Source organism: Spirulina sp. LEGE 11439, assembly GCF_059821285.1.
The window spans coordinates 1,273-58,943 of record NZ_JCAMRX010000024.1 but is presented as its reverse complement, the minus strand read 5'-3'; the positions used below and the strand labels follow the sequence as shown (position 1 = coordinate 58,943).

Below are 57,671 nucleotides of genomic sequence, written 5' to 3'. Positions count from 1 at the left end.
TAAAGTGACCCAAGTGCGAATCATAGCCGGACGGCGCACGAAATAAAAAAGTGGCTTGAGAAAAAGCGGCGCAGTAAAAAATCCCTCGATCGCAAATACCAAAGCCCGAAAAGGCTTGGGAATGCTCTTTTCCCGTAAGGTTACATCCGGCAAATTTAACATCGCCAACCCCCGCACCATTTCTGGGTGTTTCGCCGCCGCCATAAAACTCACTAAAGACCCAAGGGAATTTCCCACCAAGACCACGGGTTCGCCAATAAAAGTGCGCCAAAACTCGTAAACCTGCGCCACCCAAAGTTCTGTTCCGTAAGACGCGATCGCTTTCCTCGAACCGCCAAACCCCAATAAATCTAAAGCATATACCGTCCGCTCTTTCCCCAACACGGGAATATTTTTGCGCCAATGCTCGATTGAAGCTCCAAACCCGTGAATTAAGAGCAGGGGAGTTTTGTCAGTGGAGGCTCTCAGAAAACTATAGCGCACCTGCCAACCCCGCCAAACCCAATCCCGTTGTAAGCCAATGCGATCGATCCACTGTGTTGTTGAAATCACAAGCAAAATTCATAAAAATTTACCTTTTCATTGTAAGCAGCAAATAAACGCGATCGCAAAACCCGACTGACCATCCCCCAGACCAGACAACTCCTTGACCAAATAGAAAGTTAAGTTAACAAACTAGCGCAAAACTCGAGGGGGATCGCTAAAATGGTTAGCGAACCGCTCGTTAAATCTCGAACAACCCTTTATCAACAACTATAAATCAGTACGCATACGCCTGTGAAAGACAAAAAACACCGCCGAGATCTACCTCAAATCAACGAAAGAATTCGCTATCCCAATATTCGGCTGATCGATACCGACGGCGGCCAACTCGGGATTGTCACCTCAGAAGAAGGCCGGCGACTGGCTGAAGAAAAAGAACTCGACCTCGTTCTAGTTAGTGACAAATCCGATCCCCCCGTCTGTCGGATTATGGACTACGGTAAATACAAGTTCGAGCAAGAGAAAAGAGCCAAAGAAGCCAAGAAAAAACAACACACGGCTGATGTTAAAGAAGTGAAGATGCGCTACAAAATCGAAGAACACGATTATCAAGTGCGCGTCAATAACGCTCAACGCTTCCTCAAATCGGGAGATAAAGTCAAAGCGACTGTCACCTTTAAAGGTCGAGAAATCCAACACGCCAACTTAGCCAAACAACTCCTCGATCGCATGGCCGAAGATCTCAAGGACTTTGGAGAACTACAACAGGCCCCCAAACAAGAAGGGCGTAATATGATAATGTTCCTTTCTCCAAAGAAATAGGATAGGAAATGAGGGATTGAGGACTGGCGATCGCCTCTTAACCCCAACACCCTCACCCTAAACCCTAACCCTCGACCATGAAACAGCTAAAGAGTAGTAAAGAGCGGGACGACTGGACAAAAAAACTGCTGAACGTGGTCAATCTTCGCCCAGAAGAAGGCGAGAGAACCTTGTTCATGTTGATTGCCTACACGATTACCTCCATCGGGTTATTGTGGCTGGAACAAAGCACGATCGCTTTATTCCTCGAACGTTTTGGGGCAGAAGGCTTACCCATCATCTACATTGCCAGCGCCCTCATGGGGTCGGGGTTAGGAATCCTCTATTCTTGGCTGCAAAATAATTTCCCCCTCAAACGGGTCTTTCTCGTAGTTGCCCTCTTGATGGCGGCTCCTCTGATTATCTTTCGCGTGGGTTTAGAACTGGGAACAATTAACAGTTTTATCGTCCTCGCGACGATTTTTGTTCTCCGGTTGTGGCTGGATGCAGAAGAAATTCTCAACGATCTAAACTCCCAAGTTGCCGCCAACCAACTCTTTAATATTCGCGAAATTAAACGCACCTATCCGATTATTTCCAGTGGATTATTAATTGGAGATGTCGTTTCCGGCTTTTCTTTGCCGGTCTTGGTCTTCCTCATCGGTTTAAAAAATGTTATTATCCTCGCTTCCATTGGGCTATTGGGTGGCGGACTGACTCTCCTTTACCTTGCCAATCGCTACAAACAAGCCTTTCCCGATACCCCCGTGCGAGAATTGGATGAGTTGGAATCTGCCTATACCTCCAAACGGATGAGCAGCACTCTCCGCCGTTATATTATTCCTCTCTTTGCATTCTTTATTTTGGGAGAACTGCTCTTTCTCCTCGTAGAATTTCAATATCTTGGGGAACTCGAACGAGTTTATCCGACAACGGAAGAAATGGCCGGATTTTTAGGACTATTTTCCGGGATTTTAGGAATCTGCGAACTGGCAACCCAATGGTTTGTTTCCAGTCGAGCAGTGGAACGATTGGGGGTCTTTGTGGCGGCAATGTTTTTGCCCGTTTCTCTCTCGGTTTTGGGCTTCTGTACCATTCTTTTTGATATTACTAATGTCGGCGGTTTAAATCTGAATAGCGCTCAAATTCTCTTTTTTGGCATCATTGTCATTCGCTTTTTTGATGAATTATTGCGCTACACCCTCATTGCGGGAATTGAACCCTTTCTCTTTCAACCTCTCCCCGCCGAAATTCGCAGTTCGATTCAAACTCAAGTTCAAGGAATCGCCGAACCCCTGACCACAGGACTCACAGGCATCGGAATTATTACAATCGTCTGGTTTCTCGGGCAAATATTGGGGGGATGGGAAGAAGAAACTGCACGACAAGCGCAAGGCGGGGTGTTTGTCATGGCGATCGTGGCCTTTTCCATCGTTTGGGCTTTAAGTGCCTTACTGTTGCGGCAAAGTTACATTACTTTACTGGTTCAGTCGGCAGAACAGGGACGTTTGGGATTTGGTAGCGTTGACTTAAAAGCCTTTAAACGCGCCATTATTGAATCTTTGGATGGGAAAACGACGGAGGATGATAAGCGATCGTGCATCCAATTGTTAGAACGCATCGATTTGCCCAATGCTGGGGAAATTCTTGCACCGCGCCTTGCTAATCTCTCTCCCGATTTACAGCGCCAGTCGATGGAAGCGATGATCGAATATCCCAATCAGGTTTATTTAAAAGACGTTCAGCGCTTGATTCAAACCCGTCCGGATTTGGAGGTGCTGGCGCTATCTTTGCGTTATGTTTGGCTTTCGCAACCTCAATTAGATACCCATACCTTGAAGCCTTACTTAAATCAAAGAGTGGATCCGATGGTACGAGGGACGGCGACGGGATTGATTTTGAATCGAGGCTCTGAGGACGATCGCACCACTGCGATCGCAACATTGGAAAAAATGCTCACTTCCGAACGAGAACGAGAGCGAATTATTGGGGTACAAGCCTTGCAAGCCACCGATCGCGATGACAATTTAACGCAATCTTATCTGCCTCAATTATTACAAGACGACTCGGCAAAGGTGCGCTGTACTTTATTAACAGCGATCGCTAAGAAACGCTTGGAAAATTTTTATCCCTCCTTGTTAAAAGGATTGTATTATCGTTCCACTCGCGAGGCCGCGAAAAAATCTCTGATTGCCTTGGGTGATGAAGCCCTACCCATGCTGACGATTTTGGCAGAAGATGTCCGCAAACCGGATTATATTCGCCTTCAGGCTTGGAGTGCCATGTCGGAAATTGGCAGTGAAGTGGCACTCAAAACTCTAGTCCAGCAATTATTAACCAGTTGGGGAACCAGTCGGCGTAATTTATTGCGGGTGGTTTTGAAAATTCCCGGCGATCGCGGTATTGAGATGGTATTGGATCAATTGGGGCGATCGGGAGTTGAAGAGTTGATGCAGCAAGAGTTATTGCTATTGGGACAAATGTTCGCCGCAGAGATGGATTTACACGATGAGGCCGTATCGGGACTCGAGGCGGATTTATTGCGGAGTGCGATCGTGGGATTGCAGTCCGATATTACCGATCGCTGTTTCTTAATTATGAAACTGCTTTATCCGTTTAGTTCCATTCAAGCAGCGATTTTGAATTTAGATTCCGATTCAGAAGTGAGCGTGGCTTTAGGGTTGGAAATTCTCGATAATACCGTCGATTTACCGCAAAAACAAATCCTCCTGCGAGTCTTGGAAAAACAGCGTCCGACGGCGGATCGCCTTGCCGATATGGAAGAGATGGTACCTTACGAACCGATGAACCCGAGCGATCGCACTCGTCGCCTTCTGGATCTGCGTCATTTTCTCTCGGATTGGACATTGGCCTGTTGTTTCCATTTGGCGAGAAAACAGCGTTGGGGGGTAACGCGAGAGGCCGCTTTGGTGGGATTGCGCCATCCGAGTAGTTTTGTGAGAGAGGCAGTTTTGACCTATCTGAAAGTTGCCAGTCCGAGGACTTGTTATGAATTACTGCCAGTTTTAAAAGACGATCCCGATCCTTTAGTTGCAGCACAAGTAGATAGTTTGAAAAATGAATTTACTCAACGCAAAACCAAGCAAAAACCTTTGCAAGTTAGAACTCAAACTTAGATTGGCCAACTCTGTTAATTTTATCGCTCAGTACTGAAGACAATGAGAAAAAACTGCGGTCAATACACTTGAGTTAAATCGGAAAAAAGACGAAATGAAAATAGTTTTAGCGCTAAATTTAGAGCAAAGTTTGAGAATTTACCCGAACGAGCAGTTTTTTCCCGATCTCTGCTATGGTAAATATTGGTTTTTTCGTTCTTGGTTTGCTCTAACGTGAACAATCCAATCTATAAATGGGAATATATTGTCATTCAGGAAACTATCTTTCCTCTCAATCCTTTGAGAATTACGGTGGAGTCTGAAGACAAAGCATTGGCAGACATTCTGCAAGGTAAATCGATTCTCGAAACCCTCAACTATCTCGGAGAACAAGGTTGGGAGTTGGTTACGGTTACGACGGGACTGGAGAAAAATTCGCAAATTTTTTATTTCAAACGACCGATCGCCTATCTTTCTAAATAGATGCTTTGATAATTTATGCCCAGTCTTTATATTGCGATTACCAATCACGGCTTCGGCCATGCCACTCGTGCCGCTTCCGTTGCTGGAATGGTCAAAAAACTCAATCCAGACATTTTACTCATCCTTGTGACAACTGCACCGCGATGGTTGCTCGAGGCTTATATTGAAGGGGATTTTATTCACCGTCCTCGTGCTTTAGATGTCGGGGTCATTCAAGCCGATAGCCTGACGATGGACAAGCAGGCAACCTTGACTAAATTAGAGGAAATTCGCGCCGCCCAACAGCGTATTATTGCTGGAGAAGTTAATTTTATTCAAACTAATCGCATTGGCTTAATTTTAGGGGATATTCCTCCTCTCGCCGCTCCGATCGCCAAAGCTGCGAGGATTCCCTGCTGGATGATGAGCAATTTTGGTTGGGATTTTATTTATCGGGACTGGGGAGAAGAATTTGCGGAAATTGCAGCTTGGATCGGGGATTGTTTTGCTCAGTGCGATCGCCTTTTTCGCCTCCCTCTACATGAACCAATGTCAGCATTTCCTCATATTACCGATGTGGGCTTAACAGGAGGTGTTCCGCGTTTTTCGGAAGCAGAAATCAGAGAGAAATTTGCCCTCATCCAACCCCGAGAAAGGATCGTTCTCCTAACATTTGGCGGCTTGGGACTGGAAAAAATTCCTTATGAGAAAGTGAAAGAGTTTCCAGACTGGCAGTTTATTACCTTCGATCGCACCGCGCCAGATTTTGCTAATTTAATTAAAGTTCGCGATCGCCTCTATCGTCCGGTAGATTTTATGCCTTTTTGCGATCGCATCGTCTCCAAACCGGGTTTTAGCACCTTTTCCGAGGCATTACGCTTAAATGTACCCATTTCCTCGTTAACGCGAGAAGGATTTGCAGAAGCCTCATTATTAGAAGCTGGACTGAAAAATTACGGACAGCATCAAATTATTTCCCCCGATCGCTTTTTTCCAGGAGACTGGGAATTTCTCCAGCGATCGCCAGAGCCTCCTCAGCAAGCAACTCCTTTGGCAACTGACGGCACAGAAACGATTGCACGGGCGATCGTTGATTATTTCAATCTATGATGCCAAAAAATCCGGTTATTAAACAAGGGTCAGTTGGCGTGCCAATTGCAGAAATTCAATAGTTTCTTGAATAACAGGAGCTTGGCGTAAAATCTTGATATCTTCATCTTTTAAGGCACCAACTAAATCGATACGACCCTGAAATTCTCGGGATTGGGAAAGTAATTGTTCTAGGACTTTTTTGGGTTGAAGTTTTGCTGATTCTATTATATTATTGGGAATTTCACAATCAAACAAACGGGCAAGAATAGCAGGATCGTGAAATAAAATACATTCCATTTCCGGTTCTGCGAGAATCACTTTAATGGGAATATCTATCGCTAAAATTTCCACAATTTCTTGAATATCTCGACGGCGATATTCAATTAGTTCTGGTATAGTAGAGTCCGCATCAGCAACAATAACAGTAGGAATTTGCCGACGAACAACAACAGAACGAGCAAAAGACTTTAAACCAGATGTTTTACCTGCAGCAAATAATCCCACCTCATTGAGCAAATCTTGAGGAATCAAATTGCGAAGTAAATGTTCATCAAAAGCACACTCAGTAACAATATAAGCATTCATGGATTATCCCCTCTTCTAAAGTCAAAATCTGGTATCCCCTCTTCCACACAAGCACGATATTTACTTGTTAAGAATTCGCACATTTTTTCTTGCTCTAGTGCATATTTTATTTCTTCTCCATTCCAGAGAAGAATCGTGGGTCGAGCAGAAAAAGTGACCAATGTACGAGCGGGATTAGTAAAATCAGTTCGACTAAAAACTAAACCTATCGTACTTGTGGGACGACGTGAAAGCTGGCTGCGAAGTTTGGCAATCGGCTCAATATCGATATCTTTGGCCCAATCTTTACTTTCAACTATACAAGAAAGTCCACTACAGTAAACAGCCCCATCAATTTGTTCGATGTTTTCATCAAAAAGTCGCACGCGATAAGGATATCTAACAGTTGCTCCATCAAGCTGAAAAGCTCGTAAAACCAAATGCTCAAAGGCTTTTCCGGGTTCCCAGCTTGGTGTTGTATTGCCTTGCTCGATATTTTCCTAGAGCGATCGCAATTCCTCCCATCCTAAAGCCTCTATCCTTCGTTGATATTCTGTTGCTGTTGCCATTAATACTTTTTAACTCAGCTATATTAACGTCCTAAAGCGTGTAGAGAATTAATCGCTTCCGCACACTTTTCTGTGACTGCTTGTAGTTCATCTCGTTTGCTCGAATTTGGTGGCGCGATCGCTTGACCAATTCGCACTGTGATGGGAACAAGATGAGGCAGTGAAGAGCCTTTTTGTAATATCTTTTCCGTTCCCCATAAACTTACGGGAAGAATAGGAACTTTTGCCTTGGCTGCAATCATTGCTGCTCCTAATTTCGGCTCATCGATCTGTCCATCTGACGTGCGCGTTCCTTGTAAAAAGATACCCACTGCCCAACCTTCATTTAAACAAGAAAGAGCGGCTTTAATGGCACTGCGATCGGCAGAAGAACGTTTGACGGGATATGCCCCATATAATTCTATCGCTTGTTTTAAAACCGGAACTTTAAATAACTCTTCTTTGGCCATAAATGCCACGGGACGACTGACACAATTTGCGACTAATGGCGGGTCAAAATTGCTGGCATGATTGCTGGCAATGACTAAAGACCCATCTTGGGGAACATTTTCTACACCATAGATCCGTCCGCGAAAATAACCGTGAAGCATCGGACTCACGATCGACCATTTAAACAGGTGATAAAAAAATAAGTTTTTCTTCGGCTCGCGCATTTCAGTTATCAGTTATCAGTGAACGGTTATCAGTGAACAGGCTATTTATTCTTCCTCTTTATTGATTCCTAATGCCGATCGCAGAAAGGAAACGAGGGAATTTTGTGCGTCGGTTAGTTTTTCTAAAAAGGGTTGTTGGTTTTGGATGAATGCTCTAGCGCAATTGCGTCCGGGCATTCCAGAAATTCCCCCTCCGGGATGGGTTCCCGCACCGGTTAAAAATAATCCTTCAATGGGGGTTTTATAATCAGCTAATTCGGGTAAGGGACGGAAGAAAACCATGCGATCTAGGGTCATGTCGATATGATAAGGATTGCCTTGGGAGAGTCCCAAACGTTGCTCGAGTTCTGGCGGACTTTCAAGACGACGGGCAATAACCGATCGCGGAATATTGGGAGCATAGGTGGCTAATTTATCTAAAACGCGATCGCACATTTCTTCTTTTAATTCTTCCGTCCATCCCGTTCCTTTTAACCCGATTCCTTCATGTTGGGCGATTTGATAGGGAACGAAACATTCAACCCATAACGTATGTTTGCCTTCTGGTGCCAAACTGGGATCGAGTACCGTGGGACAGACGACGTATAAAACCGGATCCGAGGGAATTTCCCCAAAAGAACAGAAAGCGTGTGCCTTTTCAACGTGATTCACCGAGTCGGCAATTAAAATCGAACCCATTAGCGCTTCCTCGGGGCGATCGCGGGCGATAAATTGCGGTGCTTCGGAAAGAGCTAAATCGATTTTGAAAACGCTTTCATTATTGTTGACAATTCGCCGCTTTAATGTATTCCGTAACTTCGGGGCTGCACAATCCACATCAACGCGATCGCACAGTTCCAAAAATAAGCGACGGGCATCAATATTAGAAATTACACCCGCATTGGCGCGATATTCTTTGCCGTTATTAACGCGCACCCCGATCGCCTTGCCTTCATTATTGACTAAAACCCGCTCCACCCGTTGTTCTGTAAGGATTTTACCTCCCTTCTCCTCCACCCGCTTCACCAGGGTTGCAACGAGCGCTCCCGTCCCTCCTCGCGGTCGAAATAACCCCGGATCGTGGCGCATCGCCATCCGCATCGCCCCGATCGCAATACCTTTTTGGGAAGGAGGTGCGCCAATTTGGGCGGCGAGACAAGCAAGGGGAGCTTTGACGGTTTCGCTGTCAAACCATTCATTGAGGAGATCCGTCGGAGAAGTAACGAGATTGTGCAGAAAATCGAGAACTTTAGGACGAGAGCCGAAAATTTTCCATAAATCTTGCCAATTTTCGCGATCGTAGTTTTTGGCAATATCGAGGAGTGCCATCGGAGAAGCATTAAAAATTGGCGCGAGGGCTCCGTTTAAATGCTGCCAGTATTCGATAAATTCAACGTATTTGCGGGCATCGCGATCGCTGTAGCGGGCAATTTCTTGACGAGTGCGCTCTACCGATCGCCAAGCGAGAAAATTGGTTCCGTCGGGGAGAGGACAAAATAACACTGGATCGCAGGGTAAATACTCCAACCCGTATTTGTTGAGTTCCAATTCTTGCACTACCGGACCGAGATGGATGGTTTCGTGGTCGATGGCGCAGAGGTCGAATTTAAAGCCCGGTGCAGCTTGAGGGAGCGCTTCTTCTGTGGTGGCGGCTCCTCCGGGTAGCGATCGCGCCTCTAAGAGCAAAACGCTGTAACCCGCTTCGAGCAAATAGGCCGCACAAACCAAGCCATTGTGACCGGCACCGATGACGATGACATCATAAGCATCCATTTGCCTCCCTCCTCCTCCAAATCCGTGACCTCCAATCCTAGAATATAACGAGATTGGGTTTTCCCGTGACGAATTGCGATCGGGTGATTATGATTGAGAAGTTGCCCTGACATCCACTAAAGTTGCTAAAATAGCGCCAATGCCAGTTAAATAGGAGAAGCTCACCTGTTCTCTCGTTCCGATCGCAACCGGAATCTTAAGCAGCACGGAATGTTATTCCCTCTCATTCAATTTTGAATTGCGTTAACCAAAACATAGAAAGTATGAGTTCCACCAATACAAAAATTAAAATTATCAAACCGGCTGGGATTTTAGATGGAACCAAGGCCAGCGAATTTCGCCAAGAGATCGGTGAAAGCGTCAAGAATGGTGCTGAAACGATTTTAATCGATTTCAAAGATGTGACATTTATGGATAGTTCGGGGCTGGGTGCTTTAGTTCTCGCCCTCAAAACCGTGCGTGCGGCTCACGCATCCCTTTGTATTTGCTCGATTAACGAACAGATTTCTATGCTATTTGAGTTAACAAGCATGGATCGCGTTTTTAATATTTTTCCCAATCGCGAGGAGTTTGAAGCAAAACATCCTAACTCGTAGAGTAAAACGAATTAGGGAACATATCGATCGAGTTTAAATTAAAAAGAGTCAAGTTCAGATCTCGTCTGGGTTTGACTCTTTATTTTGACTTCAATATTTTGACTTCAATTAGCGATCGCCAACGACTAAAGCATCAGGATTTTGGCTACGATTGCGATTGTAGAGTAGTTCGGCTTTAGTTGCCTCATCAAGTTGAAAAATATCTTGTTCCACAATCATCGCCGTTTTAGTGGATCCCCCAATTGCTGCCTCACAAGGTAATTCTCCGAGGGGTGCAACGTATAACCAAGAATTTTGAGCGACATTACAAGCGACAACTCCTTGTAAATCTTCCGCATTCCCAATTTTTTTCATTTCCTCAGCAGAAGCCGTTTGGGTTAATAGTGCCATGCCAACTAAAGAAAAGAGACCGGTTTGGAAAAGATTGCGGGTAATGCGGTTGAATTTCATGGTTTTCTCCTTTGACGCTTGCTCGTTTCTCGTGTATGCTTGGGGAGCTTTTGCTTTCCACACTCTCAGTATCGGCTTTTCTTTAAAAATGAGATACGATCGCTATCTCGAACCCGTGTGAAACCGATCTCAAATTGAGGCGATCGCATACCCCATCCCGTGACGATCGCGATCGTGGAAAATTAAGCAAGAATCCCCATATCCTTCCTTAACCCGTACCAACTGCCCGTAAGGTAATGGTTTGACAGCGTTCAGAATAGATTTGAATCACGCGATCGCCTGGATAAACTTCCAAGCACTCTTCAAATAAATGCCCTGCCTCCTCGACAAAGCCCATAAAATAGAGGAATAAGCCTTGCTCGAACTGGGTTTTCGTTTCTAATTTTGCATCTTGAATTTCTACTGGATCGCTATTAAACACTTCAAAGACCGAGATCGGATCGACTCGAGGCTCCGTTTCAAAACGATGGATCAAGCGAATGCGATACCCTTCCGTTTGAGACAGTTGCAAAAAAGTGCGATGGGTCATGAGTAAAGGTGTTTCATATACTTGCGTTAGCGCTTCAACCCGTGCGGCGGTATATTGGGTATCCTTAACAATGTGGGGAAGCGAGCGAGTTTGGCGATCGCCTGACTCTGCGAGCAATGTTCCCGTATCCAGTCCGATGCCCATTTTTGAGTAAAGCGTATTCGTTTTAACATAGACGCTCCCGGCAAAACATTCGAGCATCGAAAGGGCCGCATCTAAAGATTTATCCACTTCCTCCGCAAATAACCCGACGATCGCATCCCCCACCGATGGCGCAATAATTCCCCCCCAACGCGCGATCGCCTCTTCGAGTTCGGGGACGTAGCGATCGTCGAACTCGGCGCTCATATCGTAAATTTTGGCAAACAGAACGGACATTTTTTTAGTTATTTTTACGGATGCACTCTGAATAGCCACATTTTAAGCGGGTTAAAAGTCAAAAGTCAAAAGTTTAAATCAAACATTTGTCAAGAGTTTTAAACTTTCTGGAAATAATTTGTAAACTGGGAACAGATAGCCACCTTTTTCGGCAAAATGGAGAAAATTTCAGAACATTTAACTGTTATTTATTGGGACTTCTCACCATGAAACCGAGTCGGTATTCTCTTTCGATCGCTTCGGGTATTCTCTTTTCGACTGTTGCGATATTTGCTCAAACACTCCCTTTTTCAGCCGCGATCGCTACAGAAATCGAAGGCAGAAGAGATGATAATGCTCAATTTTCAGACTCGTTGGATTTATCCTTGTTTCTTGAGGAAGAGGCGATCGCAGATTCTCCTTTAGAAAGAGAATTTTGGTCAGAAGCGTTATGGGTTGTAGAAGGAGAAAACAATTTCTCCCTCGAAGTTGTTCAAACTCTGACGGAAACAGAATCAGAACCTGTTTCAAGTTCAGAAAGTGAGGAGATTAACGAGAAAACTGAGAAAGAAATAGAAGAACTGGAAACAGAACCAGAAAGCGAAGAAGAAGAGAAAGTTTTAGAGATTAGTGAAGAAGAACGGGCAAATATTGAAATTCTAGCAACGGGCGATCGCTTATTTCTGGCGGGAGACATTCCCGCCGCCGTCGAACGCTATCGAGAGGTGAAAGCACCTTTTCAACGCGAAGAGAACTATGTTCCTTTAGAAAGCGCTTTTGATGATGAAGCGCAACTCTCTCCGGCTGGGGGAGTGTATTGGCGCATCCATCAAGAAGGATTAGAATCGGGTTTGAGTAGTAAGATTTTTGCCCCGGCGGGTCTATTGATAGAAGAACAGCCCGGCTTTATTCCGGGTTATTTAAGTTATGCCGATGCTTTGATCGATCGCGATCGCCTTGATGATGCGATCGATATTCTCTCCAAGGGGGCAGTACGCTACCCGGGAGAAGCTGAATTAATTGCCGCTACGGTAACGGCAGAAGAACAAGCCGAGAACTGGTTAAACGCTTCATTAACCGCGCGACAGTTTGCCATATTTAATCCCGATCATCCTCGCGCTGAAGAGTTCTTGTTGTTAGCTGAGGAGAATTGGGGGGAATATCAGGGAGAATTGCGAAGCCGCATTACCAAAAATACAATTTTAAACTTAGTAACGGGGGCGGCGGGTTTCATCTTCACGGGGAATTTGGGCGCACCTATTTCTGCATTGCAAATGACGGCAATTTTATTGCAGGGAGAAGATGCCACGGGAGATATTTTTGCTCGTCGTGTCGTCGATCGCGCTCCCATGTTGTGGGATGAGGAGGTTGTGGAGTACGTGCGCGAGGTGGGCTATAAGTTAGCGAGTACGGCGGGGCGGGATGAGTTTAATTATGAATTTTACGTGATTATGGACGAGAATTTGAATGCGTTTGCACTACCCGGCGGCAAAATTTTCGTCCATGCTGGCGCGATCGTGCATACGCATTCCGAGGCAGAATTTGCCGGGCTATTGGCGCACGAGATTTCTCATGCGGTCATGTCTCATGGGTTTGAGTTAGCCACGAGAGGGAGCTTAATGGCGAGTATTACGGGCTATATTCCCTTTGTCGGCGGCATTACGACAAATTTAATCGTTTTTAGTTATAGTCGCGATATGGAGCGCCAAGCGGATGCTCTGGGGACGCGCATTTTGGCTGGAAGTGGCTATGCGGCCGATGGGATGCGAAATTTAATGGTCACTCTTGACGATCGCGATCGCCCGACTCCCCCGGAATGGCTGTCCACTCACCCGGATACCGATGAACGAGTTCGCAATTTAGAAGGAATCATTCTTGAAAATGATTATAATCGTTATTCTTTTGAAGGAGTCGAACGACATACACAAATGCGAGAACGGGTGGCAGAGTTGTTAGAGGAATATAAAGCCAACCCAGAAGAGGATTCAGAGGAGTAAATTTGCTTTTAAAATTAAGGCGAATTCACACTAATCAAGCGATCTTCGGGTAGGTGTCCGTAAAATTTGCCGCCATCTGTTAAAACCCCCACCATGCGTAAGGGATAATCGGGATGAATATCGAGATCGCGCCAAGGAATTGCCAATTCCAAACATTGATTTAAGGCCATATAAGCGGTACACTTGCGCCTCTGCCATTGGTTATATTCTCCGGCTTCATCCAACCAAATTTCCCGCGATCGCAAGTTAACCCCGAGATGATGGTGAAATCCATAATTTAACGGGTTAATATCTGGCAATTCCGGTAACGGTGCCGGGTTGTTGCACATCAAGATACCGGGATAAAACCAGAGTAAATGTAACTCAGAGGGTAATTCTTTAAAAACATCGAGTCCCGCTTTAAAATCCAAGCGCAGATAAAAATTCAGGTGATCCAAACCGTAAAATAAACGCTGAACCTTGCTGCTTTGGTGCATGGTTCCCCTTGCCCCCCCGACTTCTACCAGTCCGGCTTTATCCCAATCTTGTTCGTCTCCAAACCCATCAATAAAAGGATGAATAAAGCTACTGGGGACGCGATCGCCGTGAATGTCGTGGCGTTCTACTTCCTCTTTTAAAGGTTCGGGAATGGGTTCTCCCAAGGCGGTATATAACTCCATTAAATGTTCCCGAAACAGGCGATCGAACATGGCATCTTGGTTGGAAGAATGTCCCTCCCCAAACCACCAAAACCAATCGGATCCCTCGGCAGCATATAACGCTTCCCATGCTTTCGGGTTCTTCTCCTCCGTTGCTTCTGGGTGCTTGTCTAGGGTTTTCCTTGCCTCGTAAAGTAAATCCCAAGCGCGATTTTTCACCGGATCTCCGATCCAAGTGGTAAAACTGCCATCAACCCAAGAGCCGCTATGGAGCTTTTCTAAGGGGATGGTTTGCGTGGGGGGGAATTTGGTCAAAAATTCTGAAACCGTGACTAATTCGAGATTTTTATCGCGGTTGAGGTGTTGATAGAGACAGTCGAGGAAGGGTAAGCCATCTTGCTGATAAAATTCCCAACAGTTTTCCCCATCTAAAGCGATCGTGACTAACCAAGGTTCATGGGAGTCGGAGTCGCGAGAGTTGGCGATCGCTTGCAAATGTCCGATTAAATCCTTCGCGGCTGCTTGAGGGGACATAGCACCATAAGTAAACCCGATCAAATCCGATAAGCGGTGATCTCGAAATGCGATCGCCACATCTCCATAAGGGGTTTCCAAACGATAGGGACGATATAAGACTTCGGGATCGTATAAATTTCCTCTCTCATCTCGATGGAAAAAGCGATCGAGACTCCATCCCAAGACGGCCTCGTCGGAACAAATCCACTTAAATCCCTCTTTGGCAATGTAAGGTAAAATCGCTGGACTGACCGACTGTTCCGACGGCCACAAGCCTCGCGGATTTCTCACAAATCGCTCTCGATACATCTCTTTCGCTTTACGGAGATGCCGAGGGATATCTTCAGGCCATTGAAAGCGATTTTTCGGTAAGGCCATATTCGGCACCGCCACCCGTCCCGCATGAGTATCGGCGAGGAGGGGTAAAATGGGGTGGGTGTAGGGAGTCGTCGTCACCTCCAACTGTCCGGCTTCCTGCATTTCTCGATGCTTGGGAATAATATTGCCAAGAATTTCCCGTTGTTTGCGATAAATTCCTTGCCGATCTTCTAACGTAAAATCTTTCCCTTTTCGCAACCATCCAGCAATTTGCGGATCGTCCCAAAACAAGGGATCGATCCAAGCTAAATTATGCCATGCCAACAGATCCCCATAATCCTGTGCTTGCCAATGTTCCCAACACCAAGTTGTCCCTTTTTCCCTGCGTTGATGATAGAGTTGCGCGTAACGAGGATGAGGATCGATGAGGGTGTGATGATTACCATCAAAGAAATGATCGATAATAAAGTGTTTTTGCTCTCGATTGAGTTGCGTTTCGGCAGTTAAAGCGACGGCGAGATAGGGATCGATCGCTTTTCCGGCAATGTAATCTTCAATCTGTAAAATCAGAGAAGGAACGAGATTAACCGTTTGATGAAGCTGGGGATACCTTTCGAGAATAAGAATTAGATCTAAATAATCTTTTGTTCCGTGTAACCTAACCCACGGGAGATGATAATCTCCATCTGTAGATTTGTAGAGAGGTTGGTGTTGATGCCAGATAAATGCAACGTAGAGGGGATGAGACACGATCGCAAAGAGGGAGTGCAGTAAAGATGACCGAAGTATAATTCAGATCGGTTTTTAAATATAACCCGATTTTTCGGTTTTAAATCTGTATTTTTCCTTTGCGATCGCTAACATTTCCCGAAAGAATTGGGTTTATATAATTTGTTCGACTTCTACGACTTCGGGAATTTTTTCCCGCAAGCGACGTTCGATCCCCATTTTGAGTGTCATTGTTGAACTGGGACAAGAACCACAGGCACCTTGCAGGCGCAGTTTGACGATCGGCCCGTCAATATCGACCAATTCAACATTGCCGCCATCTGCCATCAGATAAGGGCGCATCTCGTCGAGAACAGTCTCAACGTTTTCATCGGTTAATGCTAGGGTTGACATAGTTTGTTTCTTTCGCATTGCAACAACTTCTTTTATCCTAGCGCTAGAATCCCTCAATCGGGGAAGAGAATTCCGGCGATCGCTGCGCTAATTTTTTCAAGAAGATAAAAGAGCGATTTTTATCTATCTCTGGGTATATTTTTTTAAAGCAGAGTTCCGACAAGAGAACAAAACAATACCGGGAATTATCTCGGGAGTTCTAGTTTATGCTTCTAACAATGCGACAGATTTTCAAATTAATCCGAGTTCATCAATGGGTCAAGAACTTTTTTATTTTTAGTCCAGCTTTTTTCGGAGGAAAATTTTTCGATTCTTGGGTATTGGCCAATCTTGCGATCGCTTTTGTCTCTTTTTCTCTGATGGCGAGTTGCGTTTATGTCATTAATGATTATATCGATATTGCTCAAGATCGACTTCATCCTAAGAAGTGCAAACGTCCCCTCGCATCTGGTGCAATTAGCAAACCGCAAGCTCGTATGATTGTGCTGGTTTTATTTGTCTCAGCATTAGGGTTGGGGTGGATTTTACCTCCTTTTGCTTTGGCGACAATACTGGGATATTTTGGCATGAATATTCTCTACAGTTTCAAGTTAAAACATATTGCGATTATTGATATTTCGATTATTGCGATCGGTTTTTTGTTGCGTGTTGCTTTGGGGGGAATTGTTGCCGGAGTACCGATCTCGCATTGGTTAATTATGCTCACGTTTCTCTTGGCTTTATTCCTTGGTTTAGCAAAACGTCGCGATGAATATTTAATTTATTTAGAAGGCAGTAATACTCGTAAATCTATTGAAGGATATAACTTACAGTTTATTGATGTTTCGATGATGCTTGCTTCATCAGTAACTGTGGTAACCTATATTATGTATGCAGTATCGGAAGAGGTTGTCGCACGCATTGGTAATGAAAATGTTTATTTAACCACAATTTTTCCCATTTTAGGGATTATGCGGTACTTACAACAAACTCTAGTCTTTACAAAAACAGGCTCGCCAACTAGAATTCTGTTAAACGATCGCTTTCTACAATTAATTATTTTAATGTGGTTGATTTCCTTTGGTACATTGCTCTATATTTAAAAGGATAGAAAAATGAAAACACTTAAAAAAATTAAAAATTGGGGGAATTATCCTCGCCTTCACGCTCGTTTCACCGAGCTTGAATTTATTAATGAAATTGCTGATTTTATCGATCGCCAAAATAATGTGACCATTCGCGGAAATGGCAGGGCTTACGGAGATGCTTCTTTGGGCAATAATATTTTTTCTACCCTTAAACTTGATAAGTTTTTAGAGTTAGATGAAACCCGAGGGATTATTACTTGTCAAGCAGGGGTTATTTTTGCCGATATTCTCAAATTAATCGTTCCGAAGGGTTTCTTTCTTCCTGTGACTCCCGGGACTCAATTTATTACCGTAGGTGGTGCGATCGCGGCGGATGTGCATGGAAAAAATCACCATAGCGAAGGTTGTTTTTCACGCCATTTAATTTCTTTTACATTAATTAGCGATCGCGGCAATCTTATCTCTTGCTCTCCCTCGGAAAATCCTGATTTATTCTGGGCAACTGTTGGGGGAATGGGACTCACGGGATTGATTTATAGTGCCAAGTTTTCTCTCAAGCGCATTGAAACGGCTTATATTCGTCAAGAGACAATTAAAGCGAGAAATTTAACTGAAGTCATGGACTTATTTGAAAGTTCTCAAGATTGGACTTATACCGTTGCGTGGTTAGATTGTCTCTCTCGAGGGGAAAAACAAGGGCGATCGCTACTTTTACGAGGAGAACACGCAACCCTTGACGAACTCCCTAACTCTCTACAAAAACAGCCTTTAAATTTGCCCAAAAAACGCAAACTTAATATTCCTTTTACTTTTCCTAGCTTTGTTTTAAATGGACTGAGCGTACAAGCATTTAATACTTTATACTATTACAAGCAATGGCAAAAACAAAGTGTTGATATTATCGATTACGACAGTTATTTTTACCCCCTCGATGGGATCGAAAACTGGAATCGAATTTATGGCGATCGCGGCTTCCTACAATATCAATTCGTTCTTCCTAAAGCCAAAAGTAAAACTGGATTAGCAGAAATCTTAAATCAAATTAGTGCCAGTAAAAAAGGTTCGTTTCTCACCGTGTTAAAATTATTTGGCCGAGCCGATCCCGATGCTTGTCTGTCCTTTCCAATGGAAGGCTATACTTTAGCATTGGATTTTAAACTACAACCGGGAATCTTTGAATTTCTCAATGAACTGGATAAAATTGTTTTAGAATGCGGCGGACGCTTATATTTAGTGAAAGATGCTCGCATGAAAAGCGAAACTTTAAACTATTATCCGCACCTAGCACAATTTAAAGAAAAAATCAATCGCAAATTTACCTCACATCTCGCCGATCGCATTGGATTATGAACAGAGTTTTAATTTTAGGCGCAAAATCGGACATCGCCAAAGCGATCGCCGCTCGTTTCGCCCAAGCTGGATATGATTTGGATTTAGCAGCACGAAACAGCACGCTTTTAGAGCCACTGGCTAAAGATTTAACGATTCGTTACAATCGAAATGTTGAAGCCTTAGAATTTGATGCTTTGGACTTTAATTCCCATCAAGACTTTTACGAAAAACTCCCAGAAAAACCGGCGATTGCGATTTGCGTCTTTGGTTATTTAGGGAATCAAAAAAACGCCCAAAAAGACTTTACTGAAGCCGAGAAAATAATTCAGACAAATTATACTGGAGCCGTCTCTATTTTAAATATTATTGCCAATGATTTCGAGGAGCGCCAAGAAGGGACGATCGCGGGAATTTCCTCTGTTGCTGGCGATCGCGGCCGGCAAAGCAACTACTTTTATGGTAGCGCCAAAGCTGCTTTTACAGCTTATTTAAGCGGGTTGAGAAATCGTTTAGTTAAATCCGGCGTGAATGTACTGACCGTAAAACCCGGTTATGTCGCCACCAAAATGACCGCAGAAATGGAACTCTCCAAATCGTTAACGGCTTCCCCCGAACAAGTTGCCGAGGCTATTTTTCAAGCCATTGACAAAAACCAAAATGTGTTATATACCCTTTGGATGTGGCAATATATCATGTTAATTATTCGCAGTATTCCCGAATTTATTTTTAAGAAACTTAACTTATAGTTGTTTTTTCTGCTCAATCTCAAAAAATGGGTAAAAAAAGCTGTAGAAACATTGGGGGAACGCCTCTACAGAGATCGGGGTGTGTGCAAATAGTTTGCATTGCTATATTTCTAGAATAAGAATTTTCTCAGACATCTTCAATCTATAAAATTCATATAAAAATCACAGAAATCTAATATATTTTTGGGATCTGGCATTAATATTTCCTAGAGCAATACAGGCGATCCGATAAAAAGTCCGCGATCGCTGCAGATCGCGGACTCAATAAAAAATAATCGGCAAAAAAGTGCAACCCAAATCTATTTCTCTGTCAACCAACTACAGCCTGTTCTTTGTAGAAATACCGTCGATATAGCTCGCAACTCAGCATTGCAGTATCCCCTTCTATCTTAATTAAACCCATACTATGTAATTTATAGGATGCGATCGGTTCTAATGCCACGGGTTTATCTGCATTCACCAAGTGTTGGAATGCTGTGGCTAATTCCGTTTCTTGTTGTAAATTGGCTAAATGACGCTGGAGATGATGAGCATAAATACCTGTAGGTGTTGCTGCTGTTTTCAATAATTGAGCTAAAGTTAACTTATCTTGATGAAGATGATAAAGAGCAATTTGGACGAGTCCGGGGTGTCCTCCCACTAAAGCCATCAATTGAGCCGCCTCTGTTTCCCTCAGCCAATCTAGTCCGTAGCGCCGAGCTAACTCTTGAACTTGCCCCAGTGTAAAAGAATTTAATTGGATGGGTAATCCCACATTAAAAGGGGATTGAGTCAGATGTAAAGGAACGTAAATTTCTGTCGAATGAACGACAATAATGCGAAGATTTTCCCAGATGCGAACTTTTTTTGCTTCTTCAAACCATGCTCGCAACAATGGTAAAAAATCTCGAGCCACTTGAGGATGCTCGAAAATCCGATTGACTTCATCAAATGCCAAAACTAACGGAGTCTTGATGCGATCGAGAATATAATCTTCCATATAGAGCATACAACTGACAGAAGCACCAATATCCTCATCCCAATAGTCAGCCAATTTGGATTCGAGATCGAGTTGACGGCTAATATTGGCACAAATCCAGCGTAAAAAGAGCTTGAAATCGCTTAGAGTTCCGCGATCGGTTTGCTGTAAGTTCAAATTTACCGTGCGATAGTTTTGCTCTTTGGCATAGTTCAAAACCCTGAGCAATAATGATGTTTTCCCCATTTCTTGAGGGGCTTTAATCCGCACGAGAGCGCCCGGTTTGGTAATTTGTTCGCAAACCTGCGTTTCAATCTTGGGACGTTCGATATAGTAATGAGAATAGATAGGAAGTGCTCCACTTGGATAGGACGGCGACTCTTCCAAGGTCGCTGTTTTGTCCGTTTCGAAAGGAAAAGGACTGGTTTTTTCTAAGAAAGGTGTTGCAGGAATTAGCTCGGTTTGTTGGGGAGGTAAATCTTTTTCGAGTTCTGTCGTGATGTAATTTTCTAACATCGCCCGACAATTTTTCTTGGTTATGCGTTTGCCAAGTAGTTCGGATAATCGCTTACACAATCCCGGAGCAACGACATTACTAATATATCCCTTACTATAGTCTTCTTGTTGAGCAATTTCAGTATAGGTTTGGTATTGCCAGATGCCCCGCAAAAGTAATATTTCTGTTGCATTGAGACAACGAATTTGGGAGGCAATCAACTTGCAATTGAGAATCTCAATGAGCGAATCGAGGTTCATAGCAATTTTGGAGAAATTTAAAGGTAAGTTCATAATTTTCTCATCTAGAGGGTTGTCTAGAGCTTGGGGATTTCGTGAATTACATCCCTAACATTTGATTTTTTAATAAAAATCCCATCATAAACTCATATTAATTTTATCTAGATTAAAAGATCTTATGCAGGACTCAGTATGAAAAATATTAACAAAAGATTAGCTATCTTTCAATAAATCTCATAATTTTATGGATTTACCGGCAATTTTTCCATAAATTCAGGCTTATTCTCGTTTATTACCTAAGATAAGGGAACAGATCAATTTGTGAAATCGTTTTACACTTCGTAATCTTTAAGAGAGATAACAATGAACGTGAATTCTCGGCAACGACAATATGCAGCCGCAACTCTTCGCAACCGCGAGCCGATCTTGGCGGTATTAGAGGAGGTTTTGCCGCCTCGAGGAACGGTCTTAGAAATCGCAAGCGGAACAGGAGAACATAGTATTTATTTTGCCCCGCGCTTGCAGCCGAGACAATGGTGGCCGAGCGAACCCAACTCGGTATTGCGCGAGAGTATTGAGGCATGGCGATCGCATTCCCCGAGGGACAATCTCTATCCTCCCCTCGACCTCAAGGCCGGCGATCGCGTCTGGCCAATGGAAACCGGTATGCTCCCTGAAGGAATGACAACCGAGGAATTCAACGCGAATCCTATCAAAGCGATCGTTAATATCAATATGATTCATATTTCCCCTTGGGCGGCGTGTTTGGGGTTAATGGCTGGGGCTGGGCGCATTCTCCCACCCGAGGGCATTCTGTACCTTTACGGTCCCTACAAGCGAGATGGACAACATACCGCCCCCAGCAATCAAGAATTCGATCGCTTTTTACGCTCATCCGATCCCGAATGGGGAGTCCGAGATCTCGAAGCCGTTATTACCGCCGCCGAGGCCGAAAACTTAACTTTCCTCAAAATCGTCGAAATGCCCGCCAATAATCTATCGGTTATTTTCCAACGGAATTGATAACTGATAACTGATAACTGATAACTGATAACTGATAACTGGTCACTGAGAAGGGGGAATGCCTTCGATCGCGATCGCCGCATCAATGGCCGAGCGAACGATAGGGGCTGCCACCGTCGTCCCGTAAATATCCTTGCCCTTGGGTTCATCGAGAACCGCTAAAACCACGAGGCGAGGGTCGTTGACCGGAAAAGAAGCCACAAAACTGACAATTTTAATATCTTCGTAATATCCTCCCGATGGGCTGGCTTTTTGTGCTGTTCCCGATTTTCCGGCAACGGAATAACCGCGAATATTCATATTTGCCCCCGATAGTTTAGTTGAAGCCGCCATTTTTTCCAAGACAATGCGACTCGTCTGTTCTGAAAAAACCGTTTTCAGGGAACGGGGGTCGGGATAAGAAATCGGCCGGCCTTGAGAGTCTACCCAAGCGCGAATGAGATGAGGTCTGACTAACTTGCCCCCATTGGCGATCGCGGCGTGGAGTTGTGCCAGTTTCAGAGGTGTTAAGGAAAATCCCTGTCCAAATGCCGTGGTTGCGGCTTCCACTGGAGAAGCCAAGAATTTCTTTAAATCCTTCAATTGTCCGGCACCTTCCCCCGGCAATTCGATCCCGGCTCTTTGGGTAATGCCCAAATTCATTAGGGCTTCGTGATATTGCTTCACCTTCAGACGCTGAACCAGATCCACCATTCCCGTATTGCTCGAGTGCTGGAGAACTCGAATCAGATCGAGACTGCCCCTTGCTCCCACGGCATCGTAGTCGTGATTTTTAATTTCCCAATGTTCGATTTTGAGTTTGCCGCGATCGTTAAAAATGCTATTGGCTTGAATCACTCCTGCTTCCAACGCGATCGCCACATTAATCGGTTTAAACGTAGAACCGGGTTCATAGAGATCCGTAACCGCCCAACTTTTAAATAAACCGACCGGGTATTGAGAATATTGATTGGGATCGAAAGTCGGCTCGCACACTAAAGCCAGCAATGAGCCGTCCCGCACGTCCATAATGATAATCGTGCCGCGTTTGGCTTGATATTTGGCCAAACTCTCCTTGAGCAGCGATCGCGCCACCCGTTGCAAGCGCATATCGAGGGTCAATTGCAATTGTTTATCTTCAAAATCGATAAATCCTTCCGACATGGGATCGGGAACTAATGCACCATTCCCGGCTCGGCGCAGTCTGAGGGTGCGAATTTTGGGCTCGAGTAAATCTTGTTGGGTGTATTCTAAGCCGGCTTGTCCTTGATGATCGACATCGACATAGCCCACGACTTCTGCCACCAGTTCTTGTTGAGGGTAAAGGCGAGAATATTGACGAATTAACTCTAATCCATCGAGTTTCAGCGCCGTAATTTTGTTGGCGGTATCTTCGGGTAACGTCTGAGCGAGGCGCAGTCCGCTTTTATGCTGGGCAAATTTTTCCAAGAGGTTACGGCGATCGCGATCGAGGAGAGAGGCTAATTTATCCGCCACTTCCACCTGAGATACCTTAAATTGACTGGGGTGGGCATAAAGCGCGTAAACGAGGCGATCGCTGGCCAAAACGTGACCGTTGCGATCGACGATCGCTCGCCTGGGAACGTAAGGGCGCATATAAACTTGCTGCTGTTGTTGCGCCTTGTCCGCCAAGCGATCGGCTCCGATCGCTTGCAAGCGATACAAATTTAATCCCAAGCCTCCCATCCCGAGCAACAAAATTCCCCAAACTAACAACAGTCGAGCATTGCCCAATTTTACTCGCGCGGAACGATTCCCACGCAAAGGCTTGCGGGTTTTGGGGGTTGTGGCTGTTGCTGAAGCATCAACCGAAGACTTGTTTCTCGGACGCAAGGGCGTAACTTTGGAATCAGTCATTTCAATGAACAATTATCAATAGCCCAAAGGCGCATTGAGAGAAGTCGGATGCAAAGAACGCGAAGGTTTTGTCGATGCTTGTACGGCCTTGGGTTCAATGGGAGAAGGTTCAAGAAAAATCGTGTTACTGGGACTGGGAGGCTGCAAGCCACTGCGATCGGCTTCGACACCCAAATGATTGTCGATTTGAGCGCGAGCCATACTTAATTCTTGCAGTTGTCGCTGTAAGGATTGGCGTTTTTGATAGGCGCTACTCCACTCTTGTTGAATTCCCACCATTGAGGAATACACAATTAAAACGGCTACGACTAAACAAAAGGTAATCATGGAAGAGCCGTGTTTGAGCGCAACCAAGCAGCGCAACCAAAAGGGAATTCCGCGCGATCGCTCCGGGAACGGCGTGAGAGGACGGGGTTGCTGGGGAAGAGCAACAACATTCCCTCGATTGGCGGTAGGATGAGGGACAACATTCCCAACGTTTGGGGAAGGGCGCGAATATCGACGGGGACGAGAAGCGACAGGCTTGCGAGTTGGCGATTTTAGACGACGCTCGGGGGAAAAAGAGCGAGCAGAAGCAATCATAAACTATCTCCTTGGGTTACAAATCTTAAAGTAAATCTATCTCCGAAAAGAACGAGAAATCGCCATTATCCTAACATTGCTAGTTAAGGTTGGGGATTCCCCCTCAAACGGGGGAGGGGGTGACGGGTTGAGGAGGGAGGGTAACGCTCTCTTTCCCGTCACCTCCTTGATAAAATTCGGAGACTCTCTGGGATGACCGCTTTTCTAATACCTTTACATATTATTATGCTACTCCTCCAATTTAGTACGTCTCACTACTGTCGCAAGGCACGATTGGCACTGGGCTATAAAAATATTGCCTATCAGGTTGAGAATTTGACTCCGGGGCTGCACGTCTTAAAACTCAAGCCATTAACAGGTTTAAGCACAGTTCCCGTGTTGCTACCTCAGAAAGTTGGCGAGCCTGAAGCGATCGCGGATTCAACGGCAATTTTTCAATATTTAGAAAAAATTTGTCCCGAACCCGCTTTCTATCCAACAGACTCAACTTTAAAACAGCAAGTAGAATTACTGGAAGATTGGTTGGATGAGAGTATCGGCACGGCAACTCGTTTTGTTTATTATGACTATAGGGCGGGAGAAGGACAAGCGATCGATCCCTCTTTATTTTCTCGTCTGTTGATCGATGTCGTTCGCCGTCAATATGGAATCTCGCCTGCGGCAGTGAAGTTAGCGCGATCGCGCTTAAAATTAGCGATGCAGGTATTATCTTCTTGGCAGCACCGTCCGACTCTCGTGGGCGATACCTTCAGTATTGCCGATCTGGCGGCGGCGGCTTTGCTCAGTCCCTTGGCTTTGCTCCCCGAGTATCGAGAAACTTATCCTTGGATTTTCTCTCGCATTCGCGAAATTCACGATCGCTGTAACGAGGCCCCTCCACCGGGACTTTTCAATGAACAATAAACAATGAACAATGAATAAATTATTCAGTTTGGGGTTTGGGGTTGGTGTTGTTTTACTGGTGGGAATGCGGGAAAGTTTGGCTTTACCGCCTCCGGATGATATACCCGAGGAAGTGTTACGAAATGAGATTATTGTAGAAGCGCGATCGCCGATTGACGGAGAATTGCTGACGGCGGCAGAATATGCCGAACTCGAAGAAATGCTCTCTCAACCCCAAGCCTTTGTCGATCTGGATCCGACTCTCGAACAACTTGTTTTTTTACTTCGCCTTCGCAAAATGATTAATACCCTCATTCCTTTTGCCAACTTTTAAAATGTAACTGATAACTGATAACTGATAACTGATAACTGAAAATGGGTAGACAATCCAAACGCAAACAAATTAAACGAGAAATGGCTTCAAAACCTAAAGCCTCTGAAGTGAATTCTAATCCCGACCAATTTATTCGCCAAGTCGAACAACAGGGATATCGATTTGAAAATATCGATCGCTCTCCCGATATTCCGGCGGATAAAATCGATCCTCAAGTTTGAATAATTAACCATGAAAAACTGGTGGGATGATACTTTTCCCGAAGGAAAACAAATGCTAACCATTACTGATGCAAATGGGACATCAGTAAAAATTGCTTATGGGGAAAAAGGAACGGGAAAACCTATAATTTTAGTACATGGAATTGCCAGTTGGAGCTATAGCTGGAGACATGCGATCGCACCACTTTCAGAACATTTTCGTGTTTTTTGTATTGATGCCAAAGGACACGGTTTTTCTGACAAACCTTTACAAACCAACAAAATTGGCTATCAAATTAGCGAACTTCAGCGTATTATTGAAACCTTATGCGGCGAACCGGCTACAATTATTGCTCAATCTTTAGGGGCATTAATCAGTTTAGCGCTAGTACAGCAAAAACCAGAACTTTGCGATCGCCTCGTTTTGATCAATATGCCGATTTTTATCGATGCTTTACCCACATGGTGGATGCACCTTTTGGGTCATTTTCCCTTAGATTTTGTAAACTTTGTGGATCGATCGCGTTTGCTGAAAAAAGCGGCACCGCTAGCGAGAGGATTAACGGGATATTTTCGGCGAGAAGTGGTTGCCGATCCCGCTTTAATCAACCCTGAAGATGTTTACTGGATTACGTATCCTTATATTGAAATGGAAGGCGCGATCGCTAGATATGCTGAAGATATTCAACTTTCTATCAAAGTGATTCGAGGTATTTCTTCTGATTCCTCCAATCTTATTCGCAGGATACAAGAAAACTTAACCAATACTCATACTCCCTGTCTCGTGCTTTGGGGCGATCGCGATCGCTGGTTTCCCAATACTCACGGCGAAAAACTCTCTCAATGTTTGCCCAATTCTCAATTTAAACTCTTACAAAATTGCGGACACGATGCCTCGGGAAGTTGCCCCGAACAAGTCAATACAGCACTATTAGAATTTCTTTTATAACTTTCTCCGATTACCGATAGCAATTCTCAATGAATTGTGAAAAAAGAGTCAGATTTTTAATGGCAATCAAACTGCTTCAATGGGATTGTTTTTTATTATAATTAAAATGATACTAGATATATTCGCGAATCCAGAATATGAGTGCAGCAACCGCAACCAAAACTGACTATGAAGCCGTTATCGGACTGGAAACCCACTGTCAGCTAAACACCAAAACTAAAATTTTCAGTCCCGTTTCCACAGAATTTGGCGCACCGCCAAACACCCATATTTCCCCCATTTGCCTCGGCTATCCGGGGGTTCTTCCCGTCCTCAATGAAAAAGTTCTCGAATCTGCCGTTAAAACCGGACTCGCCCTCAATTGCCAAATTGCTCCTTATAGTAAATTCGATCGCAAGCAGTATTTCTATCCCGATCTGCCCAAAAATTACCAAATTTCCCAATATGACCTCCCCATTGCCGAACACGGTCGCTTAGAAATTGAAATTGTAGAAAAATCCACCGATGAACCTACCCGTAAAACCATTGGTATCACGCGCTTACACATGGAAGAAGATGCGGGAAAATTAGTTCACGCAGGGAGCGATCGCCTTTCGGGTTCCACCCATTCCCTCGTAGACTTTAACCGTGCAGGTGTTCCCCTCCTTGAAATTGTCTCGGAACCCGATATTCGTTCCGGGGTAGAAGCCGCCGAATACGGTCAAGAATTGCGCCGCATCGTCCGCTATCTCGGCATTAGCGACGGCAATATGCAGGAAGGTTCCCTGCGCTGTGATGTTAATATTTCCATTCGTCCCGTCGGACAAAAAGAATTCGGCACCAAAGTCGAAATCAAAAACATGAACTCTTTTAGTGCCATCCAAAAAGCGATCGATTATGAAATCGATCGCCAGATTAAAGCGATCGAAACTGGGGAGAAAATTCGTCAAGAAACCCGCCTTTGGGAAGAAGGCAGCCAACGAACCATTAGTATGCGGAGTAAGGAAGGCTCCAGCGACTATCGCTATTTCCCAGAACCCGATCTTCCTCCTATTGAAGTCTCCCACGCACAATTGGAAAAATGGCAAGCAGAATTGCCGGAACTTCCCGCCCAAAAACGCCGTCGCTACGAGATGGAACTGGGATTATCCGCCTATGATGCCCGAGTTCTCACCGACGATCGCGCTGTCGGCCAATATTTTGAAGCGGCGATCGCCAATGGTGCAAACCCCAAACAAGTTGCCAACTGGGTCATGGGAGATATTGCTGCTTATCTCAATAGCGAGAAACTCAGCATTGATGCAATTGCCCTACAACCGCAGATATTAGCAGAACTGGTGGAACTCATTGAAAAAGGCACCATTAGCGGCAAAATTGCCAAGGAAATTCTCCCAGAACTCCTGACAAAACCTATTAATTCTCTCGCCGCTTTTGTTGAAAGTAAAGGCATGACCGCAATTTCCGACACAGGAGAACTGGAAAAAATGATCGAGGAAATTCTGGCAGAAAATCCCGATAAGGTCGAACAATTCCGTAATGGCAAAAAGAAACTCCAAGGCTTTTTCGTCGGCCAACTTATGAAGAAAACAAGCGGACGCGCCGATCCAAAACTGGCGAATCAACTGTTAGGGAAGAAATTGAACGGTTAGCTCTATTTTGTCAACCGCTAAAATTCGGAAGTCTTCATCAAAACTTCATCAATTATACGGAAAACTTCACCGAAACAATATAGCCGATGGGCTTAACCCCTCACCCCGAACTGCTATAGTGTCCATAGTAGATGCACCCTGATGACAGGGAGAAGTCACCCGAGTGACTTCTCCCTTTTTCTTTGTATAGGTGAGAATGATTTTACAGTTCGATAATAGATTCTCGACAAATGAATTATAGAAGACAAGTAAGCGATCGCAGTAAAATCGAGTGTATCCTTTGCCCTTACTCGAAACTACCGTCTTTTATAGATCCCTCGCACAAAACCCACCAGCGAAGCATCCTTTAGGGGTGGGACGGCGCTTTTAAAGGGCGGAAATAGTTCCGCCCACAGCACCTCATGTAGTGCGGCACCCTTTAGGGTGCGTCAATCCGAAAAAGCATTGACAAAAAAGACAAAATTTGTCAAAATCAAATATCTGAAAGATTAGTAGAATAATGCTCGTTCTCGAAGTTAAACTCAAAGGAAAATCTGAACAATATCAAGTGCTAGATGAAGCCATCAGAACGGCTAATTTTGTTCGTAACAAAGCGCTGCGATATTGGATAGATCATCGAGGAGCAAAGCAATTCGACTTAAACAAATATTGTTCTGTTTTAGCTAAAGAGTATGAATGGGCAAAAAAGCTCAACTCAATGGCGAGACAAGCCAGTGCAGAACGAGCATGGTTTGCTATCTCTCGATTTTTTGAAAACTGTAAAAACCCAAACATTAAGAAAAAAGGCTACCCTAAATTCAAAAAGTTAGGTCATTCTGTTGAGTATAAAACCTCTGGTTGGAAACTTTCAGAAGATCGTAAAAAGCTGACCTTGACTGATGGTTTTAAAGCCGGCCAATTTAAACTCATTGGGACTCGCGATCTAAACTTCCACGACCAAAAACAAATCAAACGAGTTCGTATTGTTAGACGTGCCGATGGTTACTATGCTCAATTTGTCATCAAAGTTGATCGAAAAGAACAACATGAACTCACAGGTAAATCTTTGGGGATTGATGTTGGGTTAGAGTCTTTCTACACGGATAGCGAAGGAAATCAAGTTAAAAATCCACGTTATTTAAGGAAGTCAGAAAAAGCGTTAAAACGCGCTCAGAAACAGGTTAGTCGCAAGAAGAAAGGGAGTAAAAATCGACGCAAAGCTATTAACAAATTAGCCAAAAAGCACCTTAAAGTTCACAGGCAACGTAAAGACTTTGCTGTTAAGACAGCAAGGGCGTTAGTCCAGTCTAGCGATCTGGTAGCCTACGAGGATTTAAAGGTGCGAAACCTTGTTAAAAATCACTGTCTGGCGAAATCAATTAGTGATGCGTCGTGGCGAATGTTCCTCGAATGGGTCGAATATTTTGGGACAATTTTTGGCGTAGAAGTCAGGTCAGTTCAGCCTCATTTCACGAGCCAAGATTGTTCTCAATGTGGACACCGCCAAAAGAAAAGCCTCAGTCAAAGAACCCATCAATGTGCTAAATGTGGCATGAAACTACATCGAGACCACAATGCCGCACTGAACATCTTGTTAAAGGCTTTAGGGATTGAATCAAATACCGACGGGCGGTCGGGAATCAACGCCTCTGAACAGAACGACCTCTGCTTAATAAGTGAAAACTTGTTGAGTAAGTTGGCTGGTTGAAGGAGGAATCCCACCTTTTTAGCGAAGCGGAAAGGTGGGAGCGTCAACCCTTGATAAAATTGGAGAGAGAAAATATACTGTCTGCATTCGCGATCGCCACTCAAAGGAAAAGCGATCGTTCCTGCCGTCTCCCAGATCGGCGATCGGCAAAATAGAAAACAACTAAAAATCTCTCTAAACATTACTGTTAGAAATTATTCCTCTATTTATCCTATGGCTACTCGAATTTTTTCCCAACAATCTACCAGTATTTTTGATAGTCTTTCGATTGAAGTCGATTCTCAAACTACACCAACTTTTGCCGATATTGATGGTGATAATTTACAAGATGCGATCGTTGGCGTTGCAGATGGAACAATTAAGTTTTTTAAAAATACCGGTTCGAGTACTTCCGCAACATTAACAGAACAAACCGGAACCAGTAATCCATTTGATGGGATTGATGTTGGCGATGTCAGCCATCCCAATCTAGCAGATATTGATGGCGATGGAGATTTAGATTTATTCATTGGAGATTCCAACGGGAATATATTTTTCTACGAAAATACAGGTACTTCCACAACACCAACTTTCTCAACGACAGCGACAAGCTCTACTAGTGGTGGAACCGTATTTAATATTTCCGCCGTAGGTCAATATGCTACCCAAAATTTTGTCGATATTGATGGAGATGGCGATCTAGACGCATTTATCGGTCAGTACGATACACTGGTTTACTATGAAAATCAAGGAACTTCTACCGCCGCAAATTTTGTCCAACAAACAGGAACAAGCAATCCTTTAAACGCAGTTTCTACCTCATTTGCTAGTGCAGCAGACCGGCGACTCGATCCAGCCTTTCTCGATTTTGATTCAGATGGGGACTTAGACGCATTTATCGGTCAAGGAGACGGACAGATTTTATATTATGAAAATCAAGGAACCTCGACAAGTGCAACCTTTGTTCAGCAAACCGGAACAAATAATCCTTTTAATACTTATAATACATCTTCTGCCGTAAGCTCTGGCTTTCGCGAAGTCCCTACCCCAACTTTTGTTGATATTGACGGGGATAGCAATTCCGAAGCCTTCATCGGCTCGCGTATCGCGAAAACTGATAATGGAGCAGCCGGAATCATCTATTTTGAGAATTCGATCGCAGACGATCCCGATACGGGATCGCCAACAACAACAAGTGAATTTTTAAGATTTGAAAATGAGACTTTCATTGTCGGTTCTCAAGGCGGTAATAATTTAAAACTAACCCTCACGGGAGACAGTGCCTTAAGCATTACAGACATTAATATTAACTTTTTATCAGGCGGCGGGACTGATTCGCAAATTTTCTCTATTCTCCCCTCGAGCTTTCGACCGACAGGATTTGATATCAGTCTTCAAAGTTCAATTTTTGAGAGCGTGAGCGCCAACCAAACCTTTATTATTGAACTGAAAAGTCTCGACGGAGGAACTGTAGGAACGCAAATTTCTGCGACGGAAATCTCAACGGGTAAATTTTCAATCAGCTTTTCCAATGGAATAACTTTAGATATCGAACAAACCAGCAATGGCGTGCCAATCGGGGTAGGAAGCCAACAAAAACAAGGACAAGAATTAATTGATTTGCAAACAATTGGTGGTGAGACGCAAGGTATTTTTACTGTTTATCGAGAAGCTCGTTTTAATAATGTTGTTGGCTTCTATAAGATTGATGATACCAGTGGAACAGTAGGCGGCTTTTCTCCAGGAGATTCTGGTTATGCTAAAGCCGCCATTGAAAATCGCGTTACCGATATTAGTCTCGCAACTGGCAATAACTCAACCACATCCTTTAACGGGACTTTAGAAGGTGGCTCGCTTTATGCACCTTTTCTGATTGCTAATGGAACAATTGATGACTTCCTCGACTTTAATTCTGATAATGCAGCAGCCGGTAGCGTTGTCTCTTACTTTGCTTATACTGGAGCTAATCCCGATGGAACCGATCACGTTCGCTTGTTAGGAAATAATACCTTTGGTTTTGAGGATTTATCAGGGGGTGGAGATCTTGACTATAATGATATTATCTTTCAAGTGAATTTTTAGTTGGAATATATACCGACACTTCTATGTTACTTCTTGTTTCTTGTGAGAGTCTTAAGGTTTTCATATTAAGCGATCGCTTTGCTTTTGACTTATTTCTCGACAGGCTAGCAGAATAGATTCACAGTGTAGAGAAAATTGGCAATTTTTAACGAAAATGACTTTTTCTCTGGTCAACGGTTGCCACCAGCACTTTTTTTGATTATGATCCGATTGGAGTTTCTCCAGAGAAAAAACAGTGTTATCTCAATAAAATATTTTCAGGGTGCATTAGTACTAAGAAATAAAGGCGTGCATGATAATTGACCAAACGATAGAGCCAATTGAAGGACAACAACACAATGGATTTGCCGAGGCTAGCATTTAGAGGCAAATTAAAAAGATTATGCGCGATCGCACCTCTTTGCTCCCATCTCTTATTCTCTCGAAAACACAAGAAAAAAAGGAATTTACACCTTTGCATTCTTACACTTTTACTGAGTATTTTCTTTGTTAATGGCGATCGCATTTCCGCTCAAGAGATCGTTAATCAAGGATATGGTGCCGGAGGAAATTTAAGTGGAACAGTGACCTCCAACTCTACTTCTTTCTTCGTTGAAGAAACCAGTCTTGAATTGATCAAAACCGCCGATCGCGCTGCCGCAGAACCCGGAGATACAGTCGTTTATCGCCTCTCTCTCAACAACACGGGAACTACAACAGCAACCGATGTGGTGATTAGCGATAATTTACCCCTCGGCTTAAATTTTCTTTCGGAATCAGTACAAGCGGCAATTTTTGAAAATGGCAGCAGTACTTCTGTCAGTTTGTCGGGAGTCTCTAACGATAATCGCACCCTTTTCTTTACCTATCCCAGTCTCGCCTCGGGACAAACCCTGAATATCGTTTATGCTGCCCTCGTGACTCCTGATGCCGTGAGAGGGGACGGACGCAATACTGCTCAAGAAACTCGCAGCAATTTGGCAAGTTTTTTGGTAAGAATTCGCGACGGAATTTTGTCTGATTGCGGCACGATTATCGGGCGCGTTTTTGTGGATAAAAACTTTGACGGAGAGCAGCAAACCGGGGAACCCGGTGTTCCCAATGCAGTTATTTTTATGGATGATGGCAACCGCATTACAACGGATGCAAACGGGCTATTTTCCTTGGCCAATGTAGTTTCTGGGAATCGTAGCGGAACTTTAGATTTAAGCAGTTTACCGGGCTATACCCTTGCACCCAATCTTTATTTTATCGAACGCAATAGTCAATCTCGCCTCGTCCGTTTAGCACCGGGTGGATTGGTACGCATGAATTTTGCCGTCACGCCAGCCTCGGGAACAGTCACCAGTCACCAGTCACCAGTCACCAGTTGGAGAGGAGGAGAAGAAGAATGATAAGAGGAAAACTTTGTTCAATGAGTTTGGTTTCTTTGGTATTTTTGGGTGTGAGTGGGAGTTTGCCCGAAAAGGTTGTCAGTCAGGATATGGAATTTATATCTCAGTTGCAGCCCGGGGATAGTCTCGATCGCTTATTGGAAAATGTTCCTAACGAAAAACTCGCTCCCGATGAAGTTCGCATTCTCTCCCCTTTACCCGGTGAAATGCGAGAGAATTTAACTCACTTGATTTTGCAATATCACGCTGAGAGTGAAGTGACGATTCGCATTAACGGCCAACCCCTCGATCGCAATATCCCAACCACTCTCGAACGAGATGACAGTCAAAATTTAGCGATTCAGATTTGGTATAACATTCCTCTCAAAGCTGGAGAAAATGCGATCGCGGTTTCTGTCAATAATGCCGATCCGACTATCGTGCGCTTGAATGTCGATCGCCCTCAATTGGCGACAGAAGGCAATGCGGTAATTTCCCTTAGACCCGTGGGAGATCCTCGTATTCCTGCTGATGGACGTTCGACGCTTGTTTTTGAAGGCAATATTACTGATGAAAATGGCGAGCCTTTAACCGAAGAGACTTTAGTGACATTGACCGCCAGTGCAGGAGAATTCATCGATAGCGATCGCGACCCCGATCGCCCCGGTTTCCAAGTTTTAGCGAGAAACGGGACTTTTCGAGCCAGACTGCGATCGGATATTCAAGCGCAAAAAGTCCAAATTCGCGCAGCGATAGATATTAATCATCAGTCACCAGTCACCAGTCACCAGTCACCAGTCACCAGTCACCAGTTAACAGGAAATAGCGAACAGGAGACAGTGCTTGAGGCTTTTACTCAGGTGGAGTTTGTGACGCATTTGCGCCCTTCTTTGGTATCGGGGGTATTGGATCTAAGAATTGGCAATAGCGGCACGGATTTTTGGGGATCCCGGCGGGATTTTCTCGCGCCTTATACGATTGATGAAGGCGTGAAAGTGGATGTAGATGCGGCATTTTTCGCCATCGGTGCCGTAGGGGAATGGTTGGTGACGGCGGCATATAATAGCGATCGCCCCCTCAATCAAACCTGTGACGGCATTACTCGCCTCTTTCGCGGTCCGCAAATGTGCGAACAACATTATCCCGTTTATGGGGATAGTTCCACGGTAGATTATCTCACCCCGTCAATTGATAGCGTTTATGTGCGCTTAGAACGGACTTCTCCTACCATTGGTGCAGAACCCGATTATTTCATGTGGGGAGATTACACCAGTAACGAATTCAATCGCCCTTCTCAAGAATTCGCCGCCCAAACGCGCCAACTCCACGGCTTTAAAAGCAATATCAGCGTCGGAGATTTACAAATTAGCGCCCTCTATAGCCCCGATGTCGAAGGCTTTCAACGAGATACTATCGCCCCTGATGGGACTAGCGGTTATTATTTTCTCTCCCATCGCCTGCTGGTGGAAGGAAGCGAAAGCATTATCATTGAAAGCGAAGAAGTGAACCGCCCGGGCAGGATTCTCGAAACCCAACGCCTCAGTCGCGGCCAAGACTACGAAATCGACTACGATCGCGGTACGATCCTCTTTCGTCGCCCTATCCAAGCCCTTGATTTCGATCCCTACGGCAATACCATCGCCCGTAAAATTGTTGCGACATATCAATATGAAGGGGGTCGCGAAACCAATATTTTTGCCGGACGCGCCCAGTATAACTTCTCTCACGATTTTGAAACGCCCTCTTGGCTGGGGGTATCCTATTGGCAAGAAGACCAAGGCACGATTGACTACAAACTCTATAGCGCCGATTTTCTAGTCTCTCTGTCCCCTCACGCGGCAATTGTAGGGGAATATGCCTTCAGCGATCGCGACTCTTCCATTGATGCCGATGAAGCCGACTCCGCCTATCGCCTGCGTTTTACAGGCAATATTACCCCAGAAGTCCGCGCCGAAGCGCATTATCAATCCGTAGAAGAAAATTTTAACAACACGGCGACCTCTTCTTTTGTTCCGGGTCAAACCCGCTACGGTGCCTCGGTTTCCGCGCAAGTTGCCCCAGAAACCCTCTTAAGTCTCAGTTACGACTACGAAGAAAACTTCGGCTTTGCCCCAGAAGTTCGGACGACTCTGTTTGACCCGTTTAACCCAGAATTTGACCTTCTCAGTGCCAGAAGCGAAGACCCAGCCGGCGCTCGGGTCAACAACGACCTCACGGAAGTGCGAGCAGGAATTCAACAGCAATTCGGCAACGTGACTGCCAACTTGAGTTATGTCAATCGCACTCGCAGCGATCGCATTGAAAACACCCTCAATAGCAGCAGTTCCCAACTCGTCGCAGGAGTGCGAGTCCCCATTACCGAAACCCTTGCCTTTCGAGGACAAAATGAACTCAATTTAGGAGATAGCAGCGACCCACTTTATCCCAACCGCACAACTTTAGGCTTGGAATGGGAAATTAATCCCGGGACAAAATTACAATTTGCTCATCAGTTCTTCGACGGGGGACTCTTGGGGGATAATTCCATCACCAGCTTGAGTACGGTGATGGAACGCAAAATTGGGGAAGATACTACAATTACCAGCCGTTACAACCTCATTGGCGGTCAAAGCGGAATGCGAGGAGAAGAAGCGATCGGCCTGCACCATCGTTGGACTTTAGCCCCCGGTTTCCGCGTCGATGTTGGTTACGAACGCATTCTCTCTTCCATTGAAAGTCAAACCGCCTCGGGATTTCGTTTTTCTCAACCTTTCGCCGTCGGACAAAGCGGTTCATCCTTGAGTATATCGGGAGGGGAATCTTACACCGTTGGCTTTGAATATACCCTCAATCCCGATTTTCAGGCTTCGGCACGGGTGGAACATCGCGACAATACTCACGGTAGCAATACGGTCATTCGGGCTTCTGCGGTGGGAAAAATCTCTCCAGCTTTAACGGCTTTAGTGCGCTTTCATCAAGCCAGTGCAGCCAATCAGTTATTAGAAGATTTGGGACCGAGTACCCATCTTAAAGTCGGTCTGGCCTATCGAGATCCGGAAAATGACGCATTTAACGCCCTCTTGCGTTATGAATATCGTTACAATCCTTCCACGGTTCCCGATACGTTACTCTTTAGTAGCGGTACGGGATATCGGGATCACCTCTTTGGGGTGGAAGCGATTTATGCTCCCGATTGGCGCTGGGAATTTTACGGAAAATATGCCTTCCGCTATAGTTTGACAGAGTTAGCGGATAGCTTTAGCAGCGAGAGTTTTATTCATTTGGGGCAAATGCGAGTAACTTACCGTTTGGGCTATCAGTGGGATATTGCGACCGAGATGCGTTGGCTGGGGCAACCGTCGGCGAATTTTAGCGAATTGGGTTGGGTTGTCGATGTGGGTTACTATCTCACGCCAGATGTTCGTTTTGGCATCGGCTATGTTTTCGGCAATGTCGATGATGGAGACTTTAGCGGCTACCGTGCTAATAATGGAATCTTTTTTGGAGTGACCATGAAAGTGAACGAACTCTTCAACGGGTTTGGACGGCAAAGCGTGACTCCATTGCAACAGGAGGAGGCGTTAAATGAATAGGTTTTGGCGTTTGGCTTTTGGGTGGGTTTGGAGTTTTGGGGTTTTGGGTTGGGAAAATGGATTAGCAAACAATAAACAACCCACAATAAATAACAAACAATCCATTACCGTTAACAGTAATGCCGATCGCATGCAACCCGATGAGGAAATGACCCTCAGAGAAGCGATCGCTCTCAATAACGGCAGTCTATCTCATGAAGATTTATCTCCCCGAGAGCAAACTTTAGTGCAAACATTACCAGCCCTTTCTTTATTCGATCGCCCGCGCATTATCTTTAACTTACCGCCCGATCGCACCACCATTGAATTACAATCGCCTTTACCGGAAATTAGGCGATCGCTCGTCATCGACGGGACAACTCAATCGGGATATGTGCGAAATACTCCTATTCCTCAACCAATCGTTCGCATTACTCCAGCATCAGGGGTAGAAGTTATGCGCGGGTTGACGATAACCAGCGATCGCGTTACCATCCGAGGCTTGCATCTATACGGCTTTAACGCAGCTTCTACGGCAACAGAACGAACCCCTATCGCCGATATTTTCATCTCTCACCCTTCCCCTCGCATTGATACCGATCTGCCTCAATCTAACGATTGGGAATTTCCCTTGGAGAATCGCGATCGCGCCCCCAAAGATATTGTTATCGAAAACAACTGGCTGGGTTCAGTTATCGGTTATCAGTTATCAGTTATCAATGGAGCAGAAACAGCAACAAACAAATCTGCTTTTGGGATTTATGTTTTCAATAGCAACGGCACGAGTATTATTCGCAATCATATTGGAGACATGCAGGGGAGTGGCATTATTACCGGCATTCGTGCCAATAATTTGCTCGTCGAGAACAATATTATTGAGAATAACGGCTTTGCGGGGATACCTGACGGAATTCGCTTAGAAGGCGAAATTCATAACGGTATCATTGCGGGCAATCAAATTCAAAATAATGCGGGAAGCGGGATCTATGCGTTCAAACCAGAAGGCCGGATCGCGATCGAAGATAACCTGATTTCCAACAATGGCCGGCGGTTTCGTCGTGCGGCTATCTTTCTTATGGGTAGCGATCGCCTTGTGAGAAACAACCAAATTCGCAACCAACCCGGGGCGGGAATTGTCGTGGCTGCTTTTCCCAAAAGCGATCGCGTTTTTATCACCGACAATCAATTTACGAATGTCCGAGGTTTGAGCGTCGATTTAATTGCCCAACAGCGATCGGGAGTCCATGAATATCATAATGGCGATGGACTCAATCCTATGTTTAAAGAACATCATCGCCGCCGCCAAGTTGCCAATTATGCGATCGCTGCACCGAGTTTTGCCAGTCGCGAGTTTTTTCGCTTCCCTTCGGGAAAAGTCCATCTCTTGGGAACGGCAGAACCGGGATCGAGAGTAGATTTGTATCGCGTCTTGGAAAATCCAGAAGCAGCCAATCTTGCCGGACCTTTAAATGTTTTCATTACTTCTGCACCTGCCAATGAGGAAGGGGAATTTCACATTATTCTCTCTAATTTAAGACCGGGGGAACGCATCAGCGCGATCGCGACCCATCCCGACTACGGCACCTCAGAACCCGCCCTCAATGCCACCATTTTTCAATGAACAATGAACAATTATCAATTATCGCTTAAAACTCTTTTTGTTACCTGTTGTTTGTTGCCGACTATCTTTTTGGGGCGATCGGCAAAGGCGGAAGGAAGTGCCGATTTGATTACCAATGGCGGCGATCGCCCCTATTTGGAATATCGCAATGATTCTTTGGGAGGGATTCCTCGACGTACAACCATTAAAGTTTATGCTAGTGCTGGCGAAGTTATTACCATGGCCTCTTCTGCGATCGATCGAGGCGGGCGTATTGATTGGCGTGCCCCTGATGGTGTAACAACGGGAAGTGTTAATACTGGCTGCCGAATTATTGATGTGGCTGCAGAAACAGCGAAAACCTATACAACCTGTGATATTAATGTGACTCAAACTGGAGTTTGGGAAATTGATTTTGTCAGTCCGAATCCCGGCAATACTACCGATCCTCCCGTTAGGCCAGTCACTGCAAATTGGCCTCAACCTACTAACAGTAGCTATATTTCAGCGTGGGATGTCACCGTAACTAATGGAGGAGTAGCTCAAAGCGGGCGGGTTTATGCCAATTATTTTCCTTGGAATATGGGAGCGAATGGGCGATCGCTCAATTCGGAAGTGGTGGTTTTAACCGATCAAGGGTTTCAATACGAAATCAATCTCAACGGGATCGATCCCTTTGGTTTTATCTTTTTTGCCAATAATAAAGGCTTTCGAGACTCCACCAGCGAACCAATTTATCGCTCGCTCCAATTTGTGGGCAGCAATCCCGGGACAATTCCTTCAGGGTATTCCATTCACCTCCCCTCATCTGCGGATACGTCGGATGATATCACCCAAAAATTATTCATCAATGCTCCCGATACCTCAATGCCTGCAAGTGCCAGCATAAACGGTAGCACGACATGGCTCTATCAGGCTCCGATTATTCCTTCGCCGCCCAGTAATTTTGGCTTCACGGGGACAAGCGGAACGACTGGACTTGCCTTTGTCTCACCTTCAGGGGGAAATTTTACTTTTACGAATAACGGGAACACGGGAACTTATACGATTATTCTCGACCTCAACCAAAATGGAACTTTAGGAGATGGCAACGATCGCATCCTTATCGGTCGTGCTACCCCCGGAGACAATAGCGTGGCGTGGGATGGCTTAGATGGCAATGGCGATGCTGTTCCATCCAGTGATTTTACTTATCAAACAGAACTCACCACAGCTTACGGTGAAGTTCATTTTCCCATGCTCGATCCTGAAAATAACACCAACGGTTTCATTATTCGACGTCTCAGTCCCACGACCAATCCTCCCGATCCCTTGAACATTTACTACGATGACTCTAATACGGGGACGGATTTTACCCTCTGCGCCCAAGGAGAAACGGGGAGTGATTGTTACGGTACTGCCCCTAATCCTCGTTCTGCACTTTTAGGAACGAGCAGTTTTGGCGGAGGTCATGGATGGAGCAATAATTTTGGTAATATTCGCGGTATGGATACTTGGGTGAATTTCCCTATTTTTCCTTCTGTTACAGGAAGTTTCACAATTAGCGACGGTACGACGACAGACACTCCCGGTACTCTGCGAATTGTCAAGCGCATCACAAATATTACTCGCAATGGCAGCACGATATCTGGGGTTGATTTTTCCAGTTTTGTCGATGACACCACCACGACAGACGATAATGCTGACGGCTGGAGTAGTCTTTCTCCCATCGGTATTATTAATTTACCCGACAGCAACCCTCTCACGAGTGGCGATGAGGTTGAATATACGCTGTATCTCCTTTCCGACGGTGCTTCAGCACTATCTGATGTGAATATCTGCGATCCCGTTCCTCAAGGCACGGCTTTTGTTCGCGATACTTATGAGAGCGGTCGCGGTATTCTCTTGCGACAGGGAAATGGTGAAGAGTCTCAAACCAATACTGCTCTCGATAAAGATGAGGGGAAATTTTTTGAGGCTTTAACCCCTGTCGCGATCGATGCTTGTCCCAATGCCAATAATCCGACGGGTGCTGTGGTTATTGAAGGGTTATCTCTCTCCAATACTGCCACGGATAATGTTGGATTCGTTCGCTTTCGGGTAACGGTGAATTGAGAAGATGCGATCTCTTATAAACTACATTGCAGCAATTTTAATGAATTTTCATGAAAAAGAGGGAGGGTGTATTTATATTGCCTCCCTACTCTACAACTCAAGACCAAGATGTATGCCTACCAAGCGTATTTTGGTCTACTCTATCCTCTACTGAAGTTTGAGGCTCCTCTCTAGAGGATATTTGATATTTTTTACTCGAACATTTACAGTTTAGCATTTTTTGTACATTTTTCAAGTCATGATGATTTTTTGTACGTTTTTCAAGTATTAATACATTTTATCGAACCATGTTGACAAATAGTTTTTTTGTATTGTATTGTATTAGTGCAAGAGTTCTAGTCAAATGCCTACCAAGCAAAATTGAGACTCTCTATTCTTTATTACCTCAGAGGTAAAAAAATGTTGAAATTAAAAATTACCGAAAAAGACCTAATTACCTGGATTGCGTTACTTCTTTCTTTCCAAAGTGGTACTTTTGTAACGAAGAAGTACTTTCAGCAGCAATCTTTACTTCATTGTTCAGCAGATATTCAAACTCCCCAATCTCAACATTAGTTTGCGAATATTGGGATGCTTATCCGAAAATCATGTCTATCAGGTTACATTCTGTTGGCCTATAATAGCTGAAGAATAGTGAAAGAACCTAACAACTGGAATTTTTTTCAAATAGAGGAAATTCTTCTGTCTTAGTTTAGGTTGCTCTACACTATGAAATTTCCGCAACAATGTAAGGATAAAAATATTGTATTATTATCTTAATCAGTTGGGATAATAGTTGTAGATATGATATCCTTACATTCTTTCAAAAAAATTGTAGTATCAAATTTTAGCATTGAAAAAAAGGATTAAATATCATGAAACACGGAGGTTGTCGAAATGGATCGGGTCGTCCAAAAGGTAGTGGAAAGTTTCGTAATGAAGATAGCAAAGCTATGCGAGTCCCTACACCAATAAAACCTGTCATAGAAAAAGCATTAGAACTTCGTGAAAAAGATAAAGAACAGGGAATTCCTCTTGGAGATATCACATACAAAAAACATCAACTAAACTTCAAGCGTCCTGAAAATTTTGATATAAAGTCTCCAAAATTTCCAGTTGATGCAACTTTTTACACAACTTACGTCGGAGATATAAACGATTATGATAATATTATGGATTTAGGACAATATCTCATCCAAAATCCAGATCGTACATGGGTTCTAGAAGTAAGTGGAGATTCTATGAAAGGTGCAGGAATTAATTCAGGAGACTTATTGATTGTTGACATCAGCGATGAGCGATTAAATCCCAATCAAGGTAGCATCGTTGCGGTCAATTTTAATGGTGGAGTAACAGTTAAAAGATTTCGTAAGGATAAAGATAAGATTTTTTTGATTTCCGAAACTAAAAACGAGAATAATGAAAAAATAGAGGTCAAAATAGAGATCGCTGAGGAAGATTCTTTTGAGATTGTAGGAATTGTTAAAAAAGTTATTCATTCATTTTGATTCTAACTCAAAATAACAACACTGACGGCTTAAAGGACAACTCGAACAATGAGGATTTCTGGCCGTACAAATCGCTGCCCCAAAATCAATTAAGGTTAAATTCCAAGTGCCGACTTTTGCTTTAGGGGCAACTTGTTCCGCCGCTTGCCATAACAAAGGATCGCGGGATTTAACTCGTCCGCCTTCTAACCCAAAAACCCGCTCTAAAATCCGAGCGACATTGGTATCGAGAACCGCACAAGATTTATTATAAGAATTGGCTAATAGCGATCGCGCTGTATATTTCCCAACTCCCGGAAGTTGTAATAATTTGCTTTCCGTTTTGGGGATTTTGCCATGATATCGTTCTAATAAAATTGTGGCAGTTTCATGCAGTCGAGACGCACGAAAATGCAAACCAAGGGGTTGTAAAAGGTCGCGGATTTCTTCTACCGATCCCGCCGCTAATTCTTCTAAATTGGGATAGCGTTCCATAAACTGCTCGTAAAACGGGGCGGCGGTGGGTGCATCGGTTTTTTGTAAAATAAACTCAGCCGCTAAAATTGCATACGGATCTCGGGTTCTGCGCCAAGGAAAATCGCGAAAATTTTCCCGACTCCATTCTTGCATTTTGCGGCGAAACCATTGTATTTTTGTTCGTTCTAAAGACATTTTTTTAATTTTTTTGACTCAGTTTTAAGTTTTGACAAGCAATATTCTCGTTCCATTCATTCATCAAATAATTGCTGAAGATAGCCAAGTTATTTGCAATCGAAAAAAAGTGGTGCGAACTTCTTCAGACTGTCCGATCTAGATCCTTGTTCCAGCGATCGCAATTAATTGATTTTTTCTATAGTTCCGGCAGTACGATAAAATTTTCCGACTGCAGATTCGCGAATTTCCTCAACGCAATATCTTGCACCTTCTTCCATTAAATTCCGAGGAATCTGTACGTTCCAAGCAGGATTGTATCCTTCGGAAATGACCCTGATTTTTAACTTGCTTCCCTGCTGATAACATTCTAAAATAATCCTCTCGGGAAAAGCTCCTGTTTCTTCTGGTTCTAGGTTTTTTTCGGCAACAACTGGAGTAGAAATGATAGGAGATGAAAGCACTGAAATAGTTTCATCCGATCGTGTCTTTGTTTCTTGTAAACTCCATTTTTCTCGAATGCGATCGATCTGTTCTAAAAATATTTTTCCTTGGTCTGGATTCACCATATTGACAAAATTGGCAAATCCTTGTATTGCAATCATTAAACCAACACGATTGGAACTGCCCCAATGTTTCCCCTCAATGCCATCTTGTTCGATATGATATAAAGCTGCACGAAAGCGCTTGAGAGTTTTTCGATCGATATTCAACGCTTCATTCACAATAATTCCCGTGACTTCTAACTGACTGGATTTGCGCCGCATAATGCGTGTTTTCTCTTCATTAATCACAAACCCTTCATGAGCAACAATCGACTCGGTACGGCGCAAAAGATTGCAAATATAGCGTAAATTGTTCTCCCCCGAAGCAGAAAATGTTAAATCGTCGGCGTAACGCGTATAAGTAAATCCCAAACTTGCCGCCATTCCCTTCAAGCGCCTGTCCAACCGACGACAAATAATATTACTAATGGCTGGAGAAGCGGGAGATCCTTGGGGTAGATGGCGATCGCCTAACGCGACAAAATAAGTTTTCCCATCTAACTCCACCTCTTCTACATCTGCCTCTGTAGACAATAGCGCCAAAATTGTTCCGGCAGCTTCGGAATACCCTAAAGACCGAAATAATCCCTTGACTCGCCGATAAGAAATGGTGGGGAAAAAATCTTTTAAATCGAAATTAATCACCACATCTGCGCCGATATGAGGTCGGGCATTAGTGAGGATCGAGCGATCGCGCCGAAATCCATGCACGGCTTCGTGAACTTCTACCTTGTCTAAAATCTCCCGTAAAAGCCAATGCTGTAAACGTTTTAACCTCGGCATGGGTGCAGAAATTAAGCGTTCTCCGCCTCTTTTTTTCGGCATTTTGAAGCGAATATAATGGGAAAGGGTGGCAACTTGGCGATTGAAAGCGAGAAAGCGCAATTCTCCGACCGAAATGCCCATCGCGATCGCTATTTCTTCAGCAGTATTAACAACCGGTAAATTGCGACTTTGCAAGCGATCGCGATCGCTATTTTTGTGATTGAGTCCCCTAGAAACTCCCTCACCTAAATAAATGATGTCCCGTTGTTTTTGTTGCTGCCATGCTTCAGCGCGATCGCGTCTCTCTCGTTCTCGTCGTTCCTTCGTTTCTTGTTGTTTGCGCCGCGACTCCGCTAAGCGTTGTTTGAGTGCCTGTTTTCGCAATTGCTTCTCGCTGTGCAGTCGGCTGCTTTCTCGGCGCAGTTCTGACAATTCCCGACGCAGTTCCCCCTCACGGCGAATTTCGTCGGCAGGATCGTGGGGAAGGGTGTCTTGCTTCGGCCAAAATCCCAAACGAATCATTTCTGCGAGAACAAATTCTTGTTTCCCTCCTTGACTGCGGATGAGGTCATACAATTCTTGGCGGGTACGGGGTTGTTGAGACATAATATCGCTGCAAAATTCTGAAATTAAGGCAATTTTGAATCCGAACCAGAATCATTGTAGTTCATTCATATCGTTTTTCGCCTTTTCAACCTTCCGATATTCCCACTCCTGCCAGATAATCCTGTAATACAAACTCGTACCCCGATCGCAGCACGGGTTGATTGAACATTACAGGAGAAGAAACCGCCGCAGAATCTAAAACGCGCTGATAGTGGACTAATGCCAGATCGAAGCGACAGGGAAAATCGGCATAATTGGGATATTGTGCTAAAAATAACTCCGCCGTCTGCCAGAGTTTCGCTTGCTTTTGAGGCGTTATCGCGAGAAGTCCGTTGACATCCCAATTATCGGAACTGCGGGTTTTTACCTCAACAAAAATTAGCACCGGATCGGGCGATCGCACCACCAAATCGATTTCCCCCCAGCGACAGTGCCAGCGTTGGTGTAGAATCTGCCATCCTTGCGACTTTAACCAATCGGCAACGATCTCCTCTCCCAATCGTCCCACCTCGAGGGATCGCTTTCCCTGCTTTTGACGTTTAATTTCACTCAAAATTGATTTCTCCGACAATTTTCTCGATAGGATTGCTATATACTGCTTTTGGTGGGCATGACCTACCCTATATAATATTCTCAAAAAACTGCAGGCCACAAAATTGTAAACCCATGATAACAAAAAACTTTCTTTCTCGTATTTCTACAGTTTTAACCAGTTTTCTCCTTTTATTAATCGCAGGCTTTATCTTTTACAACATTTTCGCCTCTCCCGTTCTTGCCGTTTCCTACGAGAAAAGCACCTTTATCGGTGAGGATTTTTCCCATCAAGATTTAAGAGATGATAGCTTCGATCATTCTATTTTGCGTAAATGCGACTTTAGCTACGCCAATTTAGCAGGCGTGGGTTTCTTCTCCTCCAATCTTGATGGGGCTAATTTTGAAGGGGCAAATCTTCGCAATGCTGTTTTGGGATCGGCGCGTTTATCTCATGCAAATTTAACCAATGCTGTCTTAGAAGATGCCTTTGCCTTTGGTGCTTTATTTGCCGGAGCAGATATTGAAGGGGCAGATTTTACCAATGTTTTACTCAGAGCAGACGTTCAAGAAAAACTCTGCAAGATCGCCTCGGGAACGAACCCCACAACCGGACGAGAAACCCGAGAAACATTGCTGTGTTGGTAAAGTCTCAATGTTGCAATTCTGATTTCTCTAACTTTACTCTTTGGGAGAATCAATTTTTAGAGGTTGAGATTGCCAGAAAAGATTATTCACCTTCATAAAGTTCAATACAATCGCTGTCTTTTTGGCAAGCGCGATCGAGGGCTTGTTGGGCGCGATCGACTAAAATTGTAGAAGACTCATTGATGGTCGGAATAAAGGTCGCAATACCGACCGAAATTTTCATGTTTTCCTCTGCTTCTCTAGAATCAGAATCTTCTCCATACTCGAGACTGGTGCGGATTAGTTCGGCAACTTGCAACGCCCAGTAATCGTCGGCATTGGGTAAAATTGCGGCAAACTCTTCCTCTTCATAACGCGCGACTAATTCTTCCGAACGACGGAGGTATTGTTTAATCGTCTTGGCTATTTTTTGCAAATATTTATTTCTGGCTTCCTCTCCATAACTTTCCCGAAAGCTTGCCAAGCGATCGATACGGAATAAGATTAGGGAAAGCGAGGCTGTTTTGCCAGCTAAATTTTGCCACTGTTGATTGAGGTAAATTTCAAAATAACGTCGATTAGCAGTTTGTGTTAATTCATCCACTGTCGAACGTTCCGCCAATTCTTGATTTTCTGCTTGTAGAGATAAAAGAATCTCTTTTTGTTGGGTAATGTCGCGAACGGTAACTGCAAATCCATCTCCTAGTTTGACAGCATTCAAATAGTACCAAATTTTTCTATCTTCTCGTTCGTAGCAAAATTCTCGTTCTAAAGAATCTCCGGTTTCTGCCACTTTGACAAACTCTTCAAATAAGAGGGGATCGTGCTTGCTGAGAAATTTTCTGAGGATAAGTTTGCCAATTAACTCTTCTTTGTTGCGATCGACGACGCGAGAAATTACAGGATTAACAACAATGCAGCGAAAATCGGCAATCTTTCCCGTTCTCGGTTCTCGCACGGATTCTAAGGCAGCAATTCCATCTGAAGATGTGTTTAAAATACTGACCAAAAGAGCGCGAGATTGATGTAATATCTCTTCAGTTTCTTTGCGTTGTTTAATTTCTTGCTGGAGTTGCCTTTTTTGTCGTTGAATCGTGAGTTGACTTTCAATGCGAGCGATCACTTCTTCAACTTGAAAAGGCTTGGTAATATAATCAATTCCTCCCATTTGAAAGGCTTTGACCTTATCTAAAACTTCATCTAAGGCACTAATAAAAATAACAGGAACGTCAGAGATTTCTCGATCGGCTTTCAGTTGAGAGCAGACCTCATAACCATCCATATCCGGCATTTTGATATCGAGCAAAATTAAATCCGGGGCTGCCGATTTTGCGGCTCGCAGGGCAATTTTGCCATTGATAGCCTTGCGAACTTTATAGCCATTTTCCGACAGCATTTGCGAGAGAACGCGCAAGTTTTCTGGGAGGTCATCTACAATTAAAATATCACCAAAAATTTTTTGATTTTGCTCTGTAGTCATTCTTAAATTTTTTCGATTAATTCAATAATTTGATCGAGACGAAATTGATTGACTAAATTGGCGATCGCTTTCGCTAAATCGGCATAGTCTTCGGGTATTTCTGCCACAAGCGTCAGAATTTGTTCGTCATCCAAATCGATCGCGGCTTGATAAAGTCGCTCCCGCCAAGATTTGGGCATGACTCGCAACCCGACTGAATCTAAGAGATTGCCTTGATTTTGACGTTGAGGATGTCGATTAGTATCATCATAAACATAACGGACTCCTAAATGCTTGGCCATTGTCTCAAAAAGTTCTTCCTCTCGGAAAGGTTTCCTTACGAAGTCATCGCACCCAGCAGAGAGAACGATCGCTTTTTCTTCTTCTAAGGCACTGGCCGTTAAAGCAATCACCGCCGTTGCATTTCCTTTGATGGTTCTTTTAATATATTTAGTGGCTTCATAACCGTCCATGACGGGCATTCGCATATCCATCCAGATCAAATGAGGCTCCCAAGTTTCCCAAACCTTAAGTGCTTTTTCTCCATTTTCAGCTTCTTTGACTGCAAATCCAAGGGGTTGTAACAATTTAATTAAAAGCGTGCGATTGCTGGGGCGATCGTCTACGACGAGAATGCGATATTGGATTTGGCGATCGGCGAGGGCAATGACCCGACGTTTGGCGGTTGTTTGCGGAACTTGATTGGCGAGGGCAACATTAACCCGAATTTCAAAGCTAAAGATACTGCCTTTTTTTCGCACGCTATGGACGCGAATATCTCCCCCCATCAAACGAATAAATTTGCGACTGATGAGCAATCCCAACCCCGTTCCTTCTTGAAGTTCTTCTCCGGATTGGGTTTGCGTAAAGGCTTCAAAAAGGCGATCGAGTTCTTCTGGGGCGATGCCCATGCCGGTATCTTCAATTTCAAAGTGAAGGGTTGTTAGGGATTCCGCTTCTAAACCTTCTTTGTCAAGAGATGAAGTTGCAAGCGAAGGTTGGGATTTTTGATTATTAGTTGTTCCTGTATTGTCCGTTGAGGTCGTTCGCTTTAGCGTTCCCGATCGGGAGTAGGGATGGCGAATTGCATTCGCCAGATCCAATTGACCTGTTGATAATTGTTCATTGCTCATTGAAAAAGCTCGCACGGCAATGAATCCTATATGAGTAAATTTAATGGCATTGCCTAATAAATTGATCAGTACTTGGCGCAGTTTAACGAGATCTGTGCAAATATATTGTGGAAGATTTTCTTCTCGTTTAAAAATTAATTGCAAGCCTTTGTTTTCAGCTTGTAAAATAAACATGTCTTCGAGTTCATCTAAGAGACGGTAAAGATCGAAATTGACAGGCATCACGGCGGTTTTTCCTGCTTCGATTTTCGAGAGATCTAAAATATTATTGATCAAGGTGAGTAAGTGTTCGCCACTGCGATTAATAATGCTAACATTTTCTCGATCGCTCTGGGAAAGACTATCCGAACGATTCATCAGTTGAGAAAAGCCGAGAATGGCATTGAGAGGAGAGCGCAATTCATGGCTCATATTGGCAATAAATGTACTTTTAGCTTTATTCGCTGCGTCTGCTGCTTCTTTGGCGCGAATCAGTTCTTCTTCTACAGCAATACGATCGCTGACATCGTTTTGAATGCCAATAAAATGAGTGAGATTCCCACTAGAATTATGAACGGGAGAAAGGCTTAATTCGCTCCAAAAGGATGTTTTATCTTTACGCTGATTCTGGAAAAGCACCTGACAAAATTCCCCATTTTCAAGGCTATGTTGTAATTTCTGAAAATCGGCACTTTCGCGATCGCTTTCCAGTACAAAATAGAATTTTTGTCCTAATACTTCCTCGCGACTGTATCCGGTAATGCGCTCGAAGCCGGTATTCACAAAGATAATGGGATAATTTTCGACGCGAGCATCGGCAATAATAATGCCATTCACCGATTCTGCGATCGCTCTTTTCAGAATTCGCAAAGATTCCTCGATGGCTTGGCGAGATTCGATTTCTTCTTGGAGTTTTTGGTTTTGATGTTGCAGTTGCAATTGTAGCGATCTCATTCGCAATTGATTTTCAATGCGTGCCAATACCTCTACGGTTTCAAAGGGTTTGGTAATATAATCGACTCCGCCAACTTGAAAACCTTGCAGTTTATTAATGGCTTCGTGCAAAGCACTGATAAAAATGATAGGAATATCGCAAGTTTCGGGAGTGCCTTTTAAGGTTTCGCAGACCTGATAGCCATTTAAACCGGGCATATTAATATCCAATAAAATTAAATGCGGTGGTTTTGAACGTGCCGATTTTAAAGCTAATTTACCATTGGGAGCCACGCGTACTTCATAACTTTGCTCGGCGAGCATTTGGGTTAATACGCTTAAATTTTCTGGCGTATCATCGACAACGAGAATACTCGTAGATTCGGATAGAGATGCTCGGACATTCATGGATTTTCTCCTCGTTTGGTGAATTCTAGTAATTGCTCGAGTTTGTCAGCGATCGGCTATCTGGATAGATTGATCAAAACGTGTTTTAAGGCTGACATGATTATAAAAGTCTTAAAGCTGTTTGTTTGCGATCGGTAATATTAGTTTAGACAATCTGTTTTTCAATCAGTTCGAGTAAATACTCAAACTCATAACGCGACACGAGAGCGAGTAAAGTAGCAGCTAGTTTTTTATGTTGCAATGGAATTTCTGCAATTAACTTTTCCATTTCGCTAATATTTCCTTCAATAAGAGCGTGCTGAAATTCCTGCAACCATATTTTCGGCAGTATCGCGAGATCTTCAGGAACAAGTTGAGAAGGTGTAATACTTTCTTCTGCGATCCCAGGCTCTTCATAAATAAACTGAATCTCTAAATGCTTTTCTAAGGCTTGGAAAATATCATTTTCTCGAAATGGTTTGCGAATAAAATCGGCAAACCCAGAGGCCAACACGACGGCTTTCTCTTCTTCTAAAACACTGGCTGTAATGGCAAGAATTTTGGGACTTTCTCCTCGAGAATGGCTGTGAATGATATGGGCGGCTTCGTATCCATCCATGATGGGCATTCGCAAATCCATCCAAATCAACTGGGGTTGCCATTCTTGCCAAATTTCGCTCGCTTCTTGACCATTTTGAGCTTCTTTGAGGGCAAATCCAAAAGGGGCAAGGAGTTTCATTAAGAGTTGGCGATTGACGAGTTTATCATCAACAATAAGGAGGCGATAATTAGCAGGTTGAGGGGTAGCGATCGCGATCGCTCGACGGCGAGAAAAATGAGATTTAACTTGAGAGGTGGCTAAAGCAACTTGAATGTCAAATTGAAAGGTTGTGCCGCGATTCAATTCGCTTTGCACGGTAATATCTCCTCCCATCAAGCGCACGAATTGACGAGAAATGGGCAAACCTAACCCCGTTCCTTCTTTTGCTGTTGCACCACTTTGAGTTTGTCCGAAGGCGGCAAAAACTTGCTCGATTTCTTCTGAGGCAATTCCTACGCCAGTATCTTCGATTTCAAAATGAATTTGGTGTTGGTTCTTGGTTATTGGTTGTTGACTGAGGGTGACGGGTGACGGGTGACTGATATGGACGGAAATTCCGCCTTCTTGGGTAAATTTAATGCCGTTGTTAATGAGATTGATTAACACTTGGTTGAGTTTGGTGCGATCGCTGTGAATGAAGCGAGGGACATCTTCCGCACAATCGAAATGGAGTTGTAAGCCTTTTTCTTCGGCTTTGATATATAACATTTGCTCGACTTCATCTAAGAGGCTATAGAGGTCAAAATCTGAAGGATTGAGGCTGGTTTTCCCGGCTTCAATTTTTGATAAATTTAAAACATTATTAATCAGGGTTAATAAATATTCGCCACTGCGATTGATGATATTGACATTTTCTTGATGTTCGGGGGACAGGGCTTGCGATCGCGTCAGGATTTGTGAAAAGCCGAGAATGGCATTGAGAGGGGTTCGCAATTCGTGGCTCATATTGGCAAGAAAGGTGCTTTTGGCTTGATTAGCTGCATCGGCTTTTTCTTTGGCGATTTCTAATTGTTGGTTGGACTCGGCTAGTTCTGCGGTGCGTTCTTCGACCCGTTGTTCTAAGGTTGCAAAAGCATCTTGCAATTGTATTGCCATGCTATTAAAAGATCTAGACAATTCTCCGAGTTCATCCTCTCTTTTCATCTCAACTATTTTATGCCACTTTCCGCGAGCGAGTTTTTTTGCCGAATGATTGAGATCTAAAATCGGTCGCGTGACCCATTGTGCTGTTAAAATGCCGATCGCGATCGCGACTCCTAAAGCGGCAAAACACAGAACGATTGTCGTGCGGTTATTCGCGTGAATTTGCGCCATAAAATCAGCTTCAGGAATGGTTACGACAATAAGCCAGTCGAGGCCGTACTCGTCCCGAAAAGGTTGCACTTGTACGAATTCTCGCCGACCATTGAGGGTAAATTCGAGTTGTTCGGGGGTTTGAATGCGATCGAAGCTGCCAAAATGGTCTTTTAAATAATTTGCTGTGTCTCGCACGATCGGATTATCGAGTTCCGTCGCTTGTAGTCGTTTGACTTCCTCTCCGTTCTTGAGGTAAGGAGGCTCGTCCAGAGAGGTCATTAATAATTGGCCAGAACGCTCCATAATAAAAGTTTCCCCCGATTTGCCAATTTCTAGATTTTGCAGAAATTGGGCAAATTCTTCCGATAAAAAGAATTCTGTTGAACAAACTCCAAGAATGTCGCCTTTACGATCGTAAACGGGGATGCTTGCAGATAACAGGGGCAAATTAACGATCGCATCGAGAAAAATATCGCCCCAAACAGGTTGACCTGCCGCGATCGCATTTTTATACCAAGGGCGCTCTCGGGAATCGTAGCGAGGTACTCTCTCATCAAGGTTAGGCTCGGTTATATTTCCTTGGGAGTCAAGTTTATAATCCACAAAACGATTATTAGTATCCTTGCTAACTATTGTAAAAATCATGGGTTTGCCCGGTTCTGTTCCCACCCCAAAAAATCCCCCATCTTCTTCGCGACCGCAGGAAATCCAACTATTACTCGGAAACAATTGTGACTGCTTCCAGAGAAGATAAGCGCCTTGAATCTCAGTCAGATCGATATCTCCTTGGGCAAAGGCACTGGCATTGAGTTGATTGATAATATGAGGCGCTTCCGTATAAATTCTCAATTCTCGCTCAATTCTTTCAGTCAGTTCTTTTCGCAACTGCAAAGCTAGGTCATTGACTGCTTTTTGTCCGTTTTTAAACGAGAGATAGCCGACAACTCCCACCGTGCCAAAGATTTGCAGGATAAAAGGAACGAGCAAAACTACACGCAAGGATAGGTGCGAGGATAAACGCAAGAACAGTTTTCTCGATAAATTCGCGCAGGAATTGGACCAAGATTTGAAAACCATACAATTTCCGAAAGTGCCTAACTTTTAAATTTAATTGAGATTGCCTGTTTTTTCAATAAGTTCGAGTAAATACTCAAACTCATAACGTGCTACAAAATCGAGCAAAGTAACAGCTAGTTTTTTATGTTGTGAGGGAATTTTCTTGACCAACATTTCCATTTCTCTAACTCTACCTTCAATAAGAGCGTGCTGAAATTCCTGCAACCATATTGTCGGCAGCATCACGAGATCCTCATGAACAAGTTGAGAAGGTGTAATATTTTCTTCTGTGGTCGCAGGTTCTTCATAAATAAACTAAATCTCAAAAGATAGATTTGTGAGCAACGGGAGTTCAAAAAAATGAAAAAATAGACAATAAAAGTATAAAAAATGATAGCGATCGCGAATAATATCTGCTATAATAGAGACAGCAAAAACAAAACTATTGTTTTTGACTTAATTGTTTTTTCATGCTTTAAACTCTGCCAATTAATCGGTTTCTTAATAAGTTACTCCAAAGGTCAGGTAATATGCCATCAAACCCATCCCAAAAAAAATCCGAGAAACAACCGGAAAACAAATCGACTCTCAAGGAAATTCGCGCTACAAGATTGGAGAAAGTCGAACAGTTAAAACAAGAAGGATTGAATCCCTATGCTTATAAATGGGAATCAACTCACTGTGCCGCAGAATTACAAGAAACCTATGCCGATCTCGCTGCCGGAGAAGAAATTGATGTCGCCGTTTCCATTGCCGGACGAATTACGGCCCGTCGCGTTTTTGGGAAATTAGCATTTTTTAGCTTGCAAGATGAAAGCGGAAATATTCAGCTTTATTTAGAAAAAAAGCGCATTCAAGCCAAAATGGAGGAAATTCCTAATGCGTTTAACCTCCTGAAAAAATTAACCGATGTCGGGGATATTTTCGGCGTTAAAGGGACAATTAAGCGCACAGAAAAAGGCGAACTTTCTATCTATGTCAGCGAGTATGCCATGTTGACTAAATCTCTCTTACCTTTACCGGATAAATGGCACGGTTTAACCGATACAGAAAAGCGCTATCGCCAGCGTTATGTCGATTTAATTGTGAATCCATCCGTCCGAGAAACCTTTCGCCGTCGCGCTAAAATTACCGCCGCAATTCGCCGTTATTTAGACGATCGCGGCTTCATTGAAATTGAAACTCCCGTTCTACAAAGCGAAGCCGGAGGAGCCGATGCTCGTCCTTTTACGACTTATCATAATACCTTGCAGATGGATTTATATCTGCGAATTGCCACAGAATTACACCTCAAACGCTTAATTGTTGGAGGGTTTGAGAAAGTCTTTGAATTAGGGCGAATTTTCCGCAATGAAGGAGTTTCGACTAAACATAATCCCGAATTTACGAGCATTGAAATTTATCAGGCTTATGCCGATTATTATGATATGATTGCGCTGACAGAGAATTTAATTACCGATGCAGCCCGAGAGGTATTGGGAACATTAAAGCTCTCCTATCAAGATACAGAAATAGACTTGACTCCTCCTTGGCGACGAGTCACCATGCACGAGTTAGTTCTCGAAGTTACGGGATTAGATTTTGGCGCTTATCAAGATTTTAACCAAGCCAAAGAAGCGGCTAAAACTGCTGGAATTGAGATTCCTGCGAAATGTCAAACCATTGGAGCTTTATTGAATGAAGCCTTTGAACAAAAGGTGGAAGAAACATTAATTCAGCCAACATTTGTTTTAGATTATCCCAAGGAAATTTCTCCTCTCACTAAGCCGCACCGCTCGAAAATAGGTTTGGTAGAACGGTTTGAATTGTTTATTTTTGGACGAGAAACAGCGAATAGTTTCTCAGAATTAACCGATCCCATCGATCAGCGAGAGCGACTGGAATTACAGGCAGCTAAAAAAGCGGCTGGAGATTTAGAAGCGCAAGGGGTTGATGAAGATTTCTTAGCTGCTTTAGAGTATGGAATGCCTCCGACGGGAGGCTTGGGAATTGGGATCGATCGCTTGGTGATGATCTTGACCAATTCCCCTAGCATTCGCGATGTTATTGCCTTTCCTCTGCTCAAAAATACCAGCGCGGTCATGCAATCTTTTGATTACGACCCAGAAAAAAAAATCCTGAAAGTTGAGTTTGCTAATGGTAGTGTCTACAAATATAATGACGTACCGGAGGACGTTTATAAGGAAATGAAAAATACTCCTTCTTTAGGGCAGTTTTTTAATTCTCAGGTACGAGAAAAATATGGTTTCGATCGTGAGAAATAAGAAATAGCTTATTGCTGCCAAAACTTTAAGAGTGCAGTCTTTGCATTTTTCATTCTCTTCTCAGTTTTCTTAACTCTATTCTCACAAAATTTAAGCCAGAGTTCAGCCAACGAATTTATGATAAGAGCGATCGTAAAATTACGATCGCTTCCCTCATCTCGATCGCGAAAATATGAAACGCCAAGTATTTCCCATAACATCTCAGAGAGGCTTTTTTCTTCGCAGTATCATGGCTTTAGTTTGCACGATATTCATTGGTGCGATCGCTCCATTATCCCCTCTCAAGGCACAGGAAAATCAAAATATCCCCTTGTTTTCCGAAAGCAAACTTTCTGCCACGATCGTACAAATGGAAAAAGATTGGGCAGAAGAATACGAAGAATATTTTGGCACAGAGTTTGTGAACTTGGCCATGCAAACAGAAGAGATGGCGCGATCGCTGACTCAACTGGGAGAAGAAACGGGAACTCGTCCCGCGATCCTCTGGTTGCTCTCCAGAAGCGATCGCCTCAATATTGCTCTGACGACTCCGGGGAAACCGCCTATTTCCCGCAATATTATGGCAGCCGATCGCGAATCTTTGCAACAAACAATTCGCTCCTTTCGGCGAGAACTTGTCGATCCTCGCAGACATCATTCAAAACGCTACAAAAACTCTGGAAAGCAGCTTTATGATTGGATAATCGCACCCATTGAAGCAACATTAGAAGCAGAAAATATTGATACAATTATTATTAGTGCTGGCTCGGGATTGCGAACTTTTCCTTATGCCGCCTTATACGATGGCGAACATTTTTTAATTGAAAAATATAGCTTAACAAATACCCCCGCATTTTATCTGACATCAAGAGAATATAAACCCCTCAAAAATTCTCGTGTTTTGGCAATGGGAGCCTCGGAATTTAGCGATCTTGCCCCTTTACCCGGAGTCACCATCGAACTCGAAACGATTACCCAGAAACTTTGGCAAGGAGAGGCTTTTTTAAACGAAACCTTTACCCTCAATAACTTACAAGATCGCCGCAAAAACTATCCTTTTGAGATCGTTCATTTAGCCACTCACGCTCAATTTCAACCGGGAGACCCCAATGCTTCTTTCATTCAACTTTTTGATGAAAAATTAACCCTCGATCGCCTCGATCGCTTGAATTTAAATAATCCTCCCGTAGAATTATTGGTCTTGAGTGCTTGTCAAACTGCTCTCGGCGATCGTGATGCTGAATTGGGTTTTGCGGGTTTAGCCGTGCGATCGGGTGTTAAATCAGTTCTTGCCAGTTTGTGGCAAGTCAGTGATGTGGGATCGGTTGCCTTAATGAGCGAATTTTATCAGCAATTAAAAGATACCTCCACCAAAGCAGAAGCATTGCGAAAAGCTCAACTTGCTATGATTCGTGGAGAAGTGCGCTTGGAGGATGGAGAATTATTGAATTCTTCGACGCGAGTTGCTTTCCCGAGGAATATTGCGATTGCAGGAACTACTGATTTTTCACATCCCTATCATTGGGCGGCTTATTCTTTAGTGGGTAGTCCTTGGTAATTGAGAGAGAGTTTTGCAATGTCTCCTCAGAAGCTTCTTTCTGGGTTAAGTCAATCAGATTTGGCAGATCAACAAGGGTACTTTCTTGTGCTAAGAGCGTCAGATCACCCCACTTCACTTCACCTTTTCCAGTGCAGAAGCCGACGCTAAAGTGAGTAATCTTACCCTCTTTTACTTTGAGGACGGCCCCTGCTATAACAAACTCTACGTTGACAGTGAACTGAAGCTCTCCCAGGTCGACCTTTTCTCCAAACTTTAGCTTAAGGGAAGGCTTATGCTGGGAGACAATCGTATGTTCAACTAGGGGGATATCCATGCCCTCTTCATCCGCATCTTGGTCTTTTTCATCCTTATCTGGTTTTTCACTTTTGAGGTCGTTTTGCAATTCCTCATTTTCGCCCCATGTTTTAACCAGAATATCTGTCACCTTGATGTTTAAAAGCTGGTCAACCTGCTCAAGCATTTTCTCCAAGAGTTTCTGGTAGAAAGCGTCAGGTATAGTAATACTCTTGGCTTCTTCAGCAAACTTCTCTTTGAAGATTTTAAGCTTATCATTGTCTGCCAGTTCAGCTGCTTTTTCTCTCAAACACTCCTTAGCTCTGAAGAACTGACTTAAAGTTGCATTGCCATTGTTCATAATAGTGAACCTCCGGATAGTTGAGAAAACGGTTAATTACTGTGAACCAGTGAGTCTTATGGTTGGGACTATTTGCTAAATCAAGTGGTTGCTGCTATAGCGAGTGTTTTAGGTTGCTGGCTTTTTGATTGAACCCTCGGAGACTTGAATACTTCGCTGCCCTCCATCGAGATTGGGGACAAAGTGAATAGCCAGCTTGAGGGGAAAATTGCTTTGGGTAATAATGCGCTGAGTTCCTAGGGTTTTAACGGGTTCAAAGTGAATATCCATTTCAGTTGTTAGTTCTTCAGATCTCTGCTTTCTTAGGCGAGAGGCTAACACACCCACAACTCCCAAAACCACGACAATGACGAGCCACAGCCAGATTCGTTGGCTCTCAACAGGGTTGGGTTGACGCACGTCACCGACACCAGTTGGCTCAACCTCGACGGGTGCCTCTGTTGGAAGCGGAGAGGGTGTAGTTTGGGGTAAAGGGGAAGGTTCTACTACTGGGGAAGGTTCTACTACTGGGGAAGGTTCTACTACTGGGGAAGGTTCTACTACTG

General features: G+C 43.9%; 46 protein-coding genes and 2 pseudogenes (1 of these 48 running past the window's edge). 26 read left to right on the top strand and 22 right to left on the bottom strand.

Translation table 11 applies throughout. The features are described 5' to 3' along the window. Window positions 1–552, bottom strand: partial view of an alpha/beta fold hydrolase gene (locus AC6RV6_RS16480; protein ID WP_500241965.1) — the 5' portion only. It extends 414 nt beyond the left edge of the window; only the first 552 of its 966 coding nucleotides appear in the window; it begins with the start codon at window positions 550–552; its stop codon lies beyond the left edge, outside the window. 207 nt (window positions 553–759) lie between these two features. Here AC6RV6_RS16480 and infC point away from each other — a divergent pair, with 207 nt between their 5' ends. From infC to AC6RV6_RS16460, 4 genes are all read left to right on the top strand, one after another. Further along, the gene (gene infC, locus AC6RV6_RS16475) at window positions 760–1,305 is read left to right on the top strand and encodes a translation initiation factor IF-3 (RefSeq protein WP_500241994.1); all 546 of its coding nucleotides are present in this window, start codon (window positions 760–762) and stop codon (window positions 1,303–1,305) included. A gap of 77 nt (window positions 1,306–1,382) precedes the next feature. Beyond that, entirely contained in the window at window positions 1,383–4,421 is a 3,039-nt protein-coding gene (locus tag AC6RV6_RS16470) for an Npt1/Npt2 family nucleotide transporter (RefSeq protein ID WP_500241964.1), read from the top strand. Window positions 4,422–4,634: 213 nt separating this feature from the next. Next, window positions 4,635–4,883, top strand: a complete 249-nt coding sequence (locus AC6RV6_RS16465) for a hypothetical protein (protein WP_500241963.1) — start codon at window positions 4,635–4,637, stop codon at window positions 4,881–4,883. 15 nt (window positions 4,884–4,898) lie between these two features. Further along, window positions 4,899–5,972, top strand: a complete 1,074-nt coding sequence (locus tag AC6RV6_RS16460) for a glycosyl transferase (RefSeq protein WP_500241962.1) — start codon at window positions 4,899–4,901, stop codon at window positions 5,970–5,972. 18 nt (window positions 5,973–5,990) lie between these two features. On the opposite strand, the gene AC6RV6_RS16455 is transcribed toward AC6RV6_RS16460, so the two are convergent. The 4 genes from AC6RV6_RS16455 to AC6RV6_RS16440 form a co-directional block, all read right to left on the bottom strand. After that, a complete protein-coding gene (locus AC6RV6_RS16455) occupies window positions 5,991–6,539 on the bottom strand; it encodes a hypothetical protein (RefSeq protein WP_500241961.1) in 549 nt (182 codons plus the stop codon). Then, entirely contained in the window at window positions 6,536–7,012 is a 477-nt protein-coding gene (locus tag AC6RV6_RS16450) for a restriction endonuclease (protein ID WP_500241993.1), read from the bottom strand. Before AC6RV6_RS16450 ends, AC6RV6_RS16455 begins: the two co-directional genes overlap by 4 nt. Before the next feature lie 98 nt (window positions 7,013–7,110). Beyond that, window positions 7,111–7,740, bottom strand: coding sequence for a lysophospholipid acyltransferase family protein (locus tag AC6RV6_RS16445; protein WP_500241959.1), 630 nt, complete (start codon window positions 7,738–7,740; stop codon window positions 7,111–7,113). 45 nt (window positions 7,741–7,785) lie between these two features. Beyond that, on the bottom strand, window positions 7,786–9,492 hold the full coding sequence (locus AC6RV6_RS16440) for a phytoene desaturase family protein (protein WP_500241958.1): 1,707 nt from the start codon (window positions 9,490–9,492) through the stop codon (window positions 7,786–7,788). A 263-nt stretch (window positions 9,493–9,755) separates the two neighbouring features. Here AC6RV6_RS16440 and AC6RV6_RS16435 point away from each other — a divergent pair, with 263 nt between their 5' ends. Beyond that, on the top strand, window positions 9,756–10,088 hold the full coding sequence (locus tag AC6RV6_RS16435) for an STAS domain-containing protein (RefSeq protein WP_500241957.1): 333 nt from the start codon (window positions 9,756–9,758) through the stop codon (window positions 10,086–10,088). Between the two features lie 108 nt (window positions 10,089–10,196). Here the strand turns inward: AC6RV6_RS16435 and AC6RV6_RS16430 are convergent, their stop codons facing one another. After that, window positions 10,197–10,538, bottom strand: a complete 342-nt coding sequence (locus AC6RV6_RS16430; protein WP_500241956.1) for a hypothetical protein — start codon at window positions 10,536–10,538, stop codon at window positions 10,197–10,199. On the opposite strand from AC6RV6_RS16430, the gene AC6RV6_RS16425 reads away from it, so the two are divergent. Beyond that, window positions 10,537–10,659: a hypothetical protein gene (locus AC6RV6_RS16425; protein ID WP_500241955.1), complete on the top strand. Its 123-nt coding sequence runs from the start codon at window positions 10,537–10,539 to the stop codon at window positions 10,657–10,659. The genes AC6RV6_RS16430 and AC6RV6_RS16425 overlap by 2 nt on opposite strands. A gap of 87 nt (window positions 10,660–10,746) precedes the next feature. Here the strand turns inward: AC6RV6_RS16425 and AC6RV6_RS16420 are convergent, their stop codons facing one another. After that, the gene (locus AC6RV6_RS16420; RefSeq protein ID WP_500241953.1) at window positions 10,747–11,445 is read right to left on the bottom strand and encodes a hypothetical protein; all 699 of its coding nucleotides are present in this window, start codon (window positions 11,443–11,445) and stop codon (window positions 10,747–10,749) included. Between the two features lie 206 nt (window positions 11,446–11,651). On the opposite strand from AC6RV6_RS16420, the gene AC6RV6_RS16415 reads away from it, so the two are divergent. After that, window positions 11,652–13,421, top strand: coding sequence for a M48 family metalloprotease (locus tag AC6RV6_RS16415; RefSeq protein ID WP_500241952.1), 1,770 nt, complete (start codon window positions 11,652–11,654; stop codon window positions 13,419–13,421). Window positions 13,422–13,435: 14 nt separating this feature from the next. Here the strand turns inward: AC6RV6_RS16415 and AC6RV6_RS16410 are convergent, their stop codons facing one another. Then, window positions 13,436–15,643, bottom strand: coding sequence for a glycoside hydrolase family 57 protein (locus AC6RV6_RS16410; protein WP_500241951.1), 2,208 nt, complete (start codon window positions 15,641–15,643; stop codon window positions 13,436–13,438). 132 nt (window positions 15,644–15,775) lie between these two features. After that, a complete protein-coding gene (locus tag AC6RV6_RS16405) occupies window positions 15,776–16,015 on the bottom strand; it encodes a NifU family protein (RefSeq protein WP_500241992.1) in 240 nt (79 codons plus the stop codon). Between the two features lie 218 nt (window positions 16,016–16,233). Between AC6RV6_RS16405 and AC6RV6_RS16400 the strand changes: the two genes are divergently transcribed. The 3 genes from AC6RV6_RS16400 to AC6RV6_RS16390 are packed head-to-tail and all read left to right on the top strand — an operon-like array spanning window position 16,234 to window position 19,160. Continuing rightward, entirely contained in the window at window positions 16,234–17,097 is an 864-nt protein-coding gene (locus tag AC6RV6_RS16400; RefSeq protein ID WP_500241950.1) for a UbiA prenyltransferase family protein, read from the top strand. A 12-nt stretch (window positions 17,098–17,109) separates the two neighbouring features. Further along, window positions 17,110–18,432 (top strand): FAD-binding oxidoreductase, encoded by a 1,323-nt coding sequence (locus AC6RV6_RS16395; protein WP_500241949.1) that lies wholly within the window; start codon window positions 17,110–17,112, stop codon window positions 18,430–18,432. Next, complete coding sequence (locus AC6RV6_RS16390; protein ID WP_500241948.1) at window positions 18,429–19,160, top strand: SDR family oxidoreductase; 732 nt, start codon at window positions 18,429–18,431, stop codon at window positions 19,158–19,160. The genes AC6RV6_RS16395 and AC6RV6_RS16390 overlap by 4 nt, the downstream gene beginning before the upstream one ends. 310 nt (window positions 19,161–19,470) lie before the next feature. On the opposite strand, the gene AC6RV6_RS16385 is transcribed toward AC6RV6_RS16390, so the two are convergent. Then, on the bottom strand, window positions 19,471–20,907 hold the full coding sequence (locus AC6RV6_RS16385) for an AAA-like domain-containing protein (RefSeq protein ID WP_500241946.1): 1,437 nt from the start codon (window positions 20,905–20,907) through the stop codon (window positions 19,471–19,473). Window positions 20,908–21,216: 309 nt separating this feature from the next. Between AC6RV6_RS16385 and AC6RV6_RS16380 the strand changes: the two genes are divergently transcribed. After that, entirely contained in the window at window positions 21,217–21,876 is a 660-nt protein-coding gene (locus tag AC6RV6_RS16380) for a DUF938 domain-containing protein (RefSeq protein ID WP_500241945.1), read from the top strand. Window positions 21,877–21,918: 42 nt separating this feature from the next. Here AC6RV6_RS16380 and AC6RV6_RS16375 read toward each other — a convergent pair whose 3' ends face one another. Together AC6RV6_RS16375 and AC6RV6_RS16370 are read right to left on the bottom strand one after the other, a co-directional pair. Beyond that, window positions 21,919–23,733: a peptidoglycan D,D-transpeptidase FtsI family protein gene (locus tag AC6RV6_RS16375; RefSeq protein ID WP_500241944.1), complete on the bottom strand. Its 1,815-nt coding sequence runs from the start codon at window positions 23,731–23,733 to the stop codon at window positions 21,919–21,921. A gap of 15 nt (window positions 23,734–23,748) precedes the next feature. Continuing rightward, a complete protein-coding gene (locus AC6RV6_RS16370; protein ID WP_500241943.1) occupies window positions 23,749–24,315 on the bottom strand; it encodes a hypothetical protein in 567 nt (188 codons plus the stop codon). A gap of 225 nt (window positions 24,316–24,540) precedes the next feature. Here AC6RV6_RS16370 and AC6RV6_RS16365 point away from each other — a divergent pair, with 225 nt between their 5' ends. From AC6RV6_RS16365 to AC6RV6_RS16340, 6 genes are all read left to right on the top strand, one after another. Continuing rightward, on the top strand, window positions 24,541–25,218 hold the full coding sequence (locus tag AC6RV6_RS16365) for a glutathione S-transferase family protein (protein ID WP_500241991.1): 678 nt from the start codon (window positions 24,541–24,543) through the stop codon (window positions 25,216–25,218). Window positions 25,219–25,228: 10 nt separating this feature from the next. Beyond that, a complete protein-coding gene (locus AC6RV6_RS16360) occupies window positions 25,229–25,531 on the top strand; it encodes a hypothetical protein (RefSeq protein ID WP_500241942.1) in 303 nt (100 codons plus the stop codon). A 41-nt stretch (window positions 25,532–25,572) separates the two neighbouring features. Next, a complete protein-coding gene (locus AC6RV6_RS16355) occupies window positions 25,573–25,752 on the top strand; it encodes a hypothetical protein (protein ID WP_500241941.1) in 180 nt (59 codons plus the stop codon). Window positions 25,753–25,762: 10 nt separating this feature from the next. Further along, window positions 25,763–26,680: an alpha/beta fold hydrolase gene (locus tag AC6RV6_RS16350; RefSeq protein ID WP_500241940.1), complete on the top strand. Its 918-nt coding sequence runs from the start codon at window positions 25,763–25,765 to the stop codon at window positions 26,678–26,680. Window positions 26,681–26,817: 137 nt separating this feature from the next. After that, window positions 26,818–28,308: an Asp-tRNA(Asn)/Glu-tRNA(Gln) amidotransferase subunit GatB gene (gatB, locus tag AC6RV6_RS16345; RefSeq protein WP_500241939.1), complete on the top strand. Its 1,491-nt coding sequence runs from the start codon at window positions 26,818–26,820 to the stop codon at window positions 28,306–28,308. 499 nt (window positions 28,309–28,807) lie between these two features. Next, window positions 28,808–29,995 (top strand): RNA-guided endonuclease InsQ/TnpB family protein, encoded by a 1,188-nt coding sequence (locus AC6RV6_RS16340; protein WP_500241938.1) that lies wholly within the window; start codon window positions 28,808–28,810, stop codon window positions 29,993–29,995. An 18-nt stretch (window positions 29,996–30,013) separates the two neighbouring features. On the opposite strand, the gene AC6RV6_RS16335 is transcribed toward AC6RV6_RS16340, so the two are convergent. Then, window positions 30,014–30,157 carry a hypothetical protein gene (locus AC6RV6_RS16335; RefSeq protein WP_500241937.1) on the bottom strand — a complete coding sequence of 48 codons (144 nt, stop codon included), beginning with the start codon at window positions 30,155–30,157 and terminating at the stop codon, window positions 30,014–30,016. Between the two features lie 51 nt (window positions 30,158–30,208). Between AC6RV6_RS16335 and AC6RV6_RS16330 the strand changes: the two genes are divergently transcribed. The 6 genes from AC6RV6_RS16330 to AC6RV6_RS16305 all read left to right on the top strand — a co-directional run bounded on the left by AC6RV6_RS16330 (window position 30,209) and on the right by AC6RV6_RS16305 (window position 42,140). Further along, on the top strand, window positions 30,209–32,056 hold the full coding sequence (locus AC6RV6_RS16330; RefSeq protein ID WP_500241936.1) for a DUF4114 domain-containing protein: 1,848 nt from the start codon (window positions 30,209–30,211) through the stop codon (window positions 32,054–32,056). A 338-nt stretch (window positions 32,057–32,394) separates the two neighbouring features. Beyond that, window positions 32,395–33,429 carry a hypothetical protein gene (locus tag AC6RV6_RS16325; protein WP_500241935.1) on the top strand — a complete coding sequence of 345 codons (1,035 nt, stop codon included), beginning with the start codon at window positions 32,395–32,397 and terminating at the stop codon, window positions 33,427–33,429. Next, on the top strand, window positions 33,426–36,980 hold the full coding sequence (locus AC6RV6_RS16320) for a hypothetical protein (protein WP_500241934.1): 3,555 nt from the start codon (window positions 33,426–33,428) through the stop codon (window positions 36,978–36,980). Before AC6RV6_RS16325 ends, AC6RV6_RS16320 begins: the two co-directional genes overlap by 4 nt. Then, on the top strand, window positions 36,973–38,580 hold the full coding sequence (locus tag AC6RV6_RS16315; protein ID WP_500241933.1) for a right-handed parallel beta-helix repeat-containing protein: 1,608 nt from the start codon (window positions 36,973–36,975) through the stop codon (window positions 38,578–38,580). Before AC6RV6_RS16320 ends, AC6RV6_RS16315 begins: the two co-directional genes overlap by 8 nt. Window positions 38,581–38,583: 3 nt before the next feature. Next, on the top strand, window positions 38,584–40,653 hold the full coding sequence (locus tag AC6RV6_RS16310; protein WP_500241932.1) for a hypothetical protein: 2,070 nt from the start codon (window positions 38,584–38,586) through the stop codon (window positions 40,651–40,653). Between the two features lie 854 nt (window positions 40,654–41,507). Beyond that, window positions 41,508–42,140 (top strand): LexA family protein, encoded by a 633-nt coding sequence (locus AC6RV6_RS16305; protein WP_500241931.1) that lies wholly within the window; start codon window positions 41,508–41,510, stop codon window positions 42,138–42,140. Here AC6RV6_RS16305 and AC6RV6_RS16300 read toward each other — a convergent pair. The 3 genes and pseudogenes from AC6RV6_RS16300 to AC6RV6_RS16290 all read right to left on the bottom strand — a co-directional run bounded on the left by AC6RV6_RS16300 (window position 42,132) and on the right by AC6RV6_RS16290 (window position 45,239). After that, entirely contained in the window at window positions 42,132–42,791 is a 660-nt protein-coding gene (locus AC6RV6_RS16300; RefSeq protein WP_500241930.1) for an iron-sulfur binding domain-containing protein, read from the bottom strand. The two genes, AC6RV6_RS16305 and AC6RV6_RS16300, sit on opposite strands and share 9 nt — an antisense overlap. A 482-nt stretch (window positions 42,792–43,273) precedes the next feature. Then, window positions 43,274–44,686: pseudogene (locus AC6RV6_RS16295) on the bottom strand (reverse transcriptase family protein); the annotation flags it as partial. Between the two features lie 85 nt (window positions 44,687–44,771). Continuing rightward, the gene (locus AC6RV6_RS16290) at window positions 44,772–45,239 is read right to left on the bottom strand and encodes a YraN family protein (RefSeq protein WP_500241929.1); all 468 of its coding nucleotides are present in this window, start codon (window positions 45,237–45,239) and stop codon (window positions 44,772–44,774) included. Window positions 45,240–45,352: 113 nt separating this feature from the next. Here AC6RV6_RS16290 and AC6RV6_RS16285 point away from each other — a divergent pair, with 113 nt between their 5' ends. Continuing rightward, entirely contained in the window at window positions 45,353–45,865 is a 513-nt protein-coding gene (locus AC6RV6_RS16285) for a pentapeptide repeat-containing protein (RefSeq protein ID WP_500241928.1), read from the top strand. 82 nt (window positions 45,866–45,947) lie between these two features. Here AC6RV6_RS16285 and AC6RV6_RS16280 read toward each other — a convergent pair whose 3' ends face one another. The 4 genes from AC6RV6_RS16280 to AC6RV6_RS16265 form a co-directional block, all read right to left on the bottom strand. Further along, window positions 45,948–47,324 carry a diguanylate cyclase domain-containing protein gene (locus AC6RV6_RS16280; protein WP_500241927.1) on the bottom strand — a complete coding sequence of 459 codons (1,377 nt, stop codon included), beginning with the start codon at window positions 47,322–47,324 and terminating at the stop codon, window positions 45,948–45,950. 2 nt (window positions 47,325–47,326) lie between these two features. After that, window positions 47,327–49,756, bottom strand: coding sequence for a response regulator (locus tag AC6RV6_RS16275; protein WP_500241926.1), 2,430 nt, complete (start codon window positions 49,754–49,756; stop codon window positions 47,327–47,329). Between the two features lie 145 nt (window positions 49,757–49,901). Then, window positions 49,902–52,631: a hybrid sensor histidine kinase/response regulator gene (locus AC6RV6_RS16270; RefSeq protein WP_500241925.1), complete on the bottom strand. Its 2,730-nt coding sequence runs from the start codon at window positions 52,629–52,631 to the stop codon at window positions 49,902–49,904. A gap of 108 nt (window positions 52,632–52,739) precedes the next feature. Further along, the gene (locus AC6RV6_RS16265) at window positions 52,740–52,967 is read right to left on the bottom strand and encodes a hypothetical protein (RefSeq protein WP_500241990.1); all 228 of its coding nucleotides are present in this window, start codon (window positions 52,965–52,967) and stop codon (window positions 52,740–52,742) included. A gap of 251 nt (window positions 52,968–53,218) precedes the next feature. Here AC6RV6_RS16265 and lysS point away from each other — a divergent pair, with 251 nt between their 5' ends. Both lysS and AC6RV6_RS16255 read left to right on the top strand, forming a co-directional pair. After that, complete coding sequence (gene lysS / locus AC6RV6_RS16260; RefSeq protein WP_500241923.1) at window positions 53,219–54,952, top strand: lysine--tRNA ligase; 1,734 nt, start codon at window positions 53,219–53,221, stop codon at window positions 54,950–54,952. A 172-nt stretch (window positions 54,953–55,124) separates the two neighbouring features. Then, a complete protein-coding gene (locus AC6RV6_RS16255; protein ID WP_500241922.1) occupies window positions 55,125–56,489 on the top strand; it encodes a CHAT domain-containing protein in 1,365 nt (454 codons plus the stop codon). On the opposite strand, the gene AC6RV6_RS16250 is transcribed toward AC6RV6_RS16255, so the two are convergent. Continuing rightward, entirely contained in the window at window positions 56,428–57,126 is a 699-nt protein-coding gene (locus AC6RV6_RS16250) for a hypothetical protein (RefSeq protein ID WP_500241921.1), read from the bottom strand. The two genes, AC6RV6_RS16255 and AC6RV6_RS16250, sit on opposite strands and share 62 nt — an antisense overlap. Window positions 57,127–57,234: 108 nt before the next feature. Next, window positions 57,235–57,671, bottom strand: a pseudogene (locus tag AC6RV6_RS16245) (hypothetical protein); the annotation flags it as partial.

What these genes read in the sequence shown, in the direction of transcription:
- AC6RV6_RS16470 (WP_500241964.1), top strand. Translation starts at nt 1,383, where the DNA reads ATGAAACAGCTAAAGAGTAGTAAAGAGCGGGACGACTGGACAAAAAAA.
- AC6RV6_RS16460 (WP_500241962.1), top strand. Translation starts at nt 4,899, where the DNA reads ATGCCCAGTCTTTATATTGCGATTACCAATCACGGCTTCGGCCATGCC.
- AC6RV6_RS16455 (WP_500241961.1), bottom strand. Translation starts at nt 6,539, where the DNA reads ATGAATGCTTATATTGTTACTGAGTGTGCTTTTGATGAACATTTACTT.
- AC6RV6_RS16445 (WP_500241959.1), bottom strand. Translation starts at nt 7,740, where the DNA reads ATGCGCGAGCCGAAGAAAAACTTATTTTTTTATCACCTGTTTAAATGG.
- AC6RV6_RS16440 (WP_500241958.1), bottom strand. Translation starts at nt 9,492, where the DNA reads ATGGATGCTTATGATGTCATCGTCATCGGTGCCGGTCACAATGGCTTG.
- AC6RV6_RS16435 (WP_500241957.1), top strand. Translation starts at nt 9,756, where the DNA reads ATGAGTTCCACCAATACAAAAATTAAAATTATCAAACCGGCTGGGATT.
- AC6RV6_RS16425 (WP_500241955.1), top strand. Translation starts at nt 10,537, where the DNA reads ATGGTTTTCTCCTTTGACGCTTGCTCGTTTCTCGTGTATGCTTGGGGA.
- AC6RV6_RS16430 (WP_500241956.1), bottom strand. Translation starts at nt 10,538, where the DNA reads ATGAAATTCAACCGCATTACCCGCAATCTTTTCCAAACCGGTCTCTTT.
- AC6RV6_RS16420 (WP_500241953.1), bottom strand. Translation starts at nt 11,445, where the DNA reads ATGTCCGTTCTGTTTGCCAAAATTTACGATATGAGCGCCGAGTTCGAC.
- AC6RV6_RS16415 (WP_500241952.1), top strand. Translation starts at nt 11,652, where the DNA reads ATGAAACCGAGTCGGTATTCTCTTTCGATCGCTTCGGGTATTCTCTTT.
- AC6RV6_RS16405 (WP_500241992.1), bottom strand. Translation starts at nt 16,015, where the DNA reads ATGTCAACCCTAGCATTAACCGATGAAAACGTTGAGACTGTTCTCGAC.
- AC6RV6_RS16400 (WP_500241950.1), top strand. Translation starts at nt 16,234, where the DNA reads ATGCGACAGATTTTCAAATTAATCCGAGTTCATCAATGGGTCAAGAAC.
- AC6RV6_RS16395 (WP_500241949.1), top strand. Translation starts at nt 17,110, where the DNA reads ATGAAAACACTTAAAAAAATTAAAAATTGGGGGAATTATCCTCGCCTT.
- AC6RV6_RS16390 (WP_500241948.1), top strand. Translation starts at nt 18,429, where the DNA reads ATGAACAGAGTTTTAATTTTAGGCGCAAAATCGGACATCGCCAAAGCG.
- AC6RV6_RS16385 (WP_500241946.1), bottom strand. Translation starts at nt 20,907, where the DNA reads ATGAACTTACCTTTAAATTTCTCCAAAATTGCTATGAACCTCGATTCG.
- AC6RV6_RS16380 (WP_500241945.1), top strand. Translation starts at nt 21,217, where the DNA reads ATGAACGTGAATTCTCGGCAACGACAATATGCAGCCGCAACTCTTCGC.
- AC6RV6_RS16375 (WP_500241944.1), bottom strand. Translation starts at nt 23,733, where the DNA reads ATGACTGATTCCAAAGTTACGCCCTTGCGTCCGAGAAACAAGTCTTCG.
- AC6RV6_RS16370 (WP_500241943.1), bottom strand. Translation starts at nt 24,315, where the DNA reads ATGATTGCTTCTGCTCGCTCTTTTTCCCCCGAGCGTCGTCTAAAATCG.
- AC6RV6_RS16365 (WP_500241991.1), top strand. Translation starts at nt 24,541, where the DNA reads ATGCTACTCCTCCAATTTAGTACGTCTCACTACTGTCGCAAGGCACGA.
- AC6RV6_RS16360 (WP_500241942.1), top strand. Translation starts at nt 25,229, where the DNA reads ATGAATAAATTATTCAGTTTGGGGTTTGGGGTTGGTGTTGTTTTACTG.
- AC6RV6_RS16355 (WP_500241941.1), top strand. Translation starts at nt 25,573, where the DNA reads ATGGGTAGACAATCCAAACGCAAACAAATTAAACGAGAAATGGCTTCA.
- AC6RV6_RS16350 (WP_500241940.1), top strand. Translation starts at nt 25,763, where the DNA reads ATGAAAAACTGGTGGGATGATACTTTTCCCGAAGGAAAACAAATGCTA.
- gatB (WP_500241939.1), top strand. Translation starts at nt 26,818, where the DNA reads ATGAGTGCAGCAACCGCAACCAAAACTGACTATGAAGCCGTTATCGGA.
- AC6RV6_RS16340 (WP_500241938.1), top strand. Translation starts at nt 28,808, where the DNA reads ATGCTCGTTCTCGAAGTTAAACTCAAAGGAAAATCTGAACAATATCAA.
- AC6RV6_RS16330 (WP_500241936.1), top strand. Translation starts at nt 30,209, where the DNA reads ATGGCTACTCGAATTTTTTCCCAACAATCTACCAGTATTTTTGATAGT.
- AC6RV6_RS16325 (WP_500241935.1), top strand. Translation starts at nt 32,395, where the DNA reads ATGGATTTGCCGAGGCTAGCATTTAGAGGCAAATTAAAAAGATTATGC.
- AC6RV6_RS16320 (WP_500241934.1), top strand. Translation starts at nt 33,426, where the DNA reads ATGATAAGAGGAAAACTTTGTTCAATGAGTTTGGTTTCTTTGGTATTT.
- AC6RV6_RS16315 (WP_500241933.1), top strand. Translation starts at nt 36,973, where the DNA reads ATGAATAGGTTTTGGCGTTTGGCTTTTGGGTGGGTTTGGAGTTTTGGG.
- AC6RV6_RS16310 (WP_500241932.1), top strand. Translation starts at nt 38,584, where the DNA reads ATGAACAATTATCAATTATCGCTTAAAACTCTTTTTGTTACCTGTTGT.
- AC6RV6_RS16305 (WP_500241931.1), top strand. Translation starts at nt 41,508, where the DNA reads ATGAAACACGGAGGTTGTCGAAATGGATCGGGTCGTCCAAAAGGTAGT.
- AC6RV6_RS16300 (WP_500241930.1), bottom strand. Translation starts at nt 42,791, where the DNA reads ATGTCTTTAGAACGAACAAAAATACAATGGTTTCGCCGCAAAATGCAA.
- AC6RV6_RS16285 (WP_500241928.1), top strand. Translation starts at nt 45,353, where the DNA reads ATGATAACAAAAAACTTTCTTTCTCGTATTTCTACAGTTTTAACCAGT.
- AC6RV6_RS16280 (WP_500241927.1), bottom strand. Translation starts at nt 47,324, where the DNA reads ATGACTACAGAGCAAAATCAAAAAATTTTTGGTGATATTTTAATTGTA.
- AC6RV6_RS16275 (WP_500241926.1), bottom strand. Translation starts at nt 49,756, where the DNA reads ATGAATGTCCGAGCATCTCTATCCGAATCTACGAGTATTCTCGTTGTC.
- lysS (WP_500241923.1), top strand. Translation starts at nt 53,219, where the DNA reads ATGCCATCAAACCCATCCCAAAAAAAATCCGAGAAACAACCGGAAAAC.
- AC6RV6_RS16255 (WP_500241922.1), top strand. Translation starts at nt 55,125, where the DNA reads ATGAAACGCCAAGTATTTCCCATAACATCTCAGAGAGGCTTTTTTCTT.
- AC6RV6_RS16250 (WP_500241921.1), bottom strand. Translation starts at nt 57,126, where the DNA reads ATGAACAATGGCAATGCAACTTTAAGTCAGTTCTTCAGAGCTAAGGAG.